This window comes from Alteromonas sp. IB21 (genome assembly GCF_016405965.1).
Classification (GTDB): Bacteria; Pseudomonadota; Gammaproteobacteria; order Enterobacterales; family Alteromonadaceae; genus Alteromonas.
In genome coordinates, this window is sequence record NZ_JAEFCD010000012.1 from 1 (window position 1) to 57,671 (window position 57,671).

Below are 57,671 nucleotides of genomic sequence, written 5' to 3' on the forward strand. Positions count from 1 at the left end.
GCGGACTTAGAAAAAGCTGCTTAACTGGGTTGTGTGAATTTGCTTGACCACGTCAAAGATGTGCTTTAAGGCCTGGGTTAAATGACGAAGAATCGAAGAACAACAATCATCAGGCTTTTTTTGCTAGTCAGTACTATTATTTCGCTGTTTTTCGTTCCTTGGGTATTGGTTAAAGCTTGGATTTTACCTTTGCCTCAAACAGTGCAAGAACAAGTTGACGAAGCTATTAGCCATGGCTTTGACGGCATGATTGTTTACGTGGATCAGGCGGGAAAACCTCCAGCTTTTTACACAGCAGGCTGGAAAGATAGAGATAACAAAATACCCGCAGCCCCCGACTCTTTATTTAAAATTGCCAGTATCAGTAAGTTATACACTGCTGTGGCTATCACCAAAATGGCGCGAGAACAGCGACTATCCCTAGACGATTTACTCGTTGATTATTTACCCGAACTCAAAGACAGAATTGAGCATTCAGAAAACATAACGCTAAAAATGATGGTGCAACATAAGTCAGGAATTCCTAACTTTACTGATAATGCTGCCTACTGGGAAAACGAACCGGAAAACGGAAAGCGAGCACTCGACTTTGCGCTAGATCTTCCCGCCAGTTTTGAACCGGGTAATGATTATGAGTATTCCAATACGAACTATCTTTTGCTTCGCAATATCTTGGATAAGGTTTTGGGGTATAGTCACCATGAGTACATTAAGCAAAATATTTTGCTCCCGCTTCAATTGAATAATACCTATTTTTCATTAAGCGAGGTCAATATGGACGACGTGATGAGCGGCTATTACATTGGCTTCGAGGAAGATGTTAAGGCGCGAGACTACGGTATGCTAGCAACGGCAGAGGATGTAGGAAAGTTCTTACGAGCGCTAAACAATGGCTCTATTTTCAATGCAGGCGAAGCAGAACTTTACCCATATGTTTTCGAGCATGGAGGATTAGTTATTGGCTATCAGAGCCTTGCAGAATATGACAAAGATCTCGATACCGTAGTCGTTCAATTTATCAATACTACTGACTTTAACGGTTATGAATGGAACTTGTCTGAAATCACAATAAACCGAATTTTCAAAATACTACGAAAAGCAGAAAATGAGTAGAAGGTAAGCTTGATAAGGTGTCTTTGTAATTTGTGCGTGTCCAATCTATTTGCTCCATGGAACAGTAAAACAGGAGAATAGGGGAACTGTCACTTTGCTGTGATAGTTCGGTCTGTTTTCTGAACCAACTACGCTATTATGCCTATGTGTTTGAGTCTGTTATTGAAAAGCTATATTCCAGTAATAGCAAAGTCTATTGCATCTATTAACAATTCTCGGGATTGCTCTAAAGAGCCGATGCAGTCATTAAGCACATCTTCGGGTATGGAACTAAGTTGTTGAGCTAGGAATAGGTATGTCGCGCCTTCGAATTCTATCTCCGGCGTTAGTTTTTTCATATAAAGACTGTTTCCAGCGTTATTGCTTGTCAGCGGTACAACTAACCTGGTTGCTAACTGGTCAATCACGGAGTTCTGGACATCTACAAGAAAGGGATAAGCTTTATTCGTTTTTGTGCTAGGGTTTCTGTAAACGTCAAATTGCGCCATTAAAAGTTCCTGTACTCATCACCTATACAACCGTTCTCAGCGACAAACTTGTTATACGCAGCTATGGCAGCTTTGTTTTCATTTTTCCATTTTTCTTCTTCAACACTTTTTAACTTTTCTTTGAGTGCTTGTTCTAAAGTTGCAGACAGGTTAACTTTTAAGTCTCTAGCTTTTTGCAATAAGTCGCTGTTTAAGCTTAAATTCGTCGCTTTTTTGGGGGCATGGATATCGTATAAATCTTGCACGTTATCACTCCAAGTGGTTTTACACCCAAGTATACGCATGCAGATGCGCATTGCAAAATATAGACAAGCAAGACAAGCATCTTTTCAATAAGGGATACATTATGTGCGTGTCCTATTTTCCACTAAACAACGGCTCTATTTTCAATGCTGGCGAAGCGGAACTTTACCCTTATGTTTTCGAGCATGGAGGATTAGTTATTGGCTATCAGAGCCTTGCAGAATATGACAAAGATCTCGATACCGTAGTCGTTCAATTTATCAATACTACTGACTTTAACGGTTATGAATGGAACTTGTCTGAAATCACAATAAACCGAATTTTCAAAATACTACGAAAAGCAGAAAATGAGTAGAAGGTAAGCTTGATAAGGTGTCTTTGTAATTTGTGCGTGTCCAATCTATTTGCTCCATGGAACAGTAAAACAGGAGAATAGGGGAACTGTCACTTTGCTGTGATAGTTCGGTCTGTTTTCTGAACCAGCTACGCTATTATGCCTACAGACTAAACAAGACAGTCTTTTTTGTTTATCGAGATATACATTTTGTGCGTGTCCAATTTCTATGCTCTTGAGGTTTTAAAAAAGTGAATAATCCAGACGAAGTTTTTCATCATCTCAAAGATATACTGACTCCATATTCCAATGGCATGGTCGTGGTCACTGATAATCCCGATAATTTTTATTTGAACACGCATCACGTTATGAAAAACAAGAAGCCAATGTATTTTGGCTCAGTCAAAATAAATAAGAATTATGTCAGCTTTCATCTAATGCCCGTTTATGTATTTCCAGAATTATTAGAAAGTATATCGCCAGAGCTTCAAAAACGAATGCAAGGCAAATCATGCTTTAACTTTAAAGCAACAGATGCCAAACTCTTTGAAGAGCTCAAGGAATTGACTAGGGCAGGGTATGGAAAGTACCAAAAAGCAGGTTACTTGTAGTATCGGCCGGCGCTTAACGCGTGATCCAATGAGTGCCGCAACATCGCTGCCATTCAGCTTAGCGTTTGGCATTTAAAAAGGAGAGTTTAAATGAAAGCTATTTATCGAATTCTTATTGCACTAGTTCTTCTAGCCGCAGCTATTGCATCTTACAGCAAAGGAATTCAGTCAGGTGTGTTTTTGTTCATCATATTGGGCCTTGTTCTTGAAGGCGCCTTTTGGTTTGGCTTATTTCCAATCAAAAGGCGAAAAGAGACTTAACCTATCGGCGCTTAATATTGGCAAGGTTTAGTTTCTGTAGTAACCCAAGTTTGTATGTTGTTTTTTTCGCAACATAACATGTGATTTCAGCAGGGCGGAAACAGTTATTCCTTGCTCCTGCATTGTTAAGTTTTACTAACTGATATTTCCTTATTGTTTAGGCGTTGATAAAAGGAATTAGATGAAAAATTGGGAAGATTTAACCTTCGTTCAGAAGGCTTTAATTGGCATCTGCATAGTAGCAGTCGCAGCGTTTGCTCCCGAAATTGCGTTACTTTTACAGTTTGGCGGCATTGAAGTAGCGTTCGCGTTTTTGCTTGTCGCCTTTCAACCTTTTTCGGCTTGGCTCCAGCGCACCTACGTGCAATTGAAAAACATTATGAGTATCGCAGCCATTTCTATTAGGCATAGTAATTCTGCTAAACCTAGTGTCTTCGCATTACAGGCATCATTTTGTTGTTTGGCATTAGCATTAACAGGTTCAGGTGTATTTGCATTTAGCTTTTTCATGCCTGGTATGTTGTTAAATGGGGTAATGGTGTAAACACAAAATAAACTCAATCACTTCTTTCCGGTTATAGCCGCGCACGTGAACCTCAAAACGTGCGTTATGGAACAAGAATGCGTAACCTTTTAAAGCACCATAATAAGAAAATAACTAAGGGCACGTAGCAGCTAGCTATGTATCACTTTATTTCGCATTCGGGTCAATCATTACTAGTCTGTTTTTTAGTTGTTATAAGTTAGGAGTTTAAATGGAACTTAATCAAGTAACTTTGCCAGTAAAAGATATGGATATTGCCGCTAACTTTTATCTGAAGCTCGGCTTTACTCAAATTGTCGATACTCCCCATTACGCAAGGTTTTCTTGCCCAGACGGGAACTCTACTTTTTCCTTATCACTCGAATCTGGTGAGTTTGAAAATAATTCTGTGATTTACTTCGAGCATGAAAAGCTTGATGAACTGTGTGCTGAGTTAACGAAGAAAGGTGTTCAGTTCGAACAGCAACCGACAGAGCATCGTTACTTATGGAAAGAAGCAATACTGAAAGATCCATCTGGTAACAAAATCAAACTTTACTGGGCGGGTGAGAACCGCTTAAATCCTCCCTGGAAAGTAGAGAAGCGTATATAGCATACTGCTGTATTGGCATGCGTTTTCGCAAAGAACATACACGTGAACCTAACTGATAAGTCCTCCGTGTTACTGCGCTTTTAACGAGAAGAAAAATTCAGGATGAATATGCAAATTTCATTGGAAGAAATAAACAAGAATAATTATGAGGCTGTCTGCGATTTAGAGGTGACTGAAGCCCAGGAAGATTTCGTGGCGTGCAACATGTGGTCTTTAGTTGAGTCGTTTTATAACGAAGGTCACACTTGTCGGGCTATATATCTCGGTGATGAGCCCGTAGGCTTTCTTATGTGGGTTAGAGAATCGGTTTCAAAAGTCTCTATTTGGCGTTTTATGGTCGATAAAAAGTATCAGAACCAAGGAATAGGTCGGTCAGCTTTAACGCTGGCAATAAGGTCAATAAAACAAACTCCTGGCGTTAAAGAAATCGAAATCTGCTACAACCCTAAAAATCCTGTCGCCAAGAATTTTTATTCAAGCTTCGGTTTTAATGAAGTCGGCTTGGACAAAGATGGTGAAGATATGCTTTCGCTTATTAGGCTATAGTGTTTACCAGTCTAGAAATGTTCATCTAGGCCTCTCTGATACTGAGACATATACACACCATTACGTTGTTGCCGAGTGTAGCTCGTGTATCACTGAGTCTTTGCGGCATTGTGCTCCCTTGTGTTAAAAAATAAAGAATAAGGCAATATGAAATTTTCACTATTTGATGAATCGAAATCTCAAGAGGCTATCGAGCTTTTCAGGAAAGTATTCTCTGAATCTGAGGGGCAAGCAGAAGGTCAAGTTATTGCAGATTTCGTTACCAACCTTATTGCTAATACTGCATCACAAGATTTAATAGGGTGCACTGCAGAAATAAACCAGACTGTTGTCGGAGGTATATTTTTCAGTCGTCTAACGGTGCCTAGCGGGCAGAGCGGTTTCATTTTGTCGCCGGTCGCCGTCTCATCAGATATGCAAAGGGCTGGAATAGGTCAGAAGCTAATAACTTATGGCCTAGATCATTTAAGGTCCTTAAACGTAAATTTGGCTTTTACCTATGGCGACCCAAGTTATTATGCTAAAACTGGTTTCGAGCAAATTAGTGAACATATTGTGAAAGCGCCTTGCCCATTGAGTCAGCCTATTGGTTGGCTTGCTCAATCGCTAGATGGGCAGGTAATTGAGCCTATGGCCGGTCCTACTAAATGTGTCGAAGCATTAAATGACCCCGGTCTTTGGTAACATTAACTATGAAAAGCAAACTCTCACTTGCGCAATATGTAAAGAAACGAAATGGCGTACCATTGGGCGCGAGTGATTCCATGAAAAACATGCTTTCACGCTCTTGTGGAGCCTCTTCTTTTCCAGTTTTTTGGCAATATTGGAATCCTATCTGGGGTTACTATTTATCACGCAATGTTATGCGCCCCGTTGCGAATTTCTTGCCCATTTCTTTAGCTACTTTTATTACATTTCTAGTTAGTGGAGCTCTTCACGATATCGCCGTATCAATCATTAAGTGGAAAACCATTTTTTTCTTTACGCCGTGGTTTGGGTTGATGGGATTAATAGTTATTTTTTCTAAATGGGCAGGGGTATCGTACGGTCAGGTTAGTTGGCCTGTTCGCGCAATAATTAATGCATCGTTTATTTTTATTTCGCTAGGTATAACGTACTTTTTGGAAACCCTGTATGTTTAATAACATGCAACTAATCAGACATGGAAAGTGATATGTGGTTTAAAGACGTAGAATTAGAATCTGAAAATATAAAACACACGTCTTTGAAACGTTCGAAGCAATTGCTGTAGAGTTTAGAACAAGCTGGCATAACCAGCTTCACGTACCGCGATTGTTCGATTGGGAGCAAAGCACGACGGTGTGCTAATAAAAGAAAAGTTTGGGAAGTGAAAAAATGATAAGCTTTCCTTTAGTGTTGATTAAAGGGAATTATGACGGAGCAGAACTGTGGCTAAAATTTTAATATTTGGTAATTCCGGTTCTGGTAAATCTACGTTGGCGAAGCGATTGGGTGAAACACACGGTTTAGCGCATTTAGATCTCGATACGCTTGCATGGAAACCCACTAGCCCGCCTGAAAGGAAACCAATTAAAGAGTCGGCTCAGGAAATACAGGCGTTTACCGGTTCTAATAAAACTTGGGTTATTGAAGGCTGCTACACAGACTTACTGCAACTTGTCGAAGCGCAGTCGACTGAGATTATATTTATGAATTTACCTGTAGAGTTGTGTATAGCTAATGCGAAATCAAGACCTTGGGAACCCCACAAGTACAAGACCAAACAAGCCCAAGATGATAATTTACCTATGTTGATAGATTGGATAGGGCAATATACGGAAAGAGACGATACGTTTTCTTATTCTGCGCACCAGCAATTTTATGAAAGCTACAGTGGTCACAAAAAAATGGTTACCCAAAATGAAAAAAGCTGATAGTTCGGTTTAGCTAGCATTTAAGAACAAGTAACGCTTTTGCTTAAATTTCTTAATTAATAATAGCCACAATTCTTCGCACAAAAAACCTTGCCAAAGGAAGGCCAGCATGAAAACTATTTTGTTCGTTTTATTTTTATTACCTTCTTCTTTTTGCTTTTCTGATGAGTTACCCAGTGAATTTAAAAATGATTTGATCTACTTAAAACCAAAGCTTACTGATGGTACAACTATTACTTTTTTTACGGATACAGGTGGCGGGTGGAATGCGATTTCTAAAGAGCTAAGTGATAAATACCATTGGCATACACAGACAAAAGAAGCCGAAGATGGGTCTATCAAGGTTACTGCTATGCCTCAGTTTGATAAATCTGTTTCGATACCAGGTGCAGGTCTAAATAATTGGTGGAAAGGCAAGTTACAAGTTGTGCCAAAAGGGGATATTAGCCGGAATGGAATGAGCGACGGGACTTTAGGTGGGCGCTGGCATGCTGAAAAGATTATTGATTTCAATTACCCCAATAAGAGCATATCTGTGCTAAATGAAGCACCTCTATCAGACACGATAATAACCATACCATTAGGGTTTCAGAAAAATGAAAAAGGGCACTACACGTTAGCATTCCCTAGTATTGATATTTCAGTGGATGGAAAATTAATTCCCATGCTTCTAGATACAGGTGCATCAGCATGGCCTTCAAGTGAAGCAGCAACTGTCGCAGGTTTACCAGAAGGACAAAGTGGAACGTCCTTTATAGCTGCTTCTATATTTGATGAATGGACGAAAGCTCACTCTGATTGGTTAGTGATTGAAAAAGGATGCCGAGTTTCAAACCAAGATATGATTCGCGTTCCGGCTATAACCGTTGGTAAATCGACGATAGGGCCTGTGTGGTTCACGCGCAGACCCGACCCTAATTTTCATCAATTTATGTCTTCTATGATGGACAGGCGAATTGATGGGGCACTAGGTGGGTCTGCACTGAAGTATTTGCGCATTGTTGTCGACTATCCTAATGAGCAAGCATATATTCATAGTGCTATTTGAAAGCAAATATAGCTTTGCCATCTCAAGCCGCTGTAAATAGGCTCCAAAAAAAGCACAGACGACGAAAGTTTTCGTTTAAGACGAAACGTGGTACTTTCAAACAAAAAGCGATACACAATATAAAAGGAAACCTATGAAAAGTTGGACTTCTCTTCTCTTAATTTGCTTTCTAGTTGCTGGTTGTGCTTCTACAAGTAGGAAATCAGCGGATCTTGGTAAAGGCTTATTGATTATGTCTACGGATACCAGCTATATCGTTGCTGGTACACAGATTGATAAAGATAACGGCGAGGCACTGATGTCCGCCCTCGATAATACCGGGCAAAAGAAGCTAATAGTGATTGAAAAAGATATAGAGCATCTTTTAACGCTGCGAGAACAGTTTAAAACAAAGGGGTATTCACTTTTCTACATAGACAGCGAACGCCGAGTTAAAGCCGTTTCTTTATAGGCTAAATTTAAAATACCGATATCACGTAGCAGTTATGAGCCCACTTCTCACTCCCGTTTTCCTTCACATCGTTTGGTGTGCCTTGCTTTATGCTTTATTAACCGTAGCTCGCGCACCCGTTGTATGGGGAGTAGGTCGAAGCAAAAACGGCTCCAACCCTTTTCACACTATTCAGCCTAAAATCAGCGCAAACTTAAGCAACCAATTTGAATGGCCAATGTTCTTTCATATCGCTTGCGTATTACTAATCGCAATGGATGAGCCAATAGCCGGTGTGCAAATCTACTTGGCTTGGACATTTGTGATTGGCAGAGTGCTGCACAGCATTGTTCAGATATTTACAGACAATATCAGATTGCGCGGTGTGGTATTTACTATCAATTTTATTGCGGTTTTGGCAATGTGGACTTTGATTTTTATTCGTAATTTTAGCTGGTAGTTCAAGGTCAAAGGAACCTGATTATCGAGCAAAGGACGTTATCAGCGCCATACCTAAAAGGCTACCGCTAATAAAAAATAAAATTAAAAGGTATTAAAGTTATGGAAGACGTATTGGAGCCGCTGGGCCGCTTTATACTTCGAATTATAAAGTGGATACTAGTAGAATTTATCGTTGAGTTGGTTTTAAGAGGTATAGGCCATGTGGTGCTTAAACTCTTAACCTTCGGCAAATATCCAAGAGCGGGAAAAGATGAAGGGAGGACTTTCACGGTTGGTGTTATTACCGTAGTCGCTGTTTTCGTGGGTTTAGTAATGATTGCTTGATTTAAAAAAGGATATCTTAATGAACATGGAAAAGTGGGCGAAAACGCGCGAAAAAGGCAAGCAACGCTTCGTTTTAATTAACGGGGTTTTAGGGTAGGGCGTCACCACAGCCATCCTTTGGGCCGCGTTAATGGAGTATATCGAGCCATCACAGAATATTTGGGTACGGCCAATCATCGCATTAATCATCTTTCCCATTGCAGGCGTCGTTTTTGGCCACTTAATGTTGGACAAGTCTGAAAAAGCATACGAGAAAGAGACAAGAAAAGCCCTGTAACTTTTCTTGGCTGGCTTTTTAGCCATAACCGCGTAAAGTAAAAGTTCTAAGTATTACGAGCTGTTTCAGAGAATTACATGGAAGTATCGAAAGCAAGTATTCAAAAAGCTGTGGCCAACAACATTATCTCTGAACAGCAGGGCGTTGACCTTTATAACTTCTTTCAGGCAGAAAGCCAGCATACTCCTGCATTCACTTTTACCCATATTCTTTATTATTTAGGCGGTCTTATCGCGATAGGCGCTATGACCTTATTTATGAATTTGGGGTGGGAGCAGTTTGGCGGCTTAGGAATCGTCTTTATATCGCTGCTTTATGCCGGTGTAGGCCTAAAGCTTGCGAATTCTTTAGCACGCAAGAACCTAGTCATTCCTGCAGGTATTTGCGCTACCTTTGTGGTGTGTTTAACGCCGCTTGCTATCTACGGCTTCCAGCAGTGGCTTGGCCTCTGGCCCGATGACGATACGGTCTACCGTCAGTTCCATACGCGTATTAAATGGCTGTGGTTGTACATGGAACTAGGTACATTGGTAACTGGCTTAATCATAGCATGGCGTTATAAGTTCCCGTTTTTAATCATGCCTATTGCTGTAACGCTTTGGTACATCAGCATGGATGTCGTCATGCTTATCATTGACCAAGACGATATATGGGATTCTCATACGTGGGAATTTCGCGCAAAAGTATCTATGTACTTCGGCATACTCATGACCCTATTGGCTTTTTGGGTCGATATACGTTCAAGGCACACTGCTGATTACGCATTTTGGTTGTATTTATTTGGCGTTATTGCGTTTTGGGGCGGGCTTTCAAGCCAGCACTCAGACAGTGAACTATCAAAGTTTTTTTATTTTTGTATAAACCTCGCCATGGTGGGGCTAGGTGCATTGCTGGTTCGAAAAGTCTTTGTAATATTCGGTGCGTTAGGATCTTGCTTTTATCTTGGGCACTTGGCATCTAACGTGTTTAAGGACAGTTGGCTTTTTCCCATTGCGTTAACGGCAATTGGTTTGGGTGTAGTGTATGCAGGCATATGGTGGCAAAAGAATGAAGTTAAAATTACGCGCAAAGCACGTCATGTTTTACCAAAGCCGCTTCAGGAACTGCTAGATAAAAAACTTGGGTAACGAAGAACGCTCAGTAAATGCGCGAAAAGACAATCGTTAAAATACATTTTTATAACAGCTATTAAAGTGGCGAAAACTGAAGGTAACAAATAGATATGTCAGAGAAACAAGTAGAGTTTAAAGACCCTAGTCGCCTTATTGTGTGGATTAAATACTTACTTGTTTTGCAAGTTGTTCTGGCATTCGTCGCTATTGGCTCAAATTTAATGGAATATCAGCTTCTAACCGACTTTCAAAATGGTGTTTACTTTAGCCAAGAAATGGCGGTAGCCGATGCGGAAGCCAATGACGAAAGACAGCAGGCCATTGCATTCCTGTATCTTGGAGTGTTTATCGTATCCGGTGTTTTAATTCTCAAGTGGATTTATCAATCAAATCAAAATGCGCGTCATTTTGGTGCGAAAGATATGTCGTTTTCGCCAGGCTGGTCGATAGGTTTTTATTTCATTCCAATAGTATCGCTATGGAAACCCTATCAAGCGATGAAAGAAATCTGGCAGGCTAGTCAAAACCCAGCTGATTGGCCGGTTGAAAAAGTCAGTTCAATTTTAGGTATTTGGTGGTTTTTTTGGATTGCGAATAGCATGGTGGGACAGGCGGTTTTTCGAATGTCCAGAAGAGCGGAGGAAATAACAGAAATTATGAATGTAAATTTGGTCTCACAGGCTTCAGAAATCATTTCTATTCCTCTAGCGCTAATTACATGGTTATTGATTAAAAACGTTTCTAGAGCCCAGCTCGCGTTACACAACCACTGGCTTTTTCAGACCGTCTAAGGCAATAGGAGACAAGGTTCAGAAAGGGCAAGATGTTGGAACGGTAGTTGATTACTTTGGTAATCACGTCGAAGCTATTAAAGCACCTGTTGATGGTACCGTGATGATTGTCAATCAAATGCCTGCAATTAAGAACGGGCAATCCGTAATGGCTATAGGCGTTGAGCAGTCTGAATAACCGAGTTGATGGTTAAAACAGGCGTTATGATCTATTTCGCCCACTTAAACCAATAAATGTTAAAGTTATTTCACAAAATTGTGATTAGGGAACGATATGGACTTTCTTTTTAACGTATTGATTTGGGTAGGCGTGGTTATTTTCGCCATTTTTATTATTGGCTTTATGGCAGCAGCTAAATTAAATAAACGGCAAGACGCTAATAATGCGCGAACTTCTAGTGAGGATGTACGTGAAGGCGAAAGGCCCAGCGATCAAAATAAATAGGGGGTTACGCTTTATCTACGCTCGGCGTAAATAAAAAATAATTATTTTCACCCCTTTCTTTGAGTTCCCCCGTTTAGTGAAAAAAGGGGGAACATTATGCAAACTAACATACTACCAAGCACTAATTCACAGCACCTGTCACAACATGGTGTTCTGCCGTTCGAGAAAACGCCTCTATTGAAACGCACTGTTAGTACCGCTGTAATCGCAGTAGCGGGTGGAACCGTCACCGCAGGGCTTTTCGTCTTGATGGCAGAACTTATTAAGCAAGATCAGGTAAACATAAGCGAAGCGCCACCTGTGCTTTTTGAACCCATCATTTTCCAGCCTGAAGATGAGCGCACTATTACTAAAAAGCCCATTGCGCCAATTGAGCAAGTGATTAAAACGCCGCCACAAAAAGTTGTTGAACTCGATCCTGAGCCCAACGACGGCCCTGGCAATTTTGAAATAAAATCACACATTCCTAATACAGAATTAGATCTATCGATAAATTTGAACAGTGCTCAAGGTGATATGCAGGCTACACCTCAATTTAGAGTAGATCCTACTTATCCTCCAGAAGCTAGTCGTGATGGTGTTGAGGGCTGGGTCAAGCTTGGGTTTACGGTGACTGCTAGTGGCGCTGTATCTGATATTGAGGTACTAGATTCACAGCCCAAGCGGGTGTTTGATAGAGCCGCACGCAGAGCCCTTAAAAAATGGAAGTACAAACCCAAGCTGAATGGCGGTAAACCTGTTAGTCAACCAGGTATGGTTGTAGTATTAGATTTCAAACTAGAACAATAAGGATTGCCTATGAGTATAGGCGCAAGCTTGCAAAACTTGTTTCAAGGTAAGCGCGAAAAAGCGTTGGGTGTGAGTGAAAGGCTAATGCTGCAGTACAGCACAAAGGGGGATGAAGCATCCTTAGCCGCACTCTTTGATTTACACAACAACAAGCTATTCTATTTTCTAAAGGTGTTGAGCGATAGCACAGTAGCTGAAGATATTTGTCAGCGCACCTGGATAAAAGTTATCGAAAATAGTCATTTGTTTAAGAGCGGTGACAACTTTCAAGCATGGCTTTTTACCATTAGTAGGCGAACGCTTATAGATGAGTTAAGAAAAAGCGCCAAGCTTGAATATAACAACGACGCGGTTGAATCGTTCTCGTCAGGTGAATTAACAAAGCATGCCCAGTCTACGATAGAAGAAGATGTGGCAAAAGGGTTAGAAAAAGACGTGTTCAAGGCTTGTATTCAGCAGTTGCCTTACAAGCAAAAAGAAGCGCTTTCGCTGCAGCTTGAAGGGTTTGGACTTAGGGAAATAGCCGCCATTTGTGGCGCTGAAAAAGAAACGATCAAAACACGAATACGATATGCAAAAGACAGTCTTAAAACTATGCTGGAGAAATTGTAATCATGTCTATTTCAGATAAAGAGCTACAAGATGCATTTAGACGCAGCCAGCAAATACAGAAGCAAAATGATACATCATCCGACAAGGTAAACGCCCGTATACGCGCCAATGTGCTTGCACATAACAAGGCTAAAGGACGTGAAAATGAAAAAGAACGTATGTTCGCGCTCGTGGGCTCGCACATTCGCGCCTATTTTGCTTCTTCAACCCTGCGATTTACCGCGGTGGCATTTGCTATTGTAGCCATGCTAGGAGTATATAATGTTGGAATATTCCAAAGCCGATTTTTGCCAAGTAGGCAAACCGCTGCACATACTGTAGACATTGTTCACTACCACGGTTTTGAAGGTGAAGATAAATTGCTCGCTAACAAAACGAGTAACGACTATCAAGCGCGTTTCAACGCCTACACGCGCCAATATGTTGAAAGTAACTTAGTCGCTAAAGCGGTAACTCTGCAGCCAGCTACTTTGCAATCGCAAGATGGGGACTGGCTACTAGTGAATTGTAAAAAGCAGCAGGTTGTGGTTTCTGAAAACCTAATTACATCGTTGAATATCAACGGTCGCATACAGGGAGATATTAGTGTTGGTGCTAACGTGGCGCTGGCCCTAGATGCACAGGGAAGGATCCTTTCGATAAAGCAATCAAATAAACCGCTGATATGCTGATAATAGGAATAGAGCAGGGTATTTAAATTCGTAAACGAGGCAAGGGCGGTAATGTTTCGCTCAAGCCTCGCTTACGAACAGCGTTTCGCAGTATGTTTATTTGTCTAGGTCGTGGGCCCGGAAAGCGTTGGGAAGTAATTCACCAATAGTGGTTTCAAATGTTTCTCCACTTTGACTTACCATGGTAACGGGGGTTTCATCAGGCGCGAACTCAGCAATTTTCTGCCTACATCCGCCGCATGGGAAACAGAATTCGTCGTTAGGGCTAGCAATAACAATATGTGAGATACGCTTTTGGCCTTGTGTAACCATATTGCCAATCGCGGTGGCTTCTGCACATTGCCCTAATGGAAACGCAGCACTTTCTACATTACAACCAGAGAAGGTGTCGCCTGTCGGAGTGAGCACTGCAGCACCAACTTTAAAGTTGGAATAAGGTGAATGAGAGTTTTTCTGTGCGTCAAAAGCAAGTTGTGATAGTTTTTCTAAATTATTTTTCTTCATAGCTACCTGTGTTAACCACCCAATACGCTTTACTTTTATCATCAAATGCGAGAAGGTTGGCGGCATCAACGCCGCGACAAGCGTATACTTAATACTCAGGCGGTTTTTTCTTTTTTTATAGAATGCTTTTTTACCATGCGCAGAAACGTTAGTCTCATCTTTTTTTCCTTATTCGCTGCTATTTTAACCGGTTGTGCACAAACACCACCCGTTTCAGAAAGGCCTCAAATGGGAAACTTGCTTTTAGCCGAACCTGCGCCTGTTAATCCGCGTTCGGAAATGGCGATTGCCCGTTATAACCAAGTTTTAACCAGTCCAGCACTTTCCGATGAAGACAAAGCCGAGCTTCATTTTCAACGTGGAATGCTTTATGACAGCGTAGGCTTGGGCGGCCTCGCTCAATTTGATTACTCTCAGGCGATTAACTTAAAGCCTGACCTCGCTGAGGCTCATAATTCGATGGGCATTCATTACATTCAGCAAAACGATTTTCTTCAAGCCTATGACGCATTCGACTCTACATTAGAAATTAACCCAGATTATGATTTTGCATTCTTAAATCGGGGCATCGCGTTATATTACGGCGGAAGAGCAGAGCTTGCTATTACTGACCTAAATCGCTTTTTTGAAAAAGACGACACTGACCCGTTCCGTGCTCTATGGGCGTATTTTGCTCATCATGATGTGTCTGAGCTTGATGGGCAAACCTACTTAGCCTCCATTCGACCTATGCTAGATAATGATCATTGGGCAACCACGCTGGTGGATTTGTTCCTAGGTACCGTTGATGAAAATGATGTGTTAAATTCGTTGCTAGACGGAGTGAAAAGTCAAAAAGAGCTGACGGATAGACTGTGCGAAGCGTATTTCTACTTGGGTAAATTTCACGGACATCGAGGAAACAGTGGCGTAGCATCTAATTATTTTAAGCTAGCCCTAAGTACTAATGTGTTTGATTATGTCGAACACAGATACGCAAGAATGGAACTTAATCGTTTGCGTGAGAACGCAGCCAGCGCACCAGAAAACGAAGAGTAATCGACCTAGGTTATGCGAGGCCTATTTTTAGCCGTGTTCGCGCTGCTTATCGTTGCGGGCGATAGTGGGCGATATGCTCCTCAACTTATCGCTAATGCATTAAGCGTACTCCAACTGCCAAAAATTAACGACGATTTAGTGAGAGCTGCAAAAGCTCCAACTGATGAACCGTCACCTTTTTCACACTCTCCGACCAGTCAAACTACAGAAGCGCTCGCATTACTCTGGTTAGCATCTAAGCAGGGCAGTGAGGTGGCGCAATCTGCATTATTAATGCAATTTGAAGAGGCGCACGAAAAACAATTTGCCTCCCAAACCGGTATAGAAGAATCAACCGCTACTTATTACCTTGAAAAACTCGTTAACCTTGAAAACGCAGATGCGGCATGGCTGCTTTATCAGATTCTAGGAGAGGAAGGAGCGTCTCAACGTTTTATGCGCTTAGCGGCATTGGGTGATGTCGCTGAAGCTCAACTTGCATTTGCTATGTCGACGGAATCACCAGAAAAGCGTGAAAAGTGGTTAATCCGGGCAGCGTCTCAAAAGTACTTACCTGCTCAAGCAGCACTCGCAGACTGGTATATGTTGCACGGTCAACAAGAGCTAGCAAAGCCTCTTTTAGCTGCAACAGCGACACTCGATATGCAAAGTGCTTTTAAGTATGCTCGATTGCTGTGGGATGAGGGCGAATACTCAAAAGCTAAAGAACACTTCAAATTTGCTGCTAAAAAAGGTCACGTACAAGCAAAAAAAGCTTTGGAAGCTACTGATCTCTACACGCCATTCTCTGAAAGCCAAGCGTTAAAGCTCGCAGATTCATTTAATTGGGAAAGTAAAGCAAATTGCCTGCAGCGGATACAGCCATTTGCAACAAGCTTGGCCACTATTATGCGTGCGCACAGCCTTTATCAGTCTTTTGAAAATGATGAGCGTTTTAAAGGGCTGTCTATCTGCCTGGCCCCACCAATTTGGCTCAAAACTGACGTACTGCGCTGCAATCCAGACTTCAATAACACGGGGGTTTTAGGTTGTAATATCACGCCTTTAGCAAGTATTGCTAAAAAGCGTAAGTTTAGTCATGCCGTTGTCGTGGCAGAGCAAGGAAAAGCTAATGTTCAAAATGGGGTAATGTATTTAGATATCAGCGACGCGTACTCGGTTTTCGTTCACGAACTGGCCCATTTTGCTGGCTTTGCTGATGAGTATCCCATTGGCAAAGGAATGGCGACGAGACTGTGTGATGAAAACGATATCAATGACTTTTCGCCTCCTAATCTCATAGTCGACTCGCAGTTCTGGTATACGCCTCACGCTACGGTTAACAACTGGCTGGATATAGACCCTGCTACAATAATCGCGCGCGCTAAAACCTGTACAGTATTGGGAAAAAATAGCTATAAGCCAAGTCGACGGATCACCTTTATGGAGCATCACGACAGCGGGGTGATCCCCCCTCTATATCTTGTGCTTTGGCAACAGCAACTAGAAAGACAAAATGCACAGCGACCCATATCGATGAATTTTTTCCAGGCCTTTCACAATAGTGGAAATCAAAAAGAAGCGGCTCACTGGTTAGCAGAATATGAAGCTTTCACGGGCTCGAAAGGGTAGCTAACCGGTTTTTAAATGACAGAAAATGCGCCTCATACCCACTTGAACAAATAAATATAGGCGCAACATTACCTAGATCTAGCTTTTTAATCGATGAGCTCGCAACCATCTTTGATACCAGACATGTAATCTTAGTCGTGAAGGGTATGTTTAAGTTCGCGAACCCACATAGACGTGGCGCCACAAATTGCCACTGGCATTACAATAAAGTTAACCACAGGGATAAGAGAAAAAACGTTAACCATCATTCCGAAGGTCATCGCTTTGCCTTTATGTTCGCCTAAGTGCAAACGCATACGGGTAAAATCTACCTTGTGATTATCGTAAGGATAATCGCAGTATTGAATAGCCATCATCCATGCGTTGAATAAAAACCACAGTATTTGACCGATGACGGGGAGAAAGAAAAATAATAGTAAAAAGCCAATGGCGCGAGGCACGTACCAGATGAATTTTGTGAATTCTCGGCCTACGGTGCGAGGAATATCTTTAACTAAAGACATTACGCCTTCATCGCCTAAGTCTTGACCCGTTAAATGACGCTCTACTTTTTCTGATAGTACCCCGTTGAAAGGTGCGGCTATCCAATTTGCGAGGGTGCCAAAAATAAGCGCGAAAATTAAGAGTACGCTGATTACCGCTAAGGGCCACAAGAAAAAGCTGATTGCTGTTTTTATCCAACCCAACCATTCCGGGACAAGGTCGATAACATAGGCAATGCCCATTTCTATCTGACCAAATAAGAAATAAAAGGCCACGGAAAACAGCACTAAGTTGATGGTAAAAGGCACAAAAACAAAACGCTTAAGACCTTTGGTTTTAATAAGCGAGAAGCCTTCAAAAAAATAATGTACACCACCTGAACTCATTCCTACTCCTTTTGCGTGTAAAACGCCACGTTTTATGACTATCTGCTTTATCATACGCACAAGGCGTAAACTCTGCCTCACTCACTTAAATGGTAATTGTTACAAGCTGTTAGATTTGGTAGAGTCGAGACATAATAACAAAAGAATCTTACGTGTGATTGCATCATTCCAAATTCGTCAGCTTTTTCAGTCGTACCTTATGCTCTCTCGGCCGCTGACTCTGTTTTGCAGAGGAATGAAATATGCGACTTAAAAAGATAAAGCTCGCGGGTTTCAAATCCTTCGTCGAACCCACTACCATTCCTTTCCCAGGTGAAATGACGGCCATTGTCGGGCCTAATGGATGCGGGAAATCAAACGTTATAGACGCCGTTCGCTGGGTTTTAGGAGAGAGTTCCGCTAAAAACTTGCGTGGTGACGCTATGACGGACGTCATTTTTAACGGTTCATCTTCCCGTAAGCCGGTCGGGCAGTGCAGTGTCGAACTCGTTTTCGATAATAGCGCGGGGCGTATAGCCGGTGAATTCGCCAATTATAGTGAACTGTCTATTAAACGTTTAGTTACACGCGATGCTACTTCTACCTATTTTCTTAACGGCACCAAATGCCGCAGACGGGACGTAACGGATCTGTTTTTGGGAACAGGGTTAGGGCCACGTTCTTATGCCATTATTGAACAAGGCATGATTTCACGGCTTATTGAATCTAAACCACAGGATCTCCGCGTTTTCATTGAAGAAGCCGCGGGCGTGTCAAAGTACAAAGAACGTCGCAGAGAGACTGAAAATCGCATAAGGCACACACAAGATAATCTTGAACGATTGAATGATGTTCGTGATGAGCTTGGTAAACAGCTTGAGAAACTACAGCGGCAAGCTGCCGCAGCTACCCGCTATAAAACACTGCGAGCACAAGCCAGAGAACTAAAAGGTCAGCTAGCGGCTATCCGCTTTCTAAAAAATAGTGAATACATAGAGACGTTACAAAAGCAGCAGCAAGCTCTTCAGCTTGAAGTTGATGACTTAGTTGCAAGGCTACAAGGTGACGAGGCCGGGCTTGAGTCATACAAAGTTAAGCAGGTAGAAACCAAACAGTTCATTGATGATCTGCAGCAACAGCTTTTTACAACCAGCAACGCGATAACCCGCCTTGAGCAAAATGCGCTTCATGCCAAACAGCGTAAAGTGCAGGTAGAGCAGGAGTTGGCTCGAATTAGCGAGCAGCATGAAGTGCTCAACCAATCAATTGAGGAAGCACAAGAGGCACTTGCAGTATCAAGCGAGGCGCTAGAGGGTATTGAACCTGAAATCGCGTTGAAAGAAGCTGAGCTAGATAGCGCGAAAGAGCGGTTCGAAGATGCTGAGCAAGCGCTGAGAGAATTCAACGCAAAAGCCCGAGAACAAGAGCAAACTTATAATCAGCTGCGACAAAATGTGCAGCAGTGTCACAGCCAAATTCAGTCGACAATGAGCATGCAGCTGCGAACATCCCAGCGAATTAGTGAAATAAACGATGAATTAACACAGATAAACAGCGAAGATTATACGAATCAAATAGCGTTGTTGACCGGTCAATGTGAAGAAATTGAACTTGAGATAGAAGAGATTCAAGCCTCGCTTGGTACTGTAGACGAGATATCCTCAGATCAAAAAGCTCAGGTTAAGGATTTGGAGTTGACGCTTCGCGAGGCGCAGGGAAAGCTGCAAACTGCACGCTCGACAATGGCTGCCCTCGAAGCGCTTCAACAAGATGCGACTACTAGTGACGATACTCGTCTTGAGGGTATCGAAAAACTATGGCAACAATTTCAGTCTGTAGAGAGGTTAGCACCTTGTGTTGAAGCCATACTACAACATGTAAAAGACCCGGTTGTTGCAACGAGCCACAGTATTGAGGCGCTTCTTAGTCAACAAGAAAGCTTGCCTAGGGGAATCAAAGTCTTTTCGAACTCAACGTTTATTACCAACGCGAAATCAGGTTCACTGGCGAGCGCGTTAGTTAATGAAGTTTGTGAGCAAGGTGGAAGCCTTCAAAACAACGTGTCGTCGCGCAATCGCGTGCCGGCATTTTTTAATGATATTTATCTTTGCGAAGATGATGAAGAACTTACCTCTCTAATTAATAGCGTTGCTGATGATGGTAAAAAGCTGCATTCCTATTTTTCAAAGGGGTTTACTAGCTTCATTTCTCCATCAGGACTATGGGCAAGTGAGCAATGGGTTGTGAAGCCTGGTGAGGTGAACGACGGTGCATTGCAAAGGGCAAATAAGATTCAGGCACTTGGTTCTACTGTTGAGGCTACCGAGCATCTAATCGCGGAAGTTGAAGTGTCACTGAATAACGCGCAGGATTCACTTGCAGAAACTGAAGCGCAAGCCCTTTCACTTAAACGCAATGTAAGTGAAAAAGAGAATCAACTTACCCAGTTAAAGAACAAGCTATCACTGCTTGAAATGCAGCAAGAACAGCAGTCTTCACGTACTACAAAGCTTAATGAGGAACGTGAGAAGCAAGAAATTATGCTAGCTAAAGAAGAGGAGCAACTAGCGCAACTTTCGGAAAAGCTAGAGCTTCAAGAAGCACAAATTCTTGAACATGAAGTGCACATTGATGAAGTGAACACTAAGCGTGAAGCTAACGAGAGAAACACCACAGAACTGCGCGCTTTAGTTGACTCACTTACCTCGCAAAATCATGAGTTTGCACTTAAAAAACAGCAGCTAGAAAACCATCAAAACCTTTACAGCCAACAGGTTACGCGTAACCTTCAGCAGCGCGAAGAATACATCAAAAATAAAGATAGGTTAATGCAGGAGCTTACTCAGCTTACTTCGCCACAGGAAGTGCAAGCGGCCGAGCTTCAGTCGTTGCTTGACAGTAAAGCGGAACTTGAAGAAATGAAGCGCACAAAGCAAGCGGCGCTCGACGATATTGAACAGTGGCTACGTGAGGCTGAGAAAGGTCACCAACTGCTTGGAAAAGATATTCAGGCGCGCCAAACCAATATCGATAAGCTTAATATAGATATTGAAGGGTATCGTGTTCGCGCGAACACTATTTTGGAGCAGCTTAATGAAACTCAGCAATCATTAAAAAGTATCCTTGAAACGCTGCCAGATGATGCGGAAGAGACGCGGTGGCAGGACGATCTCGAAAGAACTCAAGCAAATCTACAGCGTTTAGGCGCAGTTAATTTAGCCGCGGTGGAAGAATATGAAACCCAGTTTGAGCGAAAATCTCATCTAGACACCCAGCATAACGATTTAACCGAAGCGCTAGAAACCTTGCAGTCAGCTATTCGCAAAATCGATAAAGAGACGCGCACTCGCTTCTCTGCAACGTTTGAGCAAGTAAACGAAGATTTGAAATCACTTTTTCCAAAAGTGTTTGGTGGGGGCTCTGCTTATCTTGCGTTAACCGATGACGATTTACTTGAGACGGGGGTGACTATTATGGCTCGCCCTCCCGGCAAGAAAAATAGTACGATTCACCTTTTAAGCGGTGGAGAAAAAGCGTTAACCGCTTTATCATTGGTGTTTGCTATTTTTAGATTAAACCCAGCACCATTTTGTTTGCTGGATGAAGTAGATGCACCATTGGATGATGCAAATGTAGGGCGCTTTTGTAACCTAGTGTCAGAAATGTCACAAACAGTGCAGTTTATTTATATCACCCATAATAAAATAGCGATGGAAATGGCAAGTCACCTTACCGGTGTAACCATGGCGGAACCTGGCGTTTCTCGCATGGTAGCGGTAGATGTTGACGAAGCTGTCGCCTTCGCAGAAGCATAACAAAGGGCGAAAGAAATTAAATGGAAGATCAATTACGTCTATTTTTACTCCTAGGGGGCACGGTATTCATTATTGCAGTGCTTGCCCACGGCATTTGGAAAATTCGTAAAAACAGCAAGCCAGCTGCAAAAGAGCGGTTAGAGCCTAGACAATGGCAGGATGCTGATGATAACGATGATGATTCAGAACCGCAGGAAGGCTTTGACGAGCTAGGAATTGGTGCCGTAAGAGTTGTTGGACAACCAGAAGACGGGAAAAGAGCGTCGTCGAATGCTTACAACGACGATGAACCTTTAATCGAGCATGACGTTCTTGATGCTGACCATCATACCAAAGCTAAACAATCTGAATCATCTAGCGTTTATAAAGAGACGCTTACCGGCGAAAGCCGAGAAGACGCTGTAGGTGAGGGGCAAAAAGACAAGCCCTCAAATAGGCCTCAAAAAGCGCCTCAGCCTGCTGAGCCAAAACTTTATGGATCTGTGGTAACCAATCCAAAGCCGCATATGAAGGGGCAATCTCGTTCTACAGAAACCCTATCAGGGAGCAGTAGCAACGAATCTGAATTTCCTGAGCCTCCGGGATTCTTGCTTCGAGAGGGGGCGGATGAAGAGGTTTCAGTACCGTCTCAAGGTTTAACATCAGCTGAACGATGTAACCGTAACGCAGAATCAGATAATGTATCTGATAATGCAGACAGCGAACTCCATCATTTACAAGGCAACACTACTTCGTCAGGCGAATACGCCGATACTCAAAGTGAAAAGCCCCGTGAAGAGCAACGTAGAGCTGCGCAAAAGTTTTACATTGATCCTACGGTTGAAGAAGAATCGGTAGACACTGCGCCCCCTGCTAGAAATGAGAGGGAAGTAGCAGACTTTAGTTTAGATGCTCCTGAAGAGTCCTATAAGTCGAGAGATGCGCAGGAAGAAAATGAACAACCAAAGCGCTTTGCCCGTAGCAAGCGCAGTAAAACAACAATTAGAAGACGAGAAGAGCCAAATTTTGGTGACGATCAGATGCGCATAGACTTCGATAGCAGCGAAGGAAACATATCTGATTACGAACAAGACAGCTTCACTGCAAATGGCACTGAAAGCACAGCGACTGAGAGTTCAGCGTCTCAGGGCAAGTCGTCTAGCGTTGACCCTGAAGTTTTGGTGTTAAACGTTAGAACCCCCGAAGGTGAACCAATTTCTGGCGCTGCATTGTTACCCATGTTGCTTACGCTTGGATTTAAATTTGGCGACCAAGATATCTTCCACCGTCACGTCAACTCCAACGGCAAGGGGCCAGTGCTATTTAGCTTAGCTAATATGTTTAAACCTGGGGTATTTGATATCGACAACCTTGAAACGTTTGAAACACAAGGTGTCTCCTTATTCATGATTTTGCCAATCGAAGGCGATCCGCATCAAGTATTCAATATGATGCATAATGCAGCGCGAAAACTAGCCGATGAGTTTGGCGCTCAGGTTTTAGATGGGCGACGTAGCGTTTTAACTAAACAGGGTTTGCAGCAGTACGTTGAGAAAATTCGCGAGTTTGAACGCAAACGCATGATCTCACGTAGTTAGCTAACCTAAACACTGTTTGGTGCTTTCAATACGTTTAAGGACTTGGCTGATACCCAAGTCCTTTTCAATTAGACAGGGCGCAAGAGTAGCGGTTTCGATCTAACTCTTGGTGAAGTGATACTAGCGCGTTTTTATTGGCGCCTGAAAAAAATTAATCGTTGTCTCAAGTTATTTCAAAAGACAACAGCCTGTAAAACTCTCAATTATTAATACGTGACAACAATTTCCATGTCTGACACTTTAGAACAAGCACAACAAAAAGTTGCCGAGCTTCGCAACACCTTAAATGAATACAACTATCAGTATTATGTACTTGATGAGCCGTCTGTTCCTGATGCGGTCTACGACCGAGACATGCAGGCGCTAATTGCACTAGAAACGCAATATCCAACCCTTCAGAGCCCAAATTCACCCAGTCAAAAAGTCGGCGGAGCCGCTCTGTCATCCTTTGAACAGGTTACTCACGAAGTGCCAATGTTGTCACTAGACAATGCATTTGATGAAGAATCATTGCTTGCTTTTGAAAAGCGATTAAAAGACCGATTAAAAGACTCATCAACCATGGACTTTAGCTGTGAGCCTAAGTTAGACGGTCTTGCAGTGAGCATCTTGTATGAAAATGGCGAGCTGGTTCGCGCAGCAACGCGTGGTGATGGCCAGGTAGGGGAAAATATTACGGCAAATGTTCGTACTATTTCTAATGTGCCCTTAACGCTCCGCGGCGATAATTATCCCGCTCGTGTTGAGGTGCGCGGTGAAGTGTTTATGCCAAGAGAAGGTTTTGCAAAGCTAAATGAGCAACAGAAAGAAACCGGAGGAAAGGTTTTTGCCAACCCTCGCAACGCAGCAGCAGGAAGCCTGCGCCAGCTAGATTCAAAAATAACGGCTAAACGCCCGCTGATGTTCTACGCCTATTCATTAGGTGTAGTACAGCCTGAGAGTTTCACCTTACCTTCCACGCACAGTGCGCGGTTAGCGCAGCTTGGTCAATGGGGGTTACCGCTGTGCCCTGATATTGATACTGCAGAAGGCGGTAGGGGGTGCCTTGACTACTACAACCGCATTTTAGAAAAGCGGGACAATTTGCCGTACGATATAGATGGCGTGGTTTTTAAAGTTGACCGCATCGATCTTCAAGCTGCACTTGGATTTGTGGCCAGGGCGCCTCGTTGGGCGATAGCACAAAAATTCCCGGCGCAGGAAGAAGTAACTACGTTACTTGATGTTGAATTCCAAGTTGGACGTACTGGTGCAATAACCCCAGTCGCGCGACTAGAACCTGTATTTGTTGGTGGCGTAACGGTATCGAATGCAACGCTTCACAATCAAGATGAAATCACGCGTTTGGGCGTTAAGATTGGTGATACGGTTGTTATTCGTCGCGCCGGTGACGTTATTCCTCAAGTGGTATCAGTAGTAGAGGCGAATCGTACAGGTGATGAAACCGACATCATTTTCCCAAGCCAGTGCCCAGTGTGTGACTCTCAGGTTGAAAAGCTTGAAGACGAGGCCGTTGCACGCTGCACCGGCGGTTTGATATGTGCAGCGCAGCGTAAACAAGCGCTGAAGCACTTCGCCTCGCGCAAAGCATTTGATATCGACGGTCTGGGAGACAAATTAGTTGACCAGCTTGTAGATGCTGACCTTGTTCATAGCCCGGCTGACTTTTTTACGCTTTCACTGGGTGACGTAGTTGGCCTAGAGAGAATGGCGGAAAAGTCAGCAAGCAAGTTGTTATCTTCGTTGGAAGCATCGAAGAAGACTACACTTGCGAAGTTTCTTTATGCATTAGGTATACGGGAAGTTGGGGAAGCGACCGCTGCTAATTTAGCCGCGCACTTCGAAACGCTCGACGCTATTCGAGAAGCATCGCTTGAAGCGCTAGTTGAAGTGCAAGATGTGGGTGGTGTGGTAGCTACGCATATTTTCAATTTCTTTAACGAGTCTCATAACACAGATGTGATTGATGCTCTTATAAGAGAAGGCGTGCATTGGCCAGCCATCGAAAAACCTGATTCGGAAAACCTGCCTTTGGAAGGTAAAACTTGTGTTATTACCGGTACACTTAGCGAAATGGGACGCTCGGATGCAAAAGCCCGGTTACAGTTATTAGGTGCTAAAGTTGCCGGTTCGGTAAGTAAAAATACTGACTTTTTGGTTGCAGGAGAAAAAGCGGGCTCAAAACTTACAAAAGCGCAGGAACTCGATGTCGAGGTATGGGACGAAGCTGCCCTGATAGCGTTTTTGTCTGAGCATGAATAGTACTTACATCCCCCTTTATGATTTTTTGTCGTAAGGGGCGTAGGAAATAACTCGAAAGTATCCATCTCGAAAGTGCCCATATCGAAATTGCTCATCAGTGAATCTGATTTCATCATAAAAAACGCCACTTCAATGAAGTGGCGTTCTTATTTATCCGGTGATGGAGTACGCCTTAAAACTTAAGGCTCAACAATATTTCAGTAAGGTATTGGTTTAATTAGCTTGCTGACTACGTAATTGACGACGTCTTTCCCACGCCTTTTTAACTTGAAAGCGCCAAACCCAATTTAACGAAAAATACCCCGCCAAGCCAAACACCACCGAGCAAATACCACAGCCCACTAAAAATGCCGGCCCTATGGTATTAATACTTTCCACTACCCAATGCCAGCTGAACTGGAATTCAAAGTGCTCAGGTTTGGTCCCGAGTACAGTAGTCCCCACTTTGTAAGCGCCGTAAAATATGGGAGGAATAGTGAAGGGATTAGTTACCCATACGGTTGCTACGGAAAGCGGTAAATTCACTCGAAAAGGAATGGCTAAACCAGCAGAAAGCCACATCTGAAAAGGCACCGGCCAAAAAGCAAAAAAAAGCCCAATACCAAAGGCGCCAGCTGCTGAACGGCGGTTTAGGTGCCATAAATTAGGCTCGTGTAGGACGCTTCCGAATATTTTTAAAGCTTTGTTTTGCTTGATGCTTTGATGGCTTGGCAAAAAACGTCGAATAAATTTCTTAGGCATAAATATCAATGCATCTCGAAAAAAAAATCAAAAATGGCAGAACATGGACCAATACTACGTGTTTTTACTTAAACCACATCCGATAACTAAACGTTCCTACGTAAAAACATGGTCAATCGTATCACAATTTGGCTAAGCTGTTTTTGCGCTGGCGCAATAAGTGCAGTTTTCTGGCGAGAACTTCCCTCTACACAAAGCATGGCGGTAATGCTTGCCTTACTCGTAGTAACCAGCTCAATTATACTGCTCTATCGGAACTACATACACGCTGCTAAGCAAGCAGTAGCAGAAGTCCTGCTATGTTGGGCAATCAGCGGTCTGCTAATAGGTGTTCTATGGGTGGCGAGTTTAGGGCATTTTTACTACGCTTGGCAACTTCCTCACGATAAAATTCAACAAGATGTCACAATAGTGGGTCAGGTCATCGCCGGCGGGTGCGTATCGCATAGATTTTTAAATGACCATACTCCCCATCACTATGTTGTGGTTATTCGAACCATAGATGGTCAAAGCACCGATGGATTTATAAAAACGCCTATTTTTAACGCGCTGTTGTTTATCAGTTTTAAGTTCAAGGCTAGGCTCAGCCACACTCAATATAGCTTCACTAATAGTGAAGTCGTCGGCAATTCAGGAACGTTTGATGAGCATGGTGACATTGAAACCGTACCCCTGAAAACAAAGGCCGCCTGCTTGCATGATGGCGATGTTTTTACTGCGGTAGTTAAACTCAAGCCTGCTTATGGCACTGCGAACCCCGTGGGATTCAGCCGTCAGCAACACTTAGTGAGTCAGTTTATCTACGCAACGGGTTACGTTAAAACGTTACATGCTGAGAGTACTCTCCACAACCACAGTATGCGCAACGCGCTGGCCGATTGGCTGTCAAGCTTGAATCTAGTACATCACTCATGGTGGAGTGCATTATTGCTCGGCAATAAAACGCACTTTACACAACAAGACTGGACCCTATTGCAACGCACTGGAACGGGACATTTGTTTAGTATCTCAGGTATGCATCTGTCGATAGTAGCTGGGGTGTGCTTCTTTGTGTTTATTCCCTTCATCTTTGTCATCGGGCACGTAATTCATGTGCTTCGTTCACTTAAACGTTACCCTTTTCCTCATATAGCGTGTTTTTCCGCCTATCAAAGGCTGCATTTTAATGGGGTGTTTACTTGTAAAAATGCAGGCTTAAGAGTATGGGTGTTAGTTTCTGTTATTATCGTATGTTACTTCTATGCGTTACTAAGTGGCATGGCACTTCCTGTAGTGCGCGCGTTACTTTTGCTCACATTGGGTTGCTTGCTCTCAATATTCAAAGTGGCGTGGAGGTCAGTTAATATTGGATTGGCCATGTTAGCGCTATGCTTAGTGCTCTTTCCCTTCTCTATGTTAAATGCGAGCTTTTACTTAAGTATTGGTGCGGTAATTTGCATCTGGTTCTTTGTAAACACCCTTAGCATACATCGAGAACCCTGGTATTTCGCGATAGCAAAGCTTCAAATAGCGCTGACAGTTATCATGATGCCGCTGACCACTATTTGGTTTGGCAATGTGAGCGTTATTTCACTCATTGCGAATTTGTTTGCACTGCCTCTTGTAACGCTATTGTTGCCAATTTGTCTGATGTCGCTACTTATTAGCTTTTACTTTAGTACGGTTGGTATTGGCCAATTTGCTATAGAAATATTGAAATATAGTGACCACGTGTTTGGCTATTTGCTCTCACTTTTGGTTTTTTTGAGTGAACTGGATCTGAGTGCCCTCAACCTATTTGTAGACACATCAAGTGCACTTTGCTTTTTAGCCGCTATCATTCTTTTCTGTTTACCCTACTGGCGATTTAAGCGCTTTTGCCTATTTTTACTTTCGCTGCCTTTGGCTACATCCTTAATTCAATGGCTACCACCTAATGATGAGGTTTGGGCGCTGCATGTGCTTGATGCAGGGCAGGCAAGTGCCATCACTGTTACAAAAGGTGATAGTGCCATTATTATCGACTCGGGCGCGCAATATGGAGGTAATGCAATAACGGCTACGCAATACCTGTTACCCCTTCTTAAAAGCGTGAAAGTGAAACAAGTAGACCATGTTATTCATACTCATAGTGACAATGATCATGCGGGCGGTCTGCGTGCGTTAATGGTCCATCCTATTGCAAAGAATGCTAAGTTTTATTCTCCAACGCTCGGTTGCGAGAGAGATACGCACTTTGACTGGCAAGGGTTAACCATCAGTTTTTTGTGGCCACTAAAAGGCAATGATCAAGATAATAACGCAATGTCTTGTGTAGTCGGGATTTCTGATCCATCTGGCAGCGTGCTCATACCGGGAGATATCGAAAAAGAAAGTGAATACGCTTTAGTCACTAAAGAGTTCGCGAAAGGAACGTCAGCGCTTAATGCCGATATATTGATTGCGCCACACCACGGCAGCAATACCTCGTCTACCGATATTTTCATTAAACATGTATCGCCGAAAGCGGTAATTTATACTCAAGGGTATGAAAACCGGTGGAAATTCCCTGCGTTAAATGTTGTAGAGCGCTATAAGCAGCACAACGTACAGCAGTACTTTACAAGCTCAGAAGGCTATACTCTTGTGACCCTTGAGAAAGGAACTTTTCACGTAAAGACGTTGCGTGGTGATTTGAAAAAACGATGGTATTTAAAGGGCAGGTCTCCTCGACATCTTTAAGTCTATTTCAACAGTAACTCCATACCGCGCGGCGAAACTGGGGTATAACCTTTACAAGAGTGATAATTGACCACACATTACTCAAGTCGTCGACAGACTAATCAATTTTATCGCTATATTAGTGAATTAAAGCGAGAACGAGTACAATAGTTTTAACGCGTTTTTGCCAACGTTTCAGACAGGTTAAAATAACTACATGCAGCAAACCGACAACTCGGATTATCAAATTAAACGCTTTTTACAGTATTTAAAAGCGTACAAAGTTCCTTTTGTATTTGCCATTATTGGTATGATTGGCTATTCCGCGGTAGATACGTTTGTATTCTCTCAGCTTCAGCCGATGATTGACGAATCTCTTGGGAAAAACGATCACGACTACCTTCGTTTAGCGGCCTTCGCAATTGTACCGCTGTTTTTGCTGCGTGGTGTGTTTAATTTTCTAGGCAGCTATACGCTGAGCTGGATTGGTGCACAAGTTGTGATGCGTATGCGCCAACAATTATTTGAAAAATATATTCATTTACCGGTTTCTTTTCACGATCATCATGCTGTTGGTGGCTTAATAAGTAAGGTTACGTACGATACCGAGCAAGTGGCTAACGCTTCTGGTAAAGCGCTGCTGACGTTAGTGAGAGAGGGAGCGCTGGTAATTGGCCTTCTTTGCGTCATGTTTTATTACTCGTGGCAACTATCGCTAATCTTTCTTCTTATTGGTCCGGTGGTTGCGATTATCGTGTCTATCGTTAGTAAACGTTTCCGCGTTGTTAGCAAAAATATTCAGCAATCTATGGGCAACCTTACCTCTTCGGTAGAGCAGGCGGTAAAAGGTCATAAAGTTGTGATCATGTTTGGCGGTCAGGAAATAGAGCAAGAGCGCTTTAAACAGAAAAACAACCATAATCGCCAGCAGTCAATGAAGCTGAACGTCACGTCTATTTTAAGTGTGTCATCTATCCAAGTTATTGCATCCATAGCGCTCGCCGTTGTTTTGTTCATTGCCAGTACACCAGGCATGTTAGAAAAACTTACCGCTGGTGTTTTTATTAATGTCGTTTTCTGTATGGTTATGCTGCTTAAGCCTCTTAAACAATTGACCACTATTAATAATCAATTTCAAAAGGGAATGGCTGCGTGTGCGAGTATTTTCGAAATCCTCGATGAAGCTGATGAAGAAGATAAAGGTGAAACCAAAATCAAGCGTGCTGCGGGCAAAATAGAGTTTGATGACGTTACGTTTTACTACCCAGGAAAGCAGACGCCAGCATTAACTAATGTCAGCTTCACGGCCAACCCCGGGCAGTCCATTGCACTGGTAGGGCGTTCAGGAAGCGGGAAATCTACAATATCTTCTTTGCTGACGCGTTTTTATGTTCCGCAAAAAGGGCAAATTCGGCTAGATGATGTTGGGCTTAACGACATCGATTTGAAAGACCTGCGTGCTCAGTTTGCAGTGGTATCTCAAAACGTCACTCTGTTTAATGACTCTATCGCTAACAATATAGCTTATGGCGCTCGACAGAATGTTTCGCGGAAAGAGATAGAAAATGCAGCTAAAATTGCGCATGTAGAGGAATTCCTGGCAAATCTTCCTGATGGTTTAGATACTGTTATTGGTGAAAATGGCCTTATGCTCTCGGGCGGTCAACGTCAGCGCATAGCGATTGCTCGCGCCATACTTGCAGATGCGCCTATTCTTATCTTAGATGAAGCAACATCAGCGCTTGATACGGAATCGGAACGTTTAATCCAAGACGCTTTAGAAACATTGCAAAAACGATGTACCAGCATCGTAGTAGCACACCGTTTGTCTACAATTGAAAATGCAGATTGCATTATGGTGGTAGAACAAGGTGAGATTATTGAAAAGGGTAAACACGATGCGTTGCTTGAAAAAGGCGGCCATTATGCGCAATTACATGCATTGCAGTTTGGTGAGACAAAGTGAGCCAAAGGCAAAACGCCACTCTTCACGATAAGTGGTACTCTGGTCACGGGTTTGTTTGGCTTTTTGCGCCGCTCGCTTTACTATTTTATTTCGCCTCTGCCATTCGACGACTGCTTTTTAAAATAGGTATCAAGAAAGCATTCAAGGCTGACGTACCCGTGATCGTGGTAGGCAATATATCTGTTGGCGGTAACGGCAAAACCCCTGTGGTTTTAGCTCTAGCGACTTACTATCAAGCGCGAGGCCTAAAAGTAGGTATTTTAAGTCGCGGTTACGGCGCTGATTCACCCGTATACCCAAGATTAGTGAAAGGTGATGACAACGCGTCTGAAGTGGGCGATGAACCCAGACTGCTGGCAATTCGAAGTCAATGTGATGTAGTCATTGATCCCGTGCGGGCGAGGGGAGCTGCCTACTTAACGAATGAATTAGAGTGTGAACTGATAATTTGCGATGATGGATTGCAGCATTATGCGCTTCATCGAGATGTTGAAATTGTCGTCATGGATGATAGAAAGGTAGGTAGCGGATATTTGCTTCCAATGGGACCACTCCGAGAAGGCCAATGGAGACTGGGTACCGTAGATGCTCTTGTTCATAACAGCCGCTCTATGCCAACATTTGACAGCGCAGTATCGCCACAATTTCTTATGACGTTGGTTCCTGGAGACTTCACATCAGTTTCAAATAGGATGAAAACGACAACGGTAGAAGAAATTAGAAAGCTTCCCTGTAGTGCAATCGCAGGTATTGGTTCTCCTCAGCGCTTTTTCAGTCAGCTAAGAGAAATGGGAATTGACTTATCGGTCACTTATCCTTTAGCCGATCATCAGGCTATCTCGTCGTCTGATATTCCAGATGGAAGGGTGCTAATGACAGAAAAGGATGCAGTAAAAGCCGCACCATTCGCACATAATGACTGTTGGTTTTTGCCTGTTAGTGCGCATTTAGCCCCGGATTTTTTTAATTTAATAAACGTGAAACTTGCAAACGCAGGTTTAAATATTCACCAGAACGGACAGGAATAACAACAATGGCGTTCGATAAAAAGCTTTTAGAAGTATTGGCTTGCCCAGTATGTAAAGGAAAACTCGTACTTAACGAAGATAACACGCAGTTAGTGTGTCGGTTTGATAGGTTAGCCTATGAAATCAAAGACGGCATCCCAGTGTTAATAGAAAGCAAGGCAATATCACTGTCGCTAGACGAAGTAGACGCAACGCGCTGATAACCCGTTTAACTATTAGACAGTAAGGGCGAAAGAAATATATGTCATTTACAGTTGTGATCCCCGCTCGATATGGTTCAAGTCGTTTTCCTGGCAAGCCATTAGCACTTATCGGTGGAAAGCCCATGATACAGCACGTGGTTGAACGTGCCACAGAAGCGGGTGCTGATAATATCATTGTAGCTACAGATGATGAACGGATTAAAAACGTAGTCCTTGGTTTTGCTCACGTGTGCATGACTTCAGTAAACCATCAGTCGGGGACTGAGCGTATCGCAGAGGTCGTAGACAAAGAGGGAATTTCTAGCGACACAATTGTGGTGAATGTTCAAGGAGATGAACCCTTTATTCCTGCCGAAAATATTAATCAGGTTGCCACTAACTTAGCGAATGCGCCGCAATGTCAAATGGCTACATTGTCGACGCCTATCGCGAGTGTTGAAGATGTATTTAACCCCAATATTGTAAAGGTGGTGGTTAATCAAAAAGGAGAGTCGATTTATTTTTCACGCTCGCCGATACCGTTTGAGCGGGATTATATGATGGCTAACCCTACCTCTGCTAATACAGCGCTTTATAACCGTCATATCGGTATTTACGCTTATCGTGCCAATTACATTAAACAGTACGTTTCATACGCGCCAAGCGCCCTTGAACAAATTGAGTCATTAGAGCAGCTTCGCGCACTTTGGTACGGCGATAAAATCCACTGCGAGGTTGCGTCAGCGCCACCGCCTGTTGGAATTGATACGCCTGAAGATCTAGAACGTCTTTTAAAGACTATAAAATAGCGAAGTATACGTGTTGATTCGTTTCGTCTAGTCTTCGCCAATTGGGTGTAATTGGCTTATTCACACGTTTATTTTTTAAAATTATAAGACTGATTTAAGCACATAAAAAATAACAAGGGATTCGTTATGAATGTAGTTATTACAGGTGGTAACCGAGGTATTGGCCTTGCGCTAACCAAGCAATATAAAGCAAGAGGCGCGAAAGTTTATGCGACGTGCCGTAATAGTTGCGACGAGTTAAACAGTGCCGGCGTAAACATTGTCAGTGGTGTAGATGTAGCACAGCCAGAGACACTGGCAGAAAAACTGGCGCCCGTGATGGACGTAAAAATTGATTTGCTTATCAATAATGCGGGGGTGCTTGGTCGCGAGAGCATTGATGATTGGGACCCTAATACGATTGATTATCAGTTTCGCGTTAACGCGATGGGACCGTTATTAGTATCTCAAACGCTATTACCAGCATTGGCAGAGGATGCAAAGATAGCGTTGATCACAAGTCGAATGGGCTCTATGTCTGATAACGGCTCGGGTGGGTATTATGGCTATCGCATGTCAAAGGCCGCGTTAAATGCCGCTGGTGTATCGATGGCAAACGATCTTAGGGCGAAGGGAATTGCAGTTGGCATTTTCCACCCAGGATTTGTGCAAACCGAAATGGTTAACGGAGCGGGCGACATCGACGCTGATACGTGTGCAGAGCGTTTGGCTAGTCGTATTGATGAGCTTACTGTAGACAACTCTGGCCGCTTTATTCATTCAAATGGTGAAGAATTACCTTGGTAAATTGGCTTAAAATCACTGTTAACTAACGGTTTGCTCAGCCCTAAACGCGAAAAACCCTATCGATTAATAGTAATCGATAGGGTTTTTTATTGCCAAGTAAAGCAACAAGAGCTCAGTAGCGCATTTATGAAGTATGCGTAAACCTGGCTTTATAGTTTATTCTGCAGTATCGCCGTCTTCGTCTTGGTCTTCAGAAAGTACGGCCCACACATCGTGTTCGTTAGCGTGGATGACTTCAGCCCACACTCGGTCGCCAGGTTTTACATCGTAAACGCCGTTGAGATGAACTAAACCATCTACTTCAGGTGCATCAGCGTAGGTTCGACCAACGGCGCCTTCCGCATCAACACTGTCGATGACGACTTGATACTCATTTCCAATTCTCGCTTGTAATCTAGCAGCGCTTATTTCGCCTTGTACTTCCATAAAGCGAGCAAGACGAGCTTGTTTCACCTCTTCTGGTACAGGGTCTGGCAATTCATTTGCGCGAGCGCCTTCCACAGGTGAGTAAGCAAAAGCGCCAACGCGATCAAGTTGAGCTTCACGCAAGAAGTCTAACAACTCTTCAAATTCTTCCTCAGTTTCCCCTGGAAAACCTACTATGAATGTTGAACGAATTACCAGAGAAGGGCACTGTTCACGCCACTTCTTAACACGCTCCAGCACGCGTTCAGCACTACCAGGGCGCTTCATGAGCTTCAGAATGCGCTTGTTTGCGTGCTGGAATGGAATATCTAAATAAGGAAGGATTTTACCTTCATTCATCAGTGGAATAAGGTCGTCGACATGAGGATAAGGGTAAACGTAGTGAAGACGAACCCAAATTCCCATTTCACCTAACTTTTCGCATAGCTGCTGCATATGCGCTTTAACCGGCATGCCATTCCAAAAACCCGTTCTGTGTTTAACGTCCACCCCGTAAGCACTGGTGTCTTGAGAGATAACCAGAAGCTCTTTGACGCCAGCATCTTTTAAGCGTTTGGCTTCATCTAACACGTTGCCGACAGGGCGGCTAACAAGGTCGCCCCGCATTGAAGGAATGATGCAGAAGGTACAGCGGTGATTACAGCCCTCTGATATTTTCAAGTAAGCGTAATGACGAGGGGTTAATTTTACACCGTGATCGGGTATCAAATCTGCGAAAGGATCATGCTGAGGCTTCGGCAAGTGATCATGTACTTGCTCAACGACCGTTTCATAAGCATGGGGGCCTGTGATTGCCAGCACGTTTGGATGAAGCTCTCGGATTTCATCCTCTTTAACCCCTAGACACCCGGTTACAATCACTTTGCCATTTTCTTTAAGTGCTTCTCCGATGGTGTCTAACGACTCTTCAACGGCCGCATCGATAAATCCGCAGGTATTAACGATAACTAAGTCGGCGTCGTTATAGGTGGGAACAACGTCATACCCTTCGGTTCGAAGTTGAGTAAGAATACGCTCAGAATCAACCAAGTTCTTAGGGCAACCTAAGCTAACAAAACCAATTCTGCTGCCAACACGTTGGTCTGAAGGCTTGTTTTCACTAAGCACTTTAACGGGCGTCTCAAGCGTTGTGGTTTTGTTTACTACTTTGTTCGGATCAAACGTTTCTACTGTCATCTAAAATATCACCTGGCAAATGACTGTGTCTAAAATGGCCGCGGATTATACAGTAACTCGCGTTAATACGCAGTAGTTTTAAGCGACAAATCGTTGCTAGTTTACTATTGATAGCGAGCCAGCAATATTAAATTGGCACATTACACTCGCTATATTATGTGGTGAAGCAATACTTTCTTTGAAAAAGAGCATCTAAGGGGTAATGACTAAGGTTAACGTACGTATTTGAAAGATTAACGTGTTTAAAAAAATGAAGTCATCCCCACTTTGAAGACTTAGGTCGGTAAATCCAAATTCGCGAGAACGGTATGGTTCTGTGTTTAACAATAATGATGACAAAAGTGAGCACATGCTGAAACTCCCACTTTCATGTTACGACGAGTCAGGTCGGATACTGCCTCCTCGTTGGTTATACGCTGTGTTTATTCTGTTGTGCATTGACTGGCTAGCGTTTATTTTTTCTCTGGCTTCTCGAACACAAACCAGTGGGTTGCTCACGTTTTTCTATCCGCAAAAAGAAAGCTTAGGCCTGGGGCTAGCAGCTAGCTTGCCAGTCCTTCTGGCACTGGTTTTGGTTAGCCAAAGAGATAGGTTGTGGAAAAAGGGGTATATAGGCTGGCGCCGTCTGATAATACCGCTCGCACAATTAGGCGTGCTGCTACTGCTTAATGTACAGCTCTACTATGCCATGCATCACCACTGGGGGTTTGAAGTCATTACCGGCGTAAAAATTGTTTTTTATGGCGTAGCGCTCTACGCTATTTCCAAAAGCCGCCATCTGAGGTGGATGATAGAAGATTGGGAAGCGCCTAACCCATAAAGGCGCTTTTTAGTGGCGATGTTAGCTTTTAGTGACTGAACTTGTGATTCGCTAAAGCTTTCTCGTAGTATGCAAAAACGCTTACTTGACTGTCGTTAACCAGACGTTCATAGCAAATACCAGCGAAAGCGTAGGTGTTGTCCCCAACTTTTAAAAACACGGTCGGTGCTTGAGGATTCGACTGGTCGTATATCCATTCTCCGTCTAATTTCGCTTTTAGAATTTCACCTATGTATGCACCAAATATATTGCAGATAGTAAATACTGCCTCATCTTCTAATGCTAAATCATGATATTTATCTACAAAGCTAAGCAAAACGTCATCAACTAGCGCAATACTCTCGGGGGTTTTGTCCAGTACAATATTGAACTCATCGGCTGCGGTTACTACTGCGTCTTTTGCACAATCTGACATTAATTTATCGAGTTCATCAGGTGACATCTTGTTCTCCTTCTCACCGAGAATGGCATTGGCATACATACCAATATTTTAATTATTAAAACCTGCGACGTTTGCTAGCTTTCAGCGTTTTCAACAAGATTTTTACACTTATCGCTAAGATAAAAGTCATTCTCCTGGGTTTTACGAGTTAATCACTTTTATTAAAAGCTCATTACGTCAGCACGTTACAGTTCTTACACTATTGTGCGTAACTTATCGGCCGATGTCTATTTTTGTCCAGTTAATCTATTTATTACGCTAGCAGCAGCGAACATCCCAAAGGTAGCTGTTACAGTGACTACCGCGCCAAATCCACCTGCGCAGTCGAGACGTGTGCCCCCCTCCATTGCTGATTTATTATAGCAAACAGAGCCATCAGGCTGTGGATAGCGCAACTGTTCTGTCGAATAAATACATTCGACGCCGAAACGGCGCTTGGGGTTTTTACTGAAATTATAGTTTCGACGCAGTTCACTGCGTAGCTTTGCTGCAAGAGGATCTTGCGTTGTTTTAGCTAAATCGCCTTTAGTGACTTGTGTGGGGTCTATCTGACCGCCAGCGCCGCCTACGGTAACAATAGGGATTTTATTGCGCTTACAGTGCGCTATCATCGCGGCTTTAGCACGTATACTGTCGGTAGCATCAACCACAGCGTGCATTTCTTTGGTTAAAAGTGTGGCTGTATTTTCAGGCGTAACAAAGTCTTCAACGCAGTTTACTTTGCAATTAGGGTTAATCAGCGCTACACGCGTCGCAATGGCCTCTACCTTTGGTTGGCCTATCGTATTTGAAAGCGCGTGAATCTGACGGTTTGTGTTCGTAACGCAGACATCGTCTAAATCAATAAGTGTGATTGTGCCGACGCCCGAACGTGCCAGCGCTTCGGCAGTCCAACTACCTACGCCACCAATACCGACAACGGCCACATGGCTATTGGCTAAATTATTGGTTTGTTGTGCGCCGTACAAACGCACAATACCGCCTAAACGGGGATCATCAGACATGCTTCACTTCACTTAACAATTAAACAATACGGACGTGGGTTAGCGCTTAAACGCGTAAACACACAGCAGGGCGCGCATCATCTCAAAAGTGAATACCAAAGATCAATACACTCCAGTTTTTTCGAATAATAAATCCGATTTTAAGCAACATACGTTCTACACAATACATGTTTTAATTAACTCATTGTTTAATGAGATGGAAAACGGGGCAGGTAAATGGGTTTACTCGTAGACGGAAAATGGCAAGATAAGTGGTACGACACCAAAAAAAGCGGTGGTAAATTTGAGCGTCAAGCGTCTAAATTTCGTGACAAAGTTAGCAATAGCAGCGGCGCGTTGTTCCCTGTTGAATCAGGCCGTTATCACCTATACGTATCTTTAGCCTGTCCATGGGCGCATAGAGCACTCATTTTTAGAAAGCTAAAGGGGTTGGAAGCGCATATTGATGTCTCTGTTGTTCACCCTGAAATGCTTGATAACGGATGGGAGTTTAAAGACTATCCTGGGGCAACCGAAGACAAGCTTTACGGATTTGATTATGCTCACCAGATTTACACTAAAGCCGAACCCGAAATAACTAGCCGCGTTACTGTTCCCATTTTATGGGACAAACAAACAGAAACCATCGTCAATAACGAATCGTCAGAGATTATTCGCATTTTCAACAGTGGATTTGATTCACTCACTGGTAATAATGACGACTATTACCCTGAAGCCCTTCGCGAAGAAATCGATACCATTAACAACATGGTATATCACGACATCAATAATGGTGTGTATAAGGCGGGGTTTGCTACAACACAAGAGGCTTACGAAGAGGCGGTGAATGCTTTGTTTCATGCTTTAGATATGGTTGAAGAAAGACTGAGTAAACAACGCTATTTGGTTGGCAGTCAAATCACCGAAGCCGACTGGCGTTTATTTACCACGCTAATTCGCTTTGACGCGGTTTATCACGGTCACTTCAAATGTAATAAGAAGCAAATTGCAGATTATCCGAATATATTCGGCTATATGAAAGAACTCTATCAGGTGCCGGGTGTTGCTGATACGGTGAATTTTGATCATATCAAGAGACACTATTATTACAGCCATACCATGATAAACCCAACTCAAGTCATCCCGGTAGGGCCCGAGCAAGACCTTATGTCGGCCCATGGCCGCGAAAGTATCGAGTAATGGCTTTTTAGTAAGAATTTAAGTTAGGTACAAGCTATGTCGTTCACAGTTAACGCGCAAAAAACGATAGAGAAAGTCGTTACGGGTATGCCAACCAGCGACGGTGCAGGCGTGTCACTCACACGTATTATCGGCCAACCCGATCTGCCTCGATTAGATCCATTTCTCATGCTAGATTTTTTTGGTTCAGATAACCCTGGTGAGTATATAGCGGGTTTTCCACCTCATCCTCATCGAGGGTTTCAGACGGTTACCTATATGCTTGCAGGTAAAATGCGTCACAAGGACTCGGTGGGTAATGAGGGCGTGATTGATGCAGGGGGAATTCAATGGATGAACGCAGGCAGAGGCATTATTCATGAGGAAATGCCGGAGCAGGAAGAGGGTTTATTGCAAGGCTTTCAGTTATGGGTAAACCTTCCCGCAATAGAGAAAATGTCAGCGCCAAACTATCAAGACATACAGCCAGATAGTGTTCCTACTGTGCACATGCAAAATGCAGACGTGAAAGTACTGGCAGGAGCGGTTGAAGGGGTGCAAGGACCCGTTAAGACAACCGCCGTATCGCCTACCTTTTTAGACGTGGCATTGAAAAGCGGCCCCTCTGAAATTGCCATGAGTGCAGATGAATCTGCATTTATCTATGTTTACGAAGGTGATGTAGTTATTAATAAAGGTGATGAAGGCGTCGAAACTATTCTGAGACAGGGAGAGCTAGGCGTTTTGTCACAGAAGGGAACGCAGCTCTGTGTTTCTGCTGATACGGAATGTAAGTTTATAGTAGTATCGGGTAAGCCTATCAACGAACCTGTGGTTCAATATGGCCCTTTTGTGATGAACTCTCAGCAAGAAATTGTACAGGCGTTTAATGATTATCAAAGTGGTGTACTGGCAAAGTAAGGGCATAAGCTTTTTCACTTTAGAACCGCTTGGTTTAAAACAGGCACTTTCCTATTATTTAAGATAAAGGTCATAAATGCGCCACCTCAAACCGCGTGCACTATGCGTTAATACGCTAAGTTTACGCGTTTACGCCCGTGAGTAGGCAAATGCTGCCTTTTCACAAATTGAAATAGTAATTCACTTCCCCTAATGATTTAATATCATTATGTTTAAATACATGTTTTCTTCTTTTTTACGATGCAAATAAAGGAGCGCTTTGCGCTTTTAGGTCGTAAAAAGCATTAAAGTAATCATAAATAGTTAAAACACAGGGAATTTTGATCCAAATGGCAACCCCAATTACCTGCTTTAAAGCATACGATATTCGTGGCGAACTTAACTCACAGCTAACCGAAGAGGTAGCGTACCGAATTGGCTATGCTTTTGCTCAAGAATTAAATGCGAAAACAGTTGTTGTTGGCAGTGATGTGCGTCTTACGTCCACTCCATTAAAACTAGCGTTAAGCGCAGGGCTTATAGACGCTGGTGCAACAGTCACTGACATCGGCATGGCAGGAACCGAAGAAATTTATTTCGCCACAAAGCACCTTGGTGTTGACGGCGGCATTGAAGTAACAGCAAGCCACAACCCCATCAATTACAACGGCATGAAGCTGGTAAAAGCGGGTTCTGTTCCTATTAGCGGTGACACAGGCTTAAACGCAATAAAAGAGAAAGCGGAAGCGTTAGGCGACGATTACGTGTCAGAACGGCTAGCACACTACACGAACGGTGTAACAATCGATGCCGACGCGTTCTTTAACGGTACTGCTCATGTAAACGAAGTTAAGCTTTCTAACACTGGTAAATACGCGGTTAAGTCGTGTATGTCTGACTATGTTTCTCACATGCTGTCTTATGTGAATTTAAGTAATTTTACGCCGCTCAAAGTTGTGGTGAACGCTGGTAATGGCGCCGCAGGCCCGGCACTAGACGCTATCGAGAAAGAAATGAAGTCGCAGGGCGTACCCATTGAATTTATAAAAGTACACCACAACGCAGATGGTACATTTCCAAACGGTATTCCTAACCCATTACTACCAGAAAATCGTGCCGATACTGCTGATGCGGTTAAAGCGTCCGGTGCTGATTTTGGTATCGCGTGGGATGGAGACTTCGACCGCTGTTTCTTGTTCGATGCTGACGGTGAATTTATTGAGGGATACTACATTGTTGGCTTGCTGGCTGAGGCATTTATTGAGAAAAATACCGACAGCAAAATTATTTACGACCCACGTGTGTACTGGAATACAGAAGACATTGTAGCCAATGCAGGCGGTACGCCCATTAAATCGAAAACAGGCCATGCGTTTATAAAAGAACGTATGCGCAAAGAAGATGCGGTGTATGGCGGAGAAATGAGCGCGCACCACTATTTTAGAGATTTTGCGTACTGTGATTCAGGTATGATCCCTTGGCTACTCATTGCTGAACTTGTTTGCGTGAAAAAACAAACGCTAGCAAGCATGGTTAAAGCGCGTATTGAAGCGTTTCCATCATCAGGTGAAATCAATAGTAAACTTAAAGATGCTGACGCAGCACTTGAGCGTGTAACGAGTAAATATAAACCTCAGGCTAGTGTCATAGATACAACGGATGGCTTAGGGTTAGAATTTGGAAACTGGCGCTTTAATTTGCGCAAATCGAACACTGAGCCAGTCATTCGTTTAAATGTCGAAAGTAAAGGCGACATTGCGCTAATGGAACAGAAAACAGAAGAGTTGTTATCGCTTATTCGTGCTGAATAAACGCTGCATTATATGATTTAAATATCAAAGCGTTAGCTAAAAGCCAAGGCGATAGTATTGAAATATTATCGCCTTTTTTATTATGTCATTTCATAAAAATATATTATTCAATAGCTTTAAATGGTTATGCGTAACGCTTAACTGGCTGTTGTTAAGCGTCATCCCATTATAAAAGCACTTATTGAAAGTATTTTTAACCACTACCATTCGTGGCTTCAACGCTGTGCTACTAGTTTAAAATAAACGAGGACCACAAACATTTTTTCCGTCCTATACAAGCAAATAAATCATCCATGCGTGACAGATAACTACGACGCTTGTTAATGCCATTCTCAGACTAATATAACTTACGACCTGTTCTTTAGGCAGACTGAGAGTGAACTTGTCATAGATTAATACCGCGACGTAGCTAAGTGACAATACGCCAAAAACTTTCACATCGTGTGAGAACACCAAACACAGCCAGCCAATAATAGTCGGTAACATAGCTATCAACATTTGTTTATCGTAACGTTGGTTGCTTATTGCGTCCCACCAGTGGATGCCGCCAAAAAATGAAAGCAGCACAGCAGAATATTGAACAAAGTAAACCGCACTTTGTGTTATCGAGAACAGATTAAGTTGATAAGCCAGAGGCATCGCTACAAAAGGAATAAGGCCTGCAATACCTAGAAAAACTGCAGAGTAGGGCATTGATGATCCTTGTAAATAAAATCGTTTAAACAAAAATAGCGCCATAAAGGCGCTATTTTTACTCGTAAGCGTCGTGCTTAGTTCAATATAACATTACTTAATTGGCGTGTATTTACGCTGATTGTGACCAGTGTAAAGTTGACGTGGACGACCAATTTTTTGCTTAGGGTCGCTCATCATTTCATGCCAATGCGAGATCCAGCCTACTGTACGAGACAGAGCGAAGATACATGTAAACATGTTAGTAGGAATGCCAATTGCTTTGAGAACTATGCCAGAATAGAAATCTACGTTCGGGAACAGTTTCTTCTCTGCAAAGTAAGGGTCGCTAAGCGCTATCTTTTCAAGTTCCATCGCTACTTCTAGCAGTGGATCTTTCACGTTGAGTTCGCTTAATACTTCGTGGCAGCTTTCACGCATAACTGTAGCACGTGGGTCGTGGTTTTTATAAACACGGTGACCGAAGCCCATAAGGCGGAACGGATCGTTCTTATCCTTAGCACGAGCAATGAACTCAGGGATACGGTCAACAGTGCCAATCTCTTCTAGCATGTTAAGGCATGCTTCGTTTGCACCACCGTGAGCAGGACCCCAAAGTGACGCAACGCCTGCCGCAATACACGCGTAAGGGTTAGCGCCTGACGAACCCGCAAGACGTACCGTAGACGTCGAGGCATTTTGTTCATGATCAGCATGAAGCGTAAAAATACGGTCCATTGCACGTTCCACAGCAGGGCTGATCTGGAATTCTTCTGCTGGAACAGAAAACATCATGTTTAGGAAGTTTGCCGCATAGCTCAAGTCATTACGTGGATATACGAATGGCTGCCCTACGTTATATTTGTAGCACATTGCTACCAACGTTGGCATCTTAGCAATTAAACGATGAGCACTGCGAACACGTTGCTCTTCGTTAGATACGTCTAAGTCGCTATGATAGAAAGAAGACATTGCACCAACGGTACCGCATAGCATCGCCATAGGGTGCGCATCGTTACGGAAACCATGGAAGAACATGTTGATTTGTTCATGAACCATGGTGTGACGTGTGATTGTCGCTTTAAACTCTTCGTATTGTTCTTTAGACGGTGCGTCACCGTGAAGTAGCATGTGACAAACTTCTAGGTAGTCTGCGTCACGCGCAAGTTCTTCGATTGGGAAACCGCGGTGTAATAACACACCTTGAGCGCCGTCAATATACGTAATTGAAGACTCGCAAGATCCTGTCGCCATAAAACCAGGGTCGTACGTGAAATAACCGTGTTGGCCTAACGTACGGACATCGATTACATCTTGTCCTTCGGTGCCAGACAAGATAGGAAGTTCGATTTCCTTACCGCCGGCTTTAAGAATGGCTTTCTGATCTGCCATAAAATGCTCTCCTCAGAATGGTTCTGTTTGCAGCGAAAACGGACGAAAATATCCGCTTCGTTGGGAAAAGTGGGCGTATTTGTACTTTATTATGTACCAACAAGTCAATTTAATTGCATATTTGCACAATAAATATTCTGAATTGCTTAAAAGAATACTAGCAATCAGATAACGATTAATTAAATTAATGGAAACTCACCTTGCCCGATACGGTGCAATTATCAATGGCTTTTCGCAAAAGGTAAACCACTGTTCGACAAATATATTAACAGCTTAGATTAAAAAGTAACCGTTCAACGTTGAATAAATACGCATTCAGATTAAATGTGCTTAATTTGCTCTTGATATACATAGTTATTCTAGAGGGCTACTGTTAAACTTATAACACTGTAATTGCGCTCATTTAACCGTGTTGCACCCAATTTTGATCTCTTTTCATACTAATTAATTAACATAATTGTGGGCATAGCGACTAAAGTCTTACTACGGCACAAAAAATTGTAATTATATACTACGCTGGATATACTCAGCGGTGTTTGTACATCAGAATATTTATTCTGTAACAAGCATTAAAGAATAATTCACAAATTGTTAACAACTCAGTGGATGAGGCAATTAACAGGTTAAAAATCGAATTTACTTATTCAGGACATAAAAAAGGTAAGAAATTCATTATCCCTTACGGATTAAACAGGCATACATTGTGAAAAAGCAAAGACCAGTAAATTTAGAACTCAATACTATTAAATTTCCCCCCTCTGCTATTTCGTCAATTCTCCATCGTGTAACCGGTGTTGCAATGTTTTTCGCGCTACTATTTGTTATTTGGGCATGGGCAGTTTCTGTTCATTCGTCTGAAGGTTTTGCGAACGTACAAGCAATCATGGACGGTTTCCTTGGAAAATTTGTCGCAATTGGCACAGCCTCAGCGCTGACGTATCACATTCTAGGCGGCCTAAGACACGTTGTTATGGATTTAGGTCACTGGGAAGAATTAGAGTCGGGCAACACAAGTGCGAAAGCAGTAATCGCGCTTTGGGTTGTATTGACCGTAGTATTGGGAGTTGCATTATGGTAACCAACCAAGCAAGCATTAAGCGTGACGGCGTACAAGATTACGTCTCTCTTCGCGCAACAGCAGCAATAATTTTCGCGTACTCGGTTTTCATGGCGTGGTTTTTTATCACCACAGACAATTTAACGTTTGTTGAATGGCGAGGGTTATTCTCTGGCCTGGCTATGAAAGTTTTCACATTGGCAGCACTAGTAGCAGTGATGATCCACGTGCGCATCGGCCTATGGCAGGTGCTTACAGACTATGTTAAATCAGCAGGTCTGCGCGCTGGACTACAATATATACTAAATATCATCGCATTCGGCTATGTTGCTGTTGGCCTATTCGTACTGTGGGGAGTGTAAAATGAGTTTACCCGTTCACGAGTTTGATGCAGTAGTAATTGGTGCTGGCGGAGCAGGTATGCGCGCGGCACTGCAGATTTCACAATCTGGTAAATCATGCGCACTGTTATCTAAAGTATTTCCAACCCGTTCTCACACTGTGTCAGCACAGGGTGGTATTACCGTAGCACTTGGTAATTCACACGAGGATAACTGGGAATGGCACATGTATGACACCGTTAAAGGTTCTGATTATATCGGCGACCAAGACGCGATTGAATATATGTGTAAGACTGGTCCAGAAGCTATCATCGAAATGGAGAACATGGGTCTACCATTCTCTCGTTTTGAAAATGGCAAAATTTATCAACGTCCTTTTGGCGGCCAGTCAAAGAACTTTGGTGGTGAGCAGGGCGCTCGTACAGCAGCTGCGGCTGACCGTACTGGCCACGCGCTTCTACACCTTCTTTACCAGCAAAACGTAAAGAACAAAACAAAAGTATTCTCAGAGTGGTATGCACTTGACCTAGTAAAAAACCAAGACGGCGACGTGGTTGGTTGTACCGCAATTGATATCGAGTCTGGTGAAGTAGTTTACTTCAAGTCTCGCGCAGTTGTTCTTGCTACAGGCGGTGCGGGTCGTATCTACGCCTCAACGACAAACGCACACATCAATACCGGTGACGGTGTGGGTATGGCACTTCGTGCTGGTGTAGCGGTTCAGGATATGGAAATGTGGCAGTTCCACCCAACGGGTATAGCTGGCGCAGGTACATTGGTTACTGAAGGTTGTCGCGGTGAAGGTGGTTACCTTCTAAACAAAGACGGCGAGCGCTTCATGGAACGTTATGCGCCAAACGCGAAAGACCTTGCTGGTCGTGACGTTGTTGCTCGTTCAATGATGACAGAGATTCGCGAAGGTCGTGGGTGTGAAGGCCCATGGGGTACACACATTAAGCTTAAGCTTGACCACCTTGGTAAAGACGTTCTTGAATCGCGTCTACCTGGTATCCTTGAGCTATCCCGTACGTTTGCACACGTTGACCCAGTAAAAGAACCAATTCCAGTAATTCCTACTTGTCACTATATGATGGGTGGTATTCCAACTAACGTTGATGGCCAATGTCTAACGGTTGATGAAAACGGTAACGACAAGGTTGTTAATGGTTTATTTGCTTGTGGTGAGATTGCTTGTGTATCGGTACACGGCGCTAACCGCCTTGGCGGTAACTCGCTACTTGACCTTGTTGTATTCGGTCGTGCGACCGGTTTACACCTTGGTAAGACACTATCTGAAATGGCACCAACGCGTGATGCTTCTGAGTCTGATCTTGAAGCCTCTATGACGCGTTTCAACCGTTGGGAAAATTCAGAGAAAGGTAAGGGCGAAGACCCAGTACAAATTAAGAAAGACTTGCAGAAATGCATGCAGCTTAACTTCTCAGTATTCCGTGAAGGTGAAGCAATGGCAGAAGGGCTTAAAGAGCTTGGCGAGATTCGCGAGCGTCTTAAGCATGCACGCCTTGACGACAAGAGCGCAGACTTCAATACCCAACGTATTGAATGTTTAGAGCTTGATAACCTGATGGAAACCGCGTACAGCACAGCAGTAGCAGCGAACTTCAGAACGGAAAGCCGTGGTGCTCACAGCCGCTTCGACTTCCCGGACCGTGACGATGATAACTGGTTATGCCACAGCATCTACGATCCGAACACTGATAAAATGCTTAAACGTGAAGTGAATATGGCGCCTAAGCTTAGGGAAGCATTCCCGCCTAAAGTGCGTTCATATTAATAGAGGCAACGATCATGCAATTAACTTTTTCGATTTATCGTTACAACCCAGAAGTAGATGCGAAGCCTCGCATGCAAGACTACACTCTAGAAGTAGAGGAAGGTCAAGACATGATGGTGCTAGACGCGCTACTTGCACTTAAAGAGCAGGATCCGACGCTTTCTTTCCGTCGTTCTTGCCGTGAAGGTGTATGTGGTTCAGACGGCGTGAACATGAACGGCAAAAATGGCCTGGCATGTATTACCCCGCTCTCTGCACTGGGCAAAGGCAAAATAGTTGTTCGTCCACTTCCAGGTCTGCCAGTAGTGCGCGACCTTGTTGTTGACATGACGCAGTTCTACACGCAGTACGAAAAGATCAAGCCGTTCTTGATTAACGACAGCAAGCAGCCGCCAGCGCGTGAGCACTTGCAGTCGCCAGAGGAGCGTGCAAAGCTCGACGGTCTTTACGAGTGTATTTTATGTGCTTGTTGTTCAACGTCTTGCCCATCATTCTGGTGGAACCCTGACAAGTTCATCGGCCCTGCTGGCTTACTTCACGCTTACCGCTTCCTAATCGATAGCCGTGATACTGCAACTGAAGAGCGTCTTAACGACCTTGATGATGCATTCAGCGTATTCCGCTGCCACGGTATCATGAACTGTGTAAGTGTATGTCCTAAGGGCTTGAACCCGACAAAAGCGATAGGCCAAATTAAGTCTATGCTTTTACAACGGGCTGTTTAGTACTATAGTCTGATAACTTTTTAAGTTATAGATGCGATAAGCTAAATAGCCATCCACTTAGGATGGCTATTTTTTTATATATTCTCCGTTATAACACTTGGTTATGCTGAGAATAACCTTATAATACATCTTGATTGTTAACTAGATTTTATAAAACGTAGCAAGGCAAATTAAATGCAAGAAAGCGTGATGAAAGCGTGGTGGGATTCCTCGCACATGGCAGGTGCCAACGCTGCCTATGTTGAAGAGTTGTATGAAACCTATTTAGAAGACCCGCAAAGTGTCTCTGAAAATTGGCGACAAATCTTCGATAACCTCCCCAAAGTCGATGGCGTAGAGTTAGAAACCAATCATACAACTATTAAGAATCAATTTAGGCAACTTGCTGCGTTAGGGCCAACCGCCCGCATGTCTAGTCCGTCTTCTCCTTCTGCTGCTGTCTCAGACGACAGGCAAGTTAAAGTCCTTCAGTTAATTAACGCGTTCCGCTTCCGCGGTCACCAACACGCAAACTTAGATCCATTAGGTCTTTGGCAACAAGAGCGTGTGCGCGACTTAGAACTTTCTCACCACAGCCTATCTGAGCAAGATTTCGATTCGGTTTTCAACGTGGGTTCTTATGCTATCGGCAAAGAGTCAATGCCACTTGGAGAACTGTTTAAATCTCTTAACAGAACTTATTGCGGGTCTATCGGTGCAGAGTACATGCACATTACCGACACTGAACAGAAGCGTTGGTTACAGCAAAAGATAGAATCTGTACAGGCCAAACCTGAAATTTCTCGTGATGAGAAGTTAGGTATTCTTAAAGGCCTTACTGCGGCCGACGGCATGGAAAAATACTTGGGTTCTAAATTCCCAGGTGCGAAGCGTTTCTCTCTAGAAGGCGGCGATGCGCTAATTCCTATGCTTAAAGGCTTGATCACAAAAGCGGGCACTGCGGGAACCAAAGAAGTGGTTATCGGCATGGCTCACCGTGGTCGATTGAACGTTTTGGTGAACGTACTGGGTAAAAACCCGTCAGTATTGTTTGACGAATTCTCTGGTAAACACGACGACTCGCTAGGTGCGGGTGATGTGAAATACCACGCTGGTTTCTCTTCAGACTTTGCAACGCCAGGTGGCAATGTTCACTTAGCGTTAGCGTTTAACCCGTCTCACCTTGAAATTGTTAACCCGGTAGTTATGGGGTCGGTACGCGCTCGTTTAGCACGTCGTAATAACGACACTAACACAGTGTTGCCAATAACTATCCACGGTGACTCTGCTATTGCTGGTCAGGGTGTAGTTCAAGAAACCTTTAATATGTCACAAACTCGCGGCTTTGCTGTGGGTGGTACTGTGCGCATCGTGGTAAACAACCAGGTTGGTTTCACCACGTCGAAAACGGAAGATACCCGTTCGACCCAATACTGTACTGACATAGCAAAAATGGTACAGGCGCCTATTTTCCACGTGAACTCGGACGATCCAGAAGCGGTTGCCTTTGTTACACAGCTAGCGCTTGAATACCGCAACAAGTTTAAGAAAGACGTAGTAATTGACCTAGTTTGTTACCGTCGTCACGGTCACAACGAAGCGGATGAGCCTAACGCGACGCAGCCGTTGATGTACCAAAAAATTAAAAAACATCCAGTTCCGCGCGTCATTTATGCCGACCAGCTAATTGCTGAAGGTGTGATTGAGCAGCGTGATGCAGATCGCTATCTTGAAGAGTATCGTGAAGCACTCGACCACGGCGCCTGTGTGGTAGAGGAATGGCGTCCAATGACCGAGCACAGCGTAGACTGGTCTCCGTACCTTGGTCACGACTGGGATACGCCTTACGATGGCGCACTTTCAGTTGAGAAGCTTAAAGAGCTAGGTGAGTCAATCACTACTATTCCTGAAGATCACAAACTTCAGTCTCGTGTAAATAAGCTGTACCAAGACCGTAAGGCGATGGTTGCTGGCGAGAAGAAGTTAGATTGGGGGATGGCTGAGAACTTAGCTTATGCCACTATCGTTGACGCCGGTGAAGATATCCGCATTACGGGTCAGGATTCTGGTCGTGGTACATTCTTCCATCGTCATGCTGTGCTTCATAACCAAAAAGATGCTTCAACTTATATGCCGCTGCAGCATATCCGTGAAGGCCAGGGTAAAATCGAAATCTACGATTCTGTACTTTCAGAAGAAGCTGTAATGGCCTTCGAATACGGTTATGCAACGGCTGAGCCTACGTGTTTGACCATTTGGGAAGCACAGTTTGGTGACTTCGCTAACGGTGCACAGGTAGTATTCGACCAGTTTTTAAGCTCAGGTGAAGCGAAGTGGGGGCGTCTGTGCGGTCTAACAGTATTGCTTCCGCATGGTTACGAAGGACAAGGTCCTGAGCATAGCTCTGCGCGTCTTGAGCGTTTCCTACAAATGTGTGCCGATCACAACTGGCAAGTGTGTGTGCCGTCTACACCGGCGCAGGTTTACAACATGCTTCGTCGTCAAGTGGTGCGCCCAATGCGTAAGCCACTCATCGTAATGTCACCTAAGTCACTGTTGCGTCATCCTCTAGCAGTATCTTCATTAGAAGAACTTGCGGAAGGAAAATTCCACAACGTAATCGGAGAAATTGATGATATTGACCCGAAAGGCGTTAAGCGCGTTGTTATGTGTTCTGGCAAGGTTTACTACGATTTACTAGACCAGCGCCGTAAAAATGAACAAACAGACGTTGCAATCATTCGCTTGGAGCAACTTTATCCATTCCCACAAGAAGAATGCGCTAAAGTTGTGGCACAATACAGCCACGTAAAAGATTGGGTTTGGTGTCAAGAAGAGCCTCAAAATCAAGGCGCTTGGTACTGTAGCCAACACCACTTCTGGCAAGCAATTCCAGATGGTGCGAAATTAACATATGCAGGCCGTGATGCATCCTCGTCACCTGCAGTAGGTTATGTATCCGTTCACAACCAGCAACAAAAAGCCCTGGTTGAAAACGCACTCACAATTAAATAAGGAACAGTAATGACAATTGAGATAAAAGTTCCGGTTCTACCTGAGTCAGTTGCCGATGCCACCATTGCAACCTGGCACGTAAAGGCCGGTGACGCAGTTAAACGAGACCAGAACCTGGTTGATATTGAAACTGATAAAGTAGTTTTAGAAGTTGTGGCGCCAGCGGACGGTACAATTGGTGAGATCCTAAACGAAGAGGGTGCAACTGTTTTAGGCGAGCAAGTTATTGCTAAACTAGAAAAGGGTGGTGCAACTGCATCGTCTGAAGCGAAAACAGAAAGCAAAAAAGAAGAAGATTCTAAATCAGATGCAGCGCCTGCGGCTTCTGGCAAAACCTCTAACGTTAAAGTTCCAGTACTTCCAGAGTCAGTGGCGGACGCGACAATTGCAACGTGGCACGTAGCGGTAGGTGAAGCCGTTTCTCGCGACCAAAACTTGGTTGATATTGAAACTGACAAAGTAGTACTTGAAGTTGTTGCTCCAGCTGACGGTTCATTAAGCGAAATCATTGCTGAAGAAGGCGCAACGGTTACTGCTGAAGAAGTAATTGCAAAATTTGTAGAAGGTGCTGCGAGCGGCGCGTCTGCTCCAGCGGCTTCAGAAGAGAGCGATGACAGCGACGACAGCAGCGATGCGCTTAGCCCATCTGTACGTCGTCTACTAGCTGAGAAAGGCGTAGACGCGGCAAAAGTGAAAGGCACAGGCAAAAATGGCCGCATCACCAAAGAAGATGTAGAGAAGCACCTTAAAGGTGGTGATAGTTCAGCGAAGGCAGCGCCTGCTCCTTCTGAATCTCTATCAGCTGATCTGCCAACGGGCAACCGCACAGAGAAGCGCGTTCCTATGACGCGTCTTCGTAAGACGATTGCTAATCGTCTTCTTGAAGCGAAAAACTCTACAGCAATGCTTACTACGTTTAACGAAGTGAACATGAAGCCAATCATGGACCTTCGCAAGCAGTATCAAGACAGCTTCGAAAAGCGTCACGGTATTCGCCTTGGTTTCATGTCTTTCTATGTGAAAGCGGTAACTGAAGCGCTTAAGCGTTTCCCTGAAGTTAATGCGTCTATCGACGGTGATGACATCGTTTATCACAACTACTTCGACGTATCGATTGCTGTTTCTACACCACGTGGCCTTGTGACTCCAGTACTTAAAGATACTGACACACTAGGCATGGCAGGTGTTGAAAAAGGAATTAAAGAACTAGCACTTAAAGGTCGTGACGGTAAGCTGTCATTGGCTGAACTACAAGGTGGTAACTTCACTATTACCAACGGTGGTGTGTTTGGTTCACTAATGTCTACACCAATCATTAACCCGCCACAGAGCGCAATTCTTGGTATGCACAAAATCCAAGATCGCCCAATGGCTGTTAATGGTAAAGTAGAAATTCTACCAATGATGTACCTAGCGCTTTCTTATGACCACCGTATTATCGATGGTAAAGAATCAGTAGGTTTCTTGGTAACCGTTAAAGAGATGCTTGAAGATCCAACACGTCTACTTCTAGACGTATAAGACTTTCGTCTCGCGGAATTGTGGTTAGGTGCCTAGCCTGTGTATGCTAGCTTTGCGCCTAACACAACGCTGATATTTTCCCTATAATATCAGTCAAACTAATCAAGTCGCATTTGCGGCTTTTGTCTTACTAAAAATCGGATAGAAACACCATGAATTTGCATGAATACCAAGGTAAGCAGCTATTCAAAGAATACGGCTTGCCTGTTTCTGAAGGATACGCAGCAGACACTGCTCAAGGTGCTGTAGAAGCGGCTGACCGCATCGGCGGTGAAGAGTGGGTAGTTAAGTGTCAGGTACACGCGGGCGGTCGCGGTAAAGCTGGCGGTGTAAAGCTAGTTAAAAACAAAGACGACATTCGCGCTTTCGCTGAAAACTGGCTAGGCAAAAATTTGGTGACTTTCCAGACTGACGAAAATGGTCAGCCTGTGAGCAAAATCCTAGTTGAATCTTGCACAGATATCGCAAACGAGCTTTACCTTGGTGCAGTAGTTGACCGTACAACCCGTCGCGTTGTATTCATGGCATCTACTGAAGGTGGCGTTGAGATTGAAACTGTTGCAGAAGAAACTCCAGAGAAAATCCTTAAAGCTGAGATTGACCCTATCGTAGGCCCTCAGCCTTATCAAGCACGCGAAATGGCGTTTGCTTTAGGTCTTTCTGGCGTTCAAATTAAGCAATTCACTCAAATCTTCCTTGGCCTAGCTAAGATGTTTGAAGAGCTTGACGTTGCCCTTATCGAAATTAACCCGCTAGTTATCAAAACTGACGGTAACCTACACTGCTTAGATGCAAAAGTGGGCATCGATGGTAACGCACTATATCGTCAGCCTAAGCTGAAAGATATGCAAGATCCTTCACAGGAAGATGCGCGTGAAGCTCACGCAGCTCAGTGGGAACTTAACTACGTAGCGCTAGACGGTAACGTAGGTTGTATGGTTAACGGTGCAGGCCTAGCAATGGGTACCATGGACATCGTAAACCTGCACGGCGGTAAGCCGGCTAACTTCCTAGATGTTGGTGGCGGCGCGACTAAAGAGCGTGTAGCTGAAGCATTCAAAATCATTCTTTCTGATGACAATGTTAAAGCGGTATTGGTTAACATCTTCGGTGGTATCGTACGCTGTGACATGATTGCAGAAGGTATTATCGGTGCGGTTAAAGAAGTTGGCGTAGAAGTACCTGTTGTTGTACGTCTTGAAGGCACCAATGCAGAGCTTGGCCGTGAAGTTCTAGCGAACTCTGGTCTAGATATCATTGCTGCTGAATCGCTAACTGATGCAGCGCAGAAAGTTGTTGCTGCAGCGGAGGGCAAATAATGTCTGTATTAATTAATAAAGATACTAAAGTAATTTGTCAGGGTTTCACTGGCGGTCAGGGTACATTCCACTCTGAGCAAGCAATTGCTTACGGTACGCAAATGGTTGGTGGTGTAACACCAGGCAAAGGCGGTACTGAGCACCTAGGTCTTCCAGTATTCAATACTGTACGTGAAGCAGTAAAAGCAACTGGTGCAACTGCAACAGTTATCTACGTACCAGCGCCTTTCTGTAAAGATTCAATCGTTGAAGCTGCAGACGCGGGCATTGAGCTTATCGTATGTATCACTGAAGGTATTCCAACGCTAGATATGCTTTACGTAAAAGAATACGTAAACGCAAAAGGCGTACGTATGATTGGTCCAAACTGCCCAGGTGTTATCACTCCTGGAGAGTGTAAGATTGGTATTATGCCTGGTCACATCCACAAGCCTGGTAAAGTTGGTATTGTTTCTCGCTCTGGTACACTTACGTACGAAGCGGTTAAACAAACTACTGACGAAGGTTTCGGCCAGTCTACCTGTGTTGGTATCGGTGGCGACCCAATTCCTGGTTCAAACTTCATCGACATCCTTCAGATGTTCCAAGATGACCCACAAACCGAAGCTATCGTAATGATCGGTGAGATCGGCGGTACTGCAGAAGAAGAAGCAGCTGCGTTCATCAAAGAGAACGTAACTAAGCCAGTTGTTTCTTACATTGCTGGTGTTACTGCTCCTCCGGGCAAGCGTATGGGTCACGCTGGTGCAATCATCGCAGGCGGTAAAGGTACTGCTGATGAGAAATTCAAAGCACTAGAAGACGCAGGCGTTAAAACTGTACGTTCACTTGCCGAAATCGGCAAGGCGCTTCGCGAAACTACAGGTTGGTAAGCTAACGCTTATTAATACGATTGAGAGCCCGCTTTAAGCGGGCTTTTTTCTATCTGTGTTAAAACGTACACCGTTTTAAATTGCTTACAAACGTATTCACCTTGTTAAGATTACGTATATAAGTACTCTCTTTTGAACAATCGAATAACACGAAGATATTTCTTATGAAAAAAACTGCGTTGGCCTGTTTCGCTTCCATATTGTCACATTCAGCTATGGCTGATGAATATCTGACTTTTTTTATGGCAGGGCAATCTAATATGGATGGCTATGGATACGTTTCAGAACTTCCAAACGACCTAGTAAAAGAACAAGACGTTATGATTTTTCATGGTAACGGCGTTTTTGATAATCAAGATAACGGCGGTGTGGGGAAGTGGGGCAAACTTAAACCCGGTCACGGAACAGGTTTTAAATCGGATGGCAGAAGCAATACGCTTTCAGAGAGATTTGGAGCAGAGTTAACCTTCGCCAAAACAATACAGCAGCAATATCCAAATAGAAAAATTGCCATTATAAAATATGCGGTTGGTGGAACTGGCCTTGCACTTAATACAGGTTACAGTAACTGGTACCCGAATTTTACTAAGGGTAACGGCTTCAATCAGTACGATTTTGCACTAGAGACAATTAACAACGCCTATGCGGTTAGTGATATCAATGGCGATGGCAAGTCAGACACGTTAAAACCGATGGGTATTATTTGGATGCAAGGTGAAGCCGATGCCCACGCAAGTGAAGCGTCGGCTAATGCCTATTTTGATAATTTAACTTCGTTGATGAACTTGTTCCGTGCTGCACTTAGGGTAGATGGTTGCCTGTAGTTATAGGCAAAATCACCGATTCCGAAATGGGGGAAGAAGATATTATGCCTTATATTGAACGAGTGCACCTTGCTCAGCAATTATTTGTCGAGTCAGACAACTGCGCTACCTATATGTCCAATTCTGATTCCTATACCTACGGTGATGATCCTTGGCACTATACGAGTAAGAGTTTTATACAAATGGGGAAAGACTTTGCTCTCTCGTATAAACAGATTGCACAGACCTGCAGGACTTTTAAACGTTTGTAATTATTCGACATCCGAATTTCGCTAATTATATGGGGCTTCACACTTCGTAAATATTTGTTTTTCGAAAACCTATTTCCCTCACGAAGTTTTCTTTAATAGCTTAGTGTGTGCCATTAGTTTATTGAAAATAGCCCCTAACACTGCCATCACAAATTCTTGCTAATGCGTTTACATGGTAATGATTTCGTATTCGCACAAACGTAACAATGATTTATTTTTCGAACCTACTTCCCCGGAAAAGCTAACAACTCAGTCTGAGTGTGATGTGAAATTATATTTCATAAAAATTTTACATATTCACGATTTTATTGGTTTTATGTAGTAATCATACATAACTTTTCGCTCTCTACTTGTTAATACTGTGTTGCATAAATTTTATTGAATACGTATGCAGGCAATTGTGCAAGACGTGTGTCCTCTATAGGATTAGCCCACATGATGTATTGTCATTTTCTTGTCATAAGAATAACAAAAAGACAACAACTATAACCGTATGGGACACCCGTTTTATGAAACAATTTAAACCCAACCTAATTAAAGCTGCACTTATTTCTGGCGGAATGGCGTTTGGTAGTGCGCCGGCACTTGCGCAAGAAGCAAACACCGATGCTGTTGATGAAGCTGAACTTGAAGTTATTCAAGTAAGCGGTATTCGCGGCAGCCTTCAACGTGCTCAGGCAATTAAAATGGATAACACATCAATTGTTGAAGCGTTATCTGCTGAAGACATCGGCAAGCTTCCAGACACAAGTATTGCTGAGTCAATCGCCCGTCTTCCAGGTTTAGCTGGTGAACGCCGTAACGGTCGTACTAGCGGTATTTCTGTTCGTGGTTTCAACGAAAACTATGTGGGTACTACGCTAAACGGTCGCGAGCTATTAGGTATGGGCGATAACCGTGGTGTCGAGTTTGACCTTTACCCTACGGAAATTGTTTCAAACATCTTAGTTTATAAAACTCCTGAAGCTGGCCTAATGACCCAGGGTATCGGTGGTACTGTTGATATTCAAACCGTTAGCCCACTTAGTGCGCAAAAAACGGTAACAATCAACGGCACGTATGAGGCAAACCAAGAGGAAGCGGGTAACCCTGATTTTGATAATGAAGGTCATCGCCTGTCTTTTAACTACGTAGATCAATTCGCTGACGACAAGCTTGGTGTGGCGTTAGTTATTGCCGATATGGAATCACCACGTCAAGAGCAGTACTTCCGTGGATGGGGATATGCAAATGCTAACCCAGCGAACGCTGCCGAAGGGGTTGAAGTACCTGAAGGAACAGTGATTCTTGGTGGTCACGACTCATTCACACGTTCAGCAATGCTAGAGCGTACATCAGTTGCCGGTGTAATTGAATACGCGCCTACTGATAATCTGAAAGTTCAGTTTGATGCGCTTTACATCGATTACGAAGAAAATGACGCCCGTCGTGGTGTTGAAGAAGGTGGTGCAGAGTGGGGAACCGGTGCTTACACTATTACAGGTGTTGAAGACGGTCTTGTAACGTCTGGCTACTACGATGGTTTCTTATCTGTAATTCGTAACGATTCTCGTCAACAACAAGCTGAACTGACTACTTTCGGCCTCAATGTTGAATATACTATCAACGATAATTGGACAGCAACGTTAGACGTATCAATGGGTGAAGTGGATAAAACTATCACTGACATCGAGAGTTACTCAGGTGTGGGCCGAGCCGGTATCGACGGTCGTCCGCTTACGCCACGTGCATGGACTATGACATCTACAGGTGCGGTTTACAGCGATCATCCTACTCTTGATAGTGTTGATCTGGCAGACCCGAATGCTATCTTCCTTGCTGGTCCGCAGGCGTGGGGGGGCTCGCTAGGCCCTGTAGAACGCTTCCAAGGCGTAGAAGGCTTTGGACCAAATACAGCGCAGGACGGTTTCGTCAACGAGCCGATTTTTGAAGAGACACTTGATGCTGTTCGCCTTGACCTAGAAGGTTTTGTTGAGTGGGGCGTCTTCACTAAGTTGACTGCAGGTGTTAACTACCAAGAACGTGAAAAAACTAAAGATAACAATGGTGCTTATCTGACGTCGCCAGCATGGCCAAGTCAAGAACTGGTACCAAACCCAATCGGTACAGCAGACCTGAGCCACATCGGAATTGACGGTGTCGTAGCTTACGATGGCCTTGGTTTGTACAGAAGCGGCTACTACATCGAGACAGAAGCAGAACTATTTGAAAATGGTCGCTTTGGTGACTCTTACACTATCTCAGAAGATATCCTAACCGCATATGCAAAATTAGACATTGAAACTGAAATAGGTGATGTACTGGTATTCGGTAATCTTGGGCTACAGGTTGTTAATGTTGACCAAGCAGGTACTGGTTTTAACACGACTACCGGTCCAACAGGATTTACTGCCGTTACTCCAGTATCGGATGGCGACTCTTACACTGACGTATTGCCAACATTGAACCTGAGCTTCGAAATCGCTGAGAACCAGTTTATTCGTACCGCTTTAGGTAAAGTGATTAGCCGTCCTCGTATGGATGACATGCGCCCTAATAACACAGTAAGCTTTACCTTTAACGACCAGCAAATCATTTCAACAAATGTTGCTAATGGCCCTTGGTCAGCGAGTGCGGGTAATGCGCGCCTAAGACCGCTTGAAGCGAATCAGTTTGATATTGCTTACGAAAATTACTTCGCAGACTCAGGTTACTTTGCCGCTAGTTTCTTCTATAAAGACCTGACTAACTGGCACGT

56 protein-coding genes and 1 pseudogene (1 of these 57 running past the window's edge) are annotated in these 57,671 nt (G+C 43.6%); 47 read left to right on the forward strand and 10 right to left on the reverse strand.

What is annotated here, in order from left to right:
- Nucleotides 1–81 precede the first annotated feature (81 nt).
- The gene (locus JC525_RS09815) at nucleotides 82–1,113 is read left to right on the forward strand and encodes a serine hydrolase domain-containing protein (RefSeq protein WP_198815676.1); all 1,032 of its coding nucleotides are present in this window, start codon (nucleotides 82–84) and stop codon (nucleotides 1,111–1,113) included.
- A 170-nt stretch (nucleotides 1,114–1,283) separates the two neighbouring features.
- Here the strand turns inward: JC525_RS09815 and JC525_RS09820 are convergent, their stop codons facing one another.
- Nucleotides 1,284–1,601, reverse strand: coding sequence for a CcdB family protein (locus JC525_RS09820; protein ID WP_198815677.1), 318 nt, complete (start codon nucleotides 1,599–1,601; stop codon nucleotides 1,284–1,286).
- A complete protein-coding gene (locus JC525_RS09825; protein WP_198815678.1) occupies nucleotides 1,601–1,846 on the reverse strand; it encodes a type II toxin-antitoxin system CcdA family antitoxin in 246 nt (81 codons plus the stop codon). Before JC525_RS09825 ends, JC525_RS09820 begins: the two co-directional genes overlap by 1 nt.
- 101 nt (nucleotides 1,847–1,947) lie before the next feature.
- Between JC525_RS09825 and JC525_RS09830 the strand changes: the two genes are divergently transcribed.
- The 20 genes and pseudogenes from JC525_RS09830 to JC525_RS09925 all read left to right on the forward strand — a co-directional run bounded on the left by JC525_RS09830 (nucleotide 1,948) and on the right by JC525_RS09925 (nucleotide 13,588).
- Nucleotides 1,948–2,199, forward strand: a complete 252-nt coding sequence (locus JC525_RS09830) for a hypothetical protein (RefSeq protein ID WP_233095108.1) — start codon at nucleotides 1,948–1,950, stop codon at nucleotides 2,197–2,199.
- Nucleotides 2,200–2,429: 230 nt separating this feature from the next.
- Nucleotides 2,430–2,789, forward strand: a complete 360-nt coding sequence (locus JC525_RS09835) for a hypothetical protein (RefSeq protein ID WP_198815679.1) — start codon at nucleotides 2,430–2,432, stop codon at nucleotides 2,787–2,789.
- A gap of 90 nt (nucleotides 2,790–2,879) precedes the next feature.
- Nucleotides 2,880–3,050 carry a hypothetical protein gene (locus JC525_RS09840; RefSeq protein WP_167390646.1) on the forward strand — a complete coding sequence of 57 codons (171 nt, stop codon included), beginning with the start codon at nucleotides 2,880–2,882 and terminating at the stop codon, nucleotides 3,048–3,050.
- Between the two features lie 181 nt (nucleotides 3,051–3,231).
- Nucleotides 3,232–3,594 (forward strand): hypothetical protein, encoded by a 363-nt coding sequence (locus JC525_RS09845; RefSeq protein ID WP_198815680.1) that lies wholly within the window; start codon nucleotides 3,232–3,234, stop codon nucleotides 3,592–3,594.
- A gap of 211 nt (nucleotides 3,595–3,805) precedes the next feature.
- Nucleotides 3,806–4,186 carry a VOC family protein gene (locus tag JC525_RS09850; protein ID WP_198815681.1) on the forward strand — a complete coding sequence of 127 codons (381 nt, stop codon included), beginning with the start codon at nucleotides 3,806–3,808 and terminating at the stop codon, nucleotides 4,184–4,186.
- A gap of 108 nt (nucleotides 4,187–4,294) precedes the next feature.
- Complete coding sequence (locus JC525_RS09855; RefSeq protein WP_198815682.1) at nucleotides 4,295–4,732, forward strand: GNAT family N-acetyltransferase; 438 nt, start codon at nucleotides 4,295–4,297, stop codon at nucleotides 4,730–4,732.
- A gap of 147 nt (nucleotides 4,733–4,879) precedes the next feature.
- Nucleotides 4,880–5,416, forward strand: a complete 537-nt coding sequence (locus JC525_RS09860; protein ID WP_198815683.1) for a GNAT family N-acetyltransferase — start codon at nucleotides 4,880–4,882, stop codon at nucleotides 5,414–5,416.
- 8 nt (nucleotides 5,417–5,424) lie between these two features.
- Nucleotides 5,425–5,874 carry an MBOAT family O-acyltransferase gene (locus JC525_RS09865; RefSeq protein ID WP_198815684.1) on the forward strand — a complete coding sequence of 150 codons (450 nt, stop codon included), beginning with the start codon at nucleotides 5,425–5,427 and terminating at the stop codon, nucleotides 5,872–5,874.
- Between the two features lie 73 nt (nucleotides 5,875–5,947).
- Nucleotides 5,948–6,081, forward strand: a pseudogene (locus JC525_RS19915) (GNAT family N-acetyltransferase); the annotation flags it as partial.
- 60 nt (nucleotides 6,082–6,141) lie between these two features.
- Entirely contained in the window at nucleotides 6,142–6,627 is a 486-nt protein-coding gene (locus JC525_RS09870; RefSeq protein ID WP_198815685.1) for an AAA family ATPase, read from the forward strand.
- A gap of 109 nt (nucleotides 6,628–6,736) precedes the next feature.
- Entirely contained in the window at nucleotides 6,737–7,675 is a 939-nt protein-coding gene (locus JC525_RS09875) for a hypothetical protein (RefSeq protein ID WP_198815686.1), read from the forward strand.
- Between the two features lie 133 nt (nucleotides 7,676–7,808).
- Nucleotides 7,809–8,126 (forward strand): hypothetical protein, encoded by a 318-nt coding sequence (locus JC525_RS09880; protein WP_198815687.1) that lies wholly within the window; start codon nucleotides 7,809–7,811, stop codon nucleotides 8,124–8,126.
- A 34-nt stretch (nucleotides 8,127–8,160) separates the two neighbouring features.
- Nucleotides 8,161–8,565: an MAPEG family protein gene (locus tag JC525_RS09885; RefSeq protein WP_198815688.1), complete on the forward strand. Its 405-nt coding sequence runs from the start codon at nucleotides 8,161–8,163 to the stop codon at nucleotides 8,563–8,565.
- 101 nt (nucleotides 8,566–8,666) lie between these two features.
- Nucleotides 8,667–8,891 carry a hypothetical protein gene (locus JC525_RS09890; protein ID WP_198815689.1) on the forward strand — a complete coding sequence of 75 codons (225 nt, stop codon included), beginning with the start codon at nucleotides 8,667–8,669 and terminating at the stop codon, nucleotides 8,889–8,891.
- Nucleotides 8,892–9,245: 354 nt separating this feature from the next.
- A complete protein-coding gene (locus JC525_RS09895) occupies nucleotides 9,246–10,295 on the forward strand; it encodes a DUF2157 domain-containing protein (RefSeq protein ID WP_198815690.1) in 1,050 nt (349 codons plus the stop codon).
- Between the two features lie 95 nt (nucleotides 10,296–10,390).
- A complete protein-coding gene (locus JC525_RS09900) occupies nucleotides 10,391–11,071 on the forward strand; it encodes a DUF4328 domain-containing protein (protein WP_233095109.1) in 681 nt (226 codons plus the stop codon).
- A gap of 274 nt (nucleotides 11,072–11,345) precedes the next feature.
- Nucleotides 11,346–11,516: a hypothetical protein gene (locus JC525_RS09910; protein WP_198815691.1), complete on the forward strand. Its 171-nt coding sequence runs from the start codon at nucleotides 11,346–11,348 to the stop codon at nucleotides 11,514–11,516.
- A 96-nt stretch (nucleotides 11,517–11,612) separates the two neighbouring features.
- Nucleotides 11,613–12,305 (forward strand): TonB family protein, encoded by a 693-nt coding sequence (locus tag JC525_RS09915; RefSeq protein WP_198815692.1) that lies wholly within the window; start codon nucleotides 11,613–11,615, stop codon nucleotides 12,303–12,305.
- 9 nt (nucleotides 12,306–12,314) lie between these two features.
- A complete protein-coding gene (locus tag JC525_RS09920; protein WP_198815693.1) occupies nucleotides 12,315–12,917 on the forward strand; it encodes an RNA polymerase sigma factor in 603 nt (200 codons plus the stop codon).
- A 2-nt stretch (nucleotides 12,918–12,919) separates the two neighbouring features.
- On the forward strand, nucleotides 12,920–13,588 hold the full coding sequence (locus JC525_RS09925) for a hypothetical protein (RefSeq protein ID WP_198815694.1): 669 nt from the start codon (nucleotides 12,920–12,922) through the stop codon (nucleotides 13,586–13,588).
- A gap of 96 nt (nucleotides 13,589–13,684) precedes the next feature.
- Here JC525_RS09925 and cdd read toward each other — a convergent pair whose 3' ends face one another.
- Nucleotides 13,685–14,092 carry a cytidine deaminase gene (gene cdd / locus JC525_RS09930; RefSeq protein WP_332874098.1) on the reverse strand — a complete coding sequence of 136 codons (408 nt, stop codon included), beginning with the start codon at nucleotides 14,090–14,092 and terminating at the stop codon, nucleotides 13,685–13,687.
- Between the two features lie 135 nt (nucleotides 14,093–14,227).
- On the opposite strand from cdd, the gene nlpI reads away from it, so the two are divergent.
- Both nlpI and JC525_RS09940 read left to right on the forward strand, forming a co-directional pair.
- On the forward strand, nucleotides 14,228–15,130 hold the full coding sequence (gene nlpI, locus JC525_RS09935; RefSeq protein ID WP_198815695.1) for a lipoprotein NlpI: 903 nt from the start codon (nucleotides 14,228–14,230) through the stop codon (nucleotides 15,128–15,130).
- A gap of 12 nt (nucleotides 15,131–15,142) precedes the next feature.
- Nucleotides 15,143–16,741 (forward strand): sel1 repeat family protein, encoded by a 1,599-nt coding sequence (locus JC525_RS09940; RefSeq protein ID WP_198815696.1) that lies wholly within the window; start codon nucleotides 15,143–15,145, stop codon nucleotides 16,739–16,741.
- A gap of 131 nt (nucleotides 16,742–16,872) precedes the next feature.
- Here the strand turns inward: JC525_RS09940 and cysZ are convergent, their stop codons facing one another.
- Nucleotides 16,873–17,610: a sulfate transporter CysZ gene (gene cysZ, locus JC525_RS09945; RefSeq protein WP_198815697.1), complete on the reverse strand. Its 738-nt coding sequence runs from the start codon at nucleotides 17,608–17,610 to the stop codon at nucleotides 16,873–16,875.
- Nucleotides 17,611–17,852: 242 nt separating this feature from the next.
- Here cysZ and smc point away from each other — a divergent pair, with 242 nt between their 5' ends.
- The 3 genes from smc (at nucleotide 17,853) to ligA (ending at nucleotide 25,243) form a co-directional block, all read left to right on the forward strand.
- Nucleotides 17,853–21,404 (forward strand): chromosome segregation protein SMC, encoded by a 3,552-nt coding sequence (gene smc, locus JC525_RS09950; protein WP_198815698.1) that lies wholly within the window; start codon nucleotides 17,853–17,855, stop codon nucleotides 21,402–21,404.
- Nucleotides 21,405–21,424: 20 nt separating this feature from the next.
- Complete coding sequence (gene zipA / locus JC525_RS09955; RefSeq protein ID WP_198815699.1) at nucleotides 21,425–22,981, forward strand: cell division protein ZipA; 1,557 nt, start codon at nucleotides 21,425–21,427, stop codon at nucleotides 22,979–22,981.
- A 228-nt stretch (nucleotides 22,982–23,209) separates the two neighbouring features.
- Nucleotides 23,210–25,243 (forward strand): NAD-dependent DNA ligase LigA, encoded by a 2,034-nt coding sequence (gene ligA, locus JC525_RS09960; RefSeq protein WP_198815700.1) that lies wholly within the window; start codon nucleotides 23,210–23,212, stop codon nucleotides 25,241–25,243.
- A 213-nt stretch (nucleotides 25,244–25,456) separates the two neighbouring features.
- On the opposite strand, the gene JC525_RS09965 is transcribed toward ligA, so the two are convergent.
- On the reverse strand, nucleotides 25,457–25,984 hold the full coding sequence (locus tag JC525_RS09965; protein ID WP_159120342.1) for a DUF2062 domain-containing protein: 528 nt from the start codon (nucleotides 25,982–25,984) through the stop codon (nucleotides 25,457–25,459).
- Nucleotides 25,985–26,092: 108 nt separating this feature from the next.
- On the opposite strand from JC525_RS09965, the gene JC525_RS09970 reads away from it, so the two are divergent.
- From JC525_RS09970 to JC525_RS09995, 6 genes are all read left to right on the forward strand, one after another.
- The gene (locus JC525_RS09970; protein ID WP_233095110.1) at nucleotides 26,093–28,684 is read left to right on the forward strand and encodes a DNA internalization-related competence protein ComEC/Rec2; all 2,592 of its coding nucleotides are present in this window, start codon (nucleotides 26,093–26,095) and stop codon (nucleotides 28,682–28,684) included.
- 196 nt (nucleotides 28,685–28,880) lie between these two features.
- On the forward strand, nucleotides 28,881–30,629 hold the full coding sequence (gene msbA / locus JC525_RS09975) for a lipid A export permease/ATP-binding protein MsbA (RefSeq protein ID WP_198815701.1): 1,749 nt from the start codon (nucleotides 28,881–28,883) through the stop codon (nucleotides 30,627–30,629).
- Nucleotides 30,626–31,657, forward strand: a complete 1,032-nt coding sequence (gene lpxK, locus JC525_RS09980; protein ID WP_198815702.1) for a tetraacyldisaccharide 4'-kinase — start codon at nucleotides 30,626–30,628, stop codon at nucleotides 31,655–31,657. The genes msbA and lpxK overlap by 4 nt, the downstream gene beginning before the upstream one ends.
- A 5-nt stretch (nucleotides 31,658–31,662) precedes the next feature.
- Nucleotides 31,663–31,857: a Trm112 family protein gene (locus tag JC525_RS09985; protein ID WP_159120339.1), complete on the forward strand. Its 195-nt coding sequence runs from the start codon at nucleotides 31,663–31,665 to the stop codon at nucleotides 31,855–31,857.
- 41 nt (nucleotides 31,858–31,898) lie between these two features.
- Nucleotides 31,899–32,648: a 3-deoxy-manno-octulosonate cytidylyltransferase gene (gene kdsB / locus JC525_RS09990; protein ID WP_198815703.1), complete on the forward strand. Its 750-nt coding sequence runs from the start codon at nucleotides 31,899–31,901 to the stop codon at nucleotides 32,646–32,648.
- Between the two features lie 126 nt (nucleotides 32,649–32,774).
- Nucleotides 32,775–33,434 carry an SDR family oxidoreductase gene (locus JC525_RS09995; protein ID WP_198815704.1) on the forward strand — a complete coding sequence of 220 codons (660 nt, stop codon included), beginning with the start codon at nucleotides 32,775–32,777 and terminating at the stop codon, nucleotides 33,432–33,434.
- Between the two features lie 156 nt (nucleotides 33,435–33,590).
- On the opposite strand, the gene rimO is transcribed toward JC525_RS09995, so the two are convergent.
- Nucleotides 33,591–35,036: a 30S ribosomal protein S12 methylthiotransferase RimO gene (gene rimO, locus JC525_RS10000; protein WP_198815705.1), complete on the reverse strand. Its 1,446-nt coding sequence runs from the start codon at nucleotides 35,034–35,036 to the stop codon at nucleotides 33,591–33,593.
- A gap of 349 nt (nucleotides 35,037–35,385) precedes the next feature.
- Here rimO and JC525_RS10005 point away from each other — a divergent pair, with 349 nt between their 5' ends.
- Entirely contained in the window at nucleotides 35,386–35,856 is a 471-nt protein-coding gene (locus JC525_RS10005) for a DUF2919 family protein (protein WP_198815706.1), read from the forward strand.
- A 28-nt stretch (nucleotides 35,857–35,884) separates the two neighbouring features.
- Here JC525_RS10005 and JC525_RS10010 read toward each other — a convergent pair whose 3' ends face one another.
- Together JC525_RS10010 and tcdA are read right to left on the reverse strand one after the other, a co-directional pair.
- The gene (locus JC525_RS10010; protein WP_198815707.1) at nucleotides 35,885–36,298 is read right to left on the reverse strand and encodes a hypothetical protein; all 414 of its coding nucleotides are present in this window, start codon (nucleotides 36,296–36,298) and stop codon (nucleotides 35,885–35,887) included.
- 227 nt (nucleotides 36,299–36,525) lie between these two features.
- Nucleotides 36,526–37,302 (reverse strand): tRNA cyclic N6-threonylcarbamoyladenosine(37) synthase TcdA, encoded by a 777-nt coding sequence (gene tcdA / locus JC525_RS10015; RefSeq protein ID WP_198815708.1) that lies wholly within the window; start codon nucleotides 37,300–37,302, stop codon nucleotides 36,526–36,528.
- 216 nt (nucleotides 37,303–37,518) lie between these two features.
- Between tcdA and JC525_RS10020 the strand changes: the two genes are divergently transcribed.
- From JC525_RS10020 to JC525_RS10030, 3 genes are all read left to right on the forward strand, one after another.
- On the forward strand, nucleotides 37,519–38,481 hold the full coding sequence (locus JC525_RS10020; RefSeq protein WP_198815709.1) for a glutathione S-transferase family protein: 963 nt from the start codon (nucleotides 37,519–37,521) through the stop codon (nucleotides 38,479–38,481).
- Between the two features lie 36 nt (nucleotides 38,482–38,517).
- Nucleotides 38,518–39,381 carry a pirin family protein gene (locus JC525_RS10025; protein ID WP_198815710.1) on the forward strand — a complete coding sequence of 288 codons (864 nt, stop codon included), beginning with the start codon at nucleotides 38,518–38,520 and terminating at the stop codon, nucleotides 39,379–39,381.
- Between the two features lie 329 nt (nucleotides 39,382–39,710).
- Nucleotides 39,711–41,171: a phosphomannomutase CpsG gene (locus JC525_RS10030; RefSeq protein ID WP_198815711.1), complete on the forward strand. Its 1,461-nt coding sequence runs from the start codon at nucleotides 39,711–39,713 to the stop codon at nucleotides 41,169–41,171.
- Between the two features lie 270 nt (nucleotides 41,172–41,441).
- Here JC525_RS10030 and JC525_RS10035 read toward each other — a convergent pair whose 3' ends face one another.
- Nucleotides 41,442–41,864, reverse strand: coding sequence for a DUF3429 domain-containing protein (locus JC525_RS10035; RefSeq protein ID WP_198815712.1), 423 nt, complete (start codon nucleotides 41,862–41,864; stop codon nucleotides 41,442–41,444).
- Between the two features lie 93 nt (nucleotides 41,865–41,957).
- Entirely contained in the window at nucleotides 41,958–43,235 is a 1,278-nt protein-coding gene (locus tag JC525_RS10040) for a citrate synthase (protein WP_198815713.1), read from the reverse strand.
- Nucleotides 43,236–43,938: 703 nt separating this feature from the next.
- On the opposite strand from JC525_RS10040, the gene sdhC reads away from it, so the two are divergent.
- From sdhC to JC525_RS10095, 11 genes are all read left to right on the forward strand, one after another.
- Nucleotides 43,939–44,313 (forward strand): succinate dehydrogenase, cytochrome b556 subunit, encoded by a 375-nt coding sequence (gene sdhC / locus JC525_RS10045; protein ID WP_105931244.1) that lies wholly within the window; start codon nucleotides 43,939–43,941, stop codon nucleotides 44,311–44,313.
- Nucleotides 44,307–44,654, forward strand: a complete 348-nt coding sequence (gene sdhD, locus JC525_RS10050; protein ID WP_105931245.1) for a succinate dehydrogenase, hydrophobic membrane anchor protein — start codon at nucleotides 44,307–44,309, stop codon at nucleotides 44,652–44,654. Before sdhC ends, sdhD begins: the two co-directional genes overlap by 7 nt.
- 1 nt (nucleotide 44,655) lies before the next feature.
- Entirely contained in the window at nucleotides 44,656–46,428 is a 1,773-nt protein-coding gene (gene sdhA / locus JC525_RS10055; RefSeq protein ID WP_198815714.1) for a succinate dehydrogenase flavoprotein subunit, read from the forward strand.
- 14 nt (nucleotides 46,429–46,442) lie between these two features.
- The gene (locus JC525_RS10060) at nucleotides 46,443–47,153 is read left to right on the forward strand and encodes a succinate dehydrogenase iron-sulfur subunit (protein WP_012518362.1); all 711 of its coding nucleotides are present in this window, start codon (nucleotides 46,443–46,445) and stop codon (nucleotides 47,151–47,153) included.
- 174 nt (nucleotides 47,154–47,327) lie between these two features.
- Complete coding sequence (sucA, locus tag JC525_RS10065; protein WP_198815715.1) at nucleotides 47,328–50,147, forward strand: 2-oxoglutarate dehydrogenase E1 component; 2,820 nt, start codon at nucleotides 47,328–47,330, stop codon at nucleotides 50,145–50,147.
- Between the two features lie 9 nt (nucleotides 50,148–50,156).
- Nucleotides 50,157–51,668, forward strand: a complete 1,512-nt coding sequence (gene odhB / locus JC525_RS10070) for a 2-oxoglutarate dehydrogenase complex dihydrolipoyllysine-residue succinyltransferase (RefSeq protein ID WP_198815716.1) — start codon at nucleotides 50,157–50,159, stop codon at nucleotides 51,666–51,668.
- Between the two features lie 152 nt (nucleotides 51,669–51,820).
- Nucleotides 51,821–52,987 carry an ADP-forming succinate--CoA ligase subunit beta gene (sucC, locus tag JC525_RS10075; protein ID WP_012518365.1) on the forward strand — a complete coding sequence of 389 codons (1,167 nt, stop codon included), beginning with the start codon at nucleotides 51,821–51,823 and terminating at the stop codon, nucleotides 52,985–52,987.
- The gene (sucD, locus tag JC525_RS10080) at nucleotides 52,987–53,859 is read left to right on the forward strand and encodes a succinate--CoA ligase subunit alpha (RefSeq protein ID WP_198815717.1); all 873 of its coding nucleotides are present in this window, start codon (nucleotides 52,987–52,989) and stop codon (nucleotides 53,857–53,859) included. The genes sucC and sucD overlap by 1 nt, the downstream gene beginning before the upstream one ends.
- 164 nt (nucleotides 53,860–54,023) lie before the next feature.
- A complete protein-coding gene (locus JC525_RS10085; protein ID WP_198815718.1) occupies nucleotides 54,024–54,683 on the forward strand; it encodes a sialate O-acetylesterase in 660 nt (219 codons plus the stop codon).
- Nucleotides 54,674–54,934 carry a hypothetical protein gene (locus tag JC525_RS10090; RefSeq protein ID WP_198815719.1) on the forward strand — a complete coding sequence of 87 codons (261 nt, stop codon included), beginning with the start codon at nucleotides 54,674–54,676 and terminating at the stop codon, nucleotides 54,932–54,934. The genes JC525_RS10085 and JC525_RS10090 overlap by 10 nt, the downstream gene beginning before the upstream one ends.
- Nucleotides 54,935–55,443: 509 nt before the next feature.
- Nucleotides 55,444–57,671: the 5' portion of a TonB-dependent receptor gene (locus tag JC525_RS10095; protein ID WP_198815720.1), read on the forward strand. The gene runs 640 nt beyond the window's last position; only the first 2,228 of its 2,868 coding nucleotides appear in the window; its start codon is at nucleotides 55,444–55,446; its stop codon lies off the right edge, out of view.

Excerpts from the sequence above, each read along its gene's own strand:
- JC525_RS09965 (WP_159120342.1), bottom strand. The coding sequence starts at position 25,984 with ATGCCTAAGAAATTTATTCGACGTTTTTTGCCAAGCCATCAAAGCATC.
- JC525_RS09995 (WP_198815704.1), top strand. The coding sequence starts at position 32,775 with ATGAATGTAGTTATTACAGGTGGTAACCGAGGTATTGGCCTTGCGCTA.
- JC525_RS10005 (WP_198815706.1), top strand. The coding sequence starts at position 35,386 with ATGCTGAAACTCCCACTTTCATGTTACGACGAGTCAGGTCGGATACTG.
- JC525_RS10010 (WP_198815707.1), bottom strand. The coding sequence starts at position 36,298 with ATGTCACCTGATGAACTCGATAAATTAATGTCAGATTGTGCAAAAGAC.
- sucA (WP_198815715.1), top strand. The coding sequence starts at position 47,328 with ATGCAAGAAAGCGTGATGAAAGCGTGGTGGGATTCCTCGCACATGGCA.
- JC525_RS10035 (WP_198815712.1), bottom strand. The coding sequence starts at position 41,864 with ATGCCCTACTCTGCAGTTTTTCTAGGTATTGCAGGCCTTATTCCTTTT.
- JC525_RS09845 (WP_198815680.1), top strand. The coding sequence starts at position 3,232 with ATGAAAAATTGGGAAGATTTAACCTTCGTTCAGAAGGCTTTAATTGGC.
- ligA (WP_198815700.1), top strand. The coding sequence starts at position 23,210 with ATGTCTGACACTTTAGAACAAGCACAACAAAAAGTTGCCGAGCTTCGC.
- JC525_RS09985 (WP_159120339.1), top strand. The coding sequence starts at position 31,663 with ATGGCGTTCGATAAAAAGCTTTTAGAAGTATTGGCTTGCCCAGTATGT.
- nlpI (WP_198815695.1), top strand. The coding sequence starts at position 14,228 with ATGCGCAGAAACGTTAGTCTCATCTTTTTTTCCTTATTCGCTGCTATT.
- JC525_RS09850 (WP_198815681.1), top strand. The coding sequence starts at position 3,806 with ATGGAACTTAATCAAGTAACTTTGCCAGTAAAAGATATGGATATTGCC.
- kdsB (WP_198815703.1), top strand. The coding sequence starts at position 31,899 with ATGTCATTTACAGTTGTGATCCCCGCTCGATATGGTTCAAGTCGTTTT.
- JC525_RS10060 (WP_012518362.1), top strand. The coding sequence starts at position 46,443 with ATGCAATTAACTTTTTCGATTTATCGTTACAACCCAGAAGTAGATGCG.
- JC525_RS10030 (WP_198815711.1), top strand. The coding sequence starts at position 39,711 with ATGGCAACCCCAATTACCTGCTTTAAAGCATACGATATTCGTGGCGAA.
- JC525_RS10020 (WP_198815709.1), top strand. The coding sequence starts at position 37,519 with ATGGGTTTACTCGTAGACGGAAAATGGCAAGATAAGTGGTACGACACC.
- JC525_RS09865 (WP_198815684.1), top strand. The coding sequence starts at position 5,425 with ATGAAAAGCAAACTCTCACTTGCGCAATATGTAAAGAAACGAAATGGC.
- sdhA (WP_198815714.1), top strand. The coding sequence starts at position 44,656 with ATGAGTTTACCCGTTCACGAGTTTGATGCAGTAGTAATTGGTGCTGGC.
- JC525_RS09940 (WP_198815696.1), top strand. The coding sequence starts at position 15,143 with ATGCGAGGCCTATTTTTAGCCGTGTTCGCGCTGCTTATCGTTGCGGGC.
- JC525_RS09855 (WP_198815682.1), top strand. The coding sequence starts at position 4,295 with ATGCAAATTTCATTGGAAGAAATAAACAAGAATAATTATGAGGCTGTC.
- JC525_RS09860 (WP_198815683.1), top strand. The coding sequence starts at position 4,880 with ATGAAATTTTCACTATTTGATGAATCGAAATCTCAAGAGGCTATCGAG.
- msbA (WP_198815701.1), top strand. The coding sequence starts at position 28,881 with ATGCAGCAAACCGACAACTCGGATTATCAAATTAAACGCTTTTTACAG.
- cysZ (WP_198815697.1), bottom strand. The coding sequence starts at position 17,610 with ATGAGTTCAGGTGGTGTACATTATTTTTTTGAAGGCTTCTCGCTTATT.
- JC525_RS09910 (WP_198815691.1), top strand. The coding sequence starts at position 11,346 with ATGGACTTTCTTTTTAACGTATTGATTTGGGTAGGCGTGGTTATTTTC.
- tcdA (WP_198815708.1), bottom strand. The coding sequence starts at position 37,302 with ATGTCTGATGATCCCCGTTTAGGCGGTATTGTGCGTTTGTACGGCGCA.
- sucC (WP_012518365.1), top strand. The coding sequence starts at position 51,821 with ATGAATTTGCATGAATACCAAGGTAAGCAGCTATTCAAAGAATACGGC.
- sucD (WP_198815717.1), top strand. The coding sequence starts at position 52,987 with ATGTCTGTATTAATTAATAAAGATACTAAAGTAATTTGTCAGGGTTTC.
- JC525_RS09890 (WP_198815689.1), top strand. The coding sequence starts at position 8,667 with ATGGAAGACGTATTGGAGCCGCTGGGCCGCTTTATACTTCGAATTATA.
- JC525_RS09880 (WP_198815687.1), top strand. The coding sequence starts at position 7,809 with ATGAAAAGTTGGACTTCTCTTCTCTTAATTTGCTTTCTAGTTGCTGGT.
- JC525_RS09815 (WP_198815676.1), top strand. The coding sequence starts at position 82 with ATGACGAAGAATCGAAGAACAACAATCATCAGGCTTTTTTTGCTAGTC.
- rimO (WP_198815705.1), bottom strand. The coding sequence starts at position 35,036 with ATGACAGTAGAAACGTTTGATCCGAACAAAGTAGTAAACAAAACCACA.
- JC525_RS09830 (WP_233095108.1), top strand. The coding sequence starts at position 1,948 with ATGTGCGTGTCCTATTTTCCACTAAACAACGGCTCTATTTTCAATGCT.
- zipA (WP_198815699.1), top strand. The coding sequence starts at position 21,425 with ATGGAAGATCAATTACGTCTATTTTTACTCCTAGGGGGCACGGTATTC.
- JC525_RS09885 (WP_198815688.1), top strand. The coding sequence starts at position 8,161 with ATGAGCCCACTTCTCACTCCCGTTTTCCTTCACATCGTTTGGTGTGCC.
- sdhD (WP_105931245.1), top strand. The coding sequence starts at position 44,307 with ATGGTAACCAACCAAGCAAGCATTAAGCGTGACGGCGTACAAGATTAC.
- smc (WP_198815698.1), top strand. The coding sequence starts at position 17,853 with ATGCGACTTAAAAAGATAAAGCTCGCGGGTTTCAAATCCTTCGTCGAA.
- odhB (WP_198815716.1), top strand. The coding sequence starts at position 50,157 with ATGACAATTGAGATAAAAGTTCCGGTTCTACCTGAGTCAGTTGCCGAT.
- JC525_RS09895 (WP_198815690.1), top strand. The coding sequence starts at position 9,246 with ATGGAAGTATCGAAAGCAAGTATTCAAAAAGCTGTGGCCAACAACATT.
- JC525_RS09840 (WP_167390646.1), top strand. The coding sequence starts at position 2,880 with ATGAAAGCTATTTATCGAATTCTTATTGCACTAGTTCTTCTAGCCGCA.
- JC525_RS09925 (WP_198815694.1), top strand. The coding sequence starts at position 12,920 with ATGTCTATTTCAGATAAAGAGCTACAAGATGCATTTAGACGCAGCCAG.
- JC525_RS09915 (WP_198815692.1), top strand. The coding sequence starts at position 11,613 with ATGCAAACTAACATACTACCAAGCACTAATTCACAGCACCTGTCACAA.
- JC525_RS09820 (WP_198815677.1), bottom strand. The coding sequence starts at position 1,601 with ATGGCGCAATTTGACGTTTACAGAAACCCTAGCACAAAAACGAATAAA.
- JC525_RS09875 (WP_198815686.1), top strand. The coding sequence starts at position 6,737 with ATGAAAACTATTTTGTTCGTTTTATTTTTATTACCTTCTTCTTTTTGC.
- JC525_RS10025 (WP_198815710.1), top strand. The coding sequence starts at position 38,518 with ATGTCGTTCACAGTTAACGCGCAAAAAACGATAGAGAAAGTCGTTACG.
- JC525_RS10085 (WP_198815718.1), top strand. The coding sequence starts at position 54,024 with ATGAAAAAAACTGCGTTGGCCTGTTTCGCTTCCATATTGTCACATTCA.
- JC525_RS09970 (WP_233095110.1), top strand. The coding sequence starts at position 26,093 with ATGGTCAATCGTATCACAATTTGGCTAAGCTGTTTTTGCGCTGGCGCA.
- JC525_RS10040 (WP_198815713.1), bottom strand. The coding sequence starts at position 43,235 with ATGGCAGATCAGAAAGCCATTCTTAAAGCCGGCGGTAAGGAAATCGAA.
- JC525_RS09920 (WP_198815693.1), top strand. The coding sequence starts at position 12,315 with ATGAGTATAGGCGCAAGCTTGCAAAACTTGTTTCAAGGTAAGCGCGAA.
- cdd (WP_332874098.1), bottom strand. The coding sequence starts at position 14,092 with ATGAAGAAAAATAATTTAGAAAAACTATCACAACTTGCTTTTGACGCA.
- JC525_RS09900 (WP_233095109.1), top strand. The coding sequence starts at position 10,391 with ATGTCAGAGAAACAAGTAGAGTTTAAAGACCCTAGTCGCCTTATTGTG.